The organism is Collinsella sp. TF10-11AT (genome assembly GCF_003437565.1).
In the GTDB taxonomy this organism is placed as follows: domain Bacteria; phylum Actinomycetota; class Coriobacteriia; order Coriobacteriales; family Coriobacteriaceae; genus Collinsella.
This window is the reverse complement of the sequence record NZ_QSQW01000003.1, coordinates 114,781-172,186: the sequence shown is the minus strand read 5'-3', so window position 1 is coordinate 172,186 and position 57,406 is coordinate 114,781. Positions and strand designations below refer to the sequence as shown.

The window sequence follows — 57,406 nt, the reverse complement described above, 5'->3', positions numbered from 1 at the left end:
CGATATCGAGGCTAAGTACGCCGAGCTTGCCGATGGCGAGGACACCGAGGACGTCGTGAAGATCGCCGGCCGTGTGGTCGCCAAGCGCGGTCAGGGCAAGATCATGTTCATCGTCGTACGCGATGCGACTGCCGAGATTCAGCTGTTCTGCCGCATCAACGACATGGACGAGGCTGCCTGGAATACGCTCAAGGCTCTCGACCTGGGCGACATCCTGGGCGTGACCGGCGTGGTCGTGCGCACCCAGCGCGGCCAGCTTTCCGTTGCCCCTAAGAGTGCGACCCTGCTTTCCAAGGCCGTTCGTCCGCTGCCCGAGAAGTTCCACGGTCTTTCCGACAAGGAGACCCGCTATCGCCAGCGCTATGTCGACCTGATCGCCAACGACGACGTTCGCGAGACCTTCCGTAAGCGTTCGCAGATTCTCTCCACGTTCCGTCGCTTTATGGAGTCCGACGGCTACATGGAGGTCGAGACCCCCATCTTGCAGACCATCCAGGGCGGCGCTACTGCCAAGCCGTTCATCACGCACTTCAACGCGCTCGATCAGGAGTGCTACCTGCGTATTGCCACCGAGCTGCACCTCAAGCGCTGCATTGTCGGTGGTTTTGAGCGCGTGTTCGAGATCGGCCGCATCTTCCGTAACGAGGGCATGGACCTTACCCACAACCCCGAGTTCACCACGATGGAGGCCTACCGTGCCTTCTCCGACCTCGAGGGCATGAAGGCGCTCGCCCAGGGTGTCATCAAGGCTGCCAACAAGGCCATCGGCAACCCCGAGGTCATCGAGTACCAGGGCCAGACCATCGACCTTTCTGGTGAGTGGGCCAGCCGTCCCATGACCGACATCGTCTCCGACGTGCTCGGCAAGCAGGTCACCATCGACACGCCGGTCGAGGAGCTTGCTGCCGCCGCGCGCGAGAAGGGCCTGGAGATCAAGCCCGAGTGGACTGCTGGCAAGATTATCGCCGAGATTTACGATGAGCTGGGCGAGGACACCATCGTCAACCCCACGTTCGTGTGCGATTACCCCATCGAGGTCAGCCCGCTTGCCAAGCGTTTTGAGGACGATCCGCGTCTGACCCACCGCTTTGAGCTGGTCATCGCAGGCCACGAGTACGCCAACGCATTTTCCGAGCTCAACGACCCGGTCGACCAGGCTGAGCGCTTTGCCGCCCAGATGGCCGAGAAGGCCGGCGGCGACGATGAGGCCATGGAGTATGACGAGGATTACGTGCGCGCCCTCGAGTACGGTATGCCTCCCGCGGGCGGCATCGGCATCGGCATCGACCGCGTGGTCATGCTGCTCACCAACCAGGCTTCTATCCGCGACGTGCTGCTGTTCCCGCACATGAAGCCCGAGAAGGGTTTCCAGTCCGGTGCCGCTGCCGCCAAGGCTGCCGAGGCCGGCAACGCCGCGAGCCCGTTCGTTAAGTCGCTTAAGCCCACGCTCGATTACTCCAAGATCGCCGTTGAGCCGCTGTTTGAGGAGTTCGTCGACTTCGATACCTTCTCCAAGAGCGATTTCCGCGCCGTGAAGGTCAAGGCATGCGAGGCCGTCAAGAAGTCCAAGAAGCTGCTGAACTTTACGCTCGACGACGGTACCGGTACCGACCGCACCATCCTCTCCGGTATTCACGCTTATTACGAGCCCGAGGACCTGGTCGGCAAGACCTTGCTCGCCATCACCAACCTGCCTCCGCGCAAGATGATGGGTATTCCCAGCTGCGGCATGCTGATCAGCGCTGTCCACGAGGAGGAGGGCGAGGAGCGCCTCAACCTGATCCAGCTCGACGCCTCCATCCCCGCTGGCGCAAAGATGTACTAACTAGTTACGCGGTTCTACGAACCGCGTAACGGCTCGACGCTGCGCGGGCCGCATTTGGACAATCTGACGTTCAACTTCAAGGGCGCGACCAGAAGGTCAGCGCCCTTTCGTTTCACGTCACCTTGTCTCAAATGCGGCCCGCTCGCTGACGTTGCCAATACATCGGCGTTGCCTTGGCCATCAATAGTCATTGGGGACGTTCTTAAACGACCACCCAACGGCTATTGAGCACATGGCTCGCATGGCAGCCGTCTCTTTTATGTTTCCTTTAGCCGTTGCTGCCTAGGATGGGGGTTAGTCGGTAGGAAGGGAGCGCCTGTATGGACGATGCGAGCGAGCGTGCAATCGAAGAGGACATGCTCGATCAGTTCAACTACTTTGATGATGAGGACGAGGAGCTGATCGACCGTCGCGAGCCAGCGCCGCTTGATTCCTTTGATCTGGTCGATGAAGAGGCTGATGAGGTTGAGGTCGGATCAGCGGAGCCCCCACAGCTTTCGCGCCATGATTCGTTGCTCTCAAGAGTCCCTCTGCACCACGGTGTTCGTGCCGGCGCCCTCCATATGAAAACCGACTGGTGCCAGATCGTGACGGCAGGCGATGAGCTTGCCGTCGATGCGCCGCTCACCGATAAGTCATCCATCATCTGCCGCACCGGCATGCTTATGCTGGCAAGCGGAACAGGTGCCTGGCGTGTGCGCGATACCATGAATCGTGTAGCCGCTGTACTCGGCGTCACGATTCACGTCGACCTGAGTCTCCTATCGTTTGAGTGCACCTGCATCGAAGATGGTCACTGCTTTAACGAGGTCGTCAGCCTACCCACAACGGGGGTCAATACTCATCGCATTTGGATGATGGAGAGTTTCTTAAAGGAAATCGAGATTTACGGGCGCCGGTTTACCGTGCACGAGTACCACGAGATGCTCAAGACCGTTGAAAGCTCAAAGCCCGATTACGCTCCCTGGCAACAGGGCCTTGCGGCAGCCTGTGCTTGCAGCGCCTTCGTCTTTTTGCTCGGCGGCGGCCCTATCGAGATGGCCTGTGCATTTGTGGGCGCTGGTGTTGGCAACTTTGCGCGCTCCCATATTCTCAAGCAGGGCCTTGGCCAGTTTAGCGCGCTGACGATCGGCGTTGCACTCGCTTGCGTCTCGTATCTGCTGGCATTGCTTGGCCTTGGCCAGGTCATACCGGGGGCAATGTCGCACCAAGAAGGCTATATCGGCGCCATGCTCTTTGTGATCCCCGGCTTTCCTCTCATTACGGCAGGCCTCGACATCGCTAAGCTCGACATGCGAAGCGGCATTGAGCGTCTTTCGTATGCTGTGTCGATTATTGTGATGGCGACCCTCGTAGGCTGGATGGTTGCCGAGTGTGTGGGGCTGGCGCCGGATGACTTTGCCCCGCTCGGCCTCTCACCGTTGGCTCTTACACTCTTGCGTATTGTGATGAGCTTCGTTGGCGTATTTGGCTTCTCGGTTATGTTCAACAGTCCGGTAAAGATGGCAGCGGCGGCAGGGCTCATCGGCGCCGTGTCTAATACCTTGCGCCTTACGCTCGTTGATGCGCCGACGCTGTTTCCCTTCCTGGGTCTGAGCGTGGGTATGCCTCCCGAGGCAGCAGCGTTTATCGGCGCGCTGGTATCGGGACTGCTCGCGAGCTTAGCCGAAATCAAGCTCACCTACCCACGCATCGCCCTCACGGTGCCGTCGATTGTCATTATGGTGCCGGGCTTGTATCTGTATCGCTCGATGTATTACATGTGCACCTTCGACACGGTCAATATGCTCGGCTGGTTTGTGCGTGCAGTGCTCATTGTGGCGTTTCTGCCCGTTGGCCTGGGTGTGGCGAGAACTCTCACCGACCCTCGCTGGCGCCACACCAGCTAATTGGCGCAAGTGAAACTGATCCGCATAACATGAACGTGGATAATCTCCCGTTTTTGGCCTGTTTACGGGCTCAAAACGGGAGATTATCCACGTTCATGGAATGGGTGTCCGAAAATCCACGCTCGTTGGGCCGATGCAGAAGCACCTGGCGATTCCTTTTTTGTAGACGTTGTCGCGCGGCTACGGGCAGGAAAGGTCCCAACGGTTAACATATACTCCATATGGGTAAAGAGACCAAAGCGCTGCCGCGGGGCGGCGCTTTGCGTTTGAAAAAACTAGCTCGTCTAAGAGGAACTAGCATGTTAGACCGTTTTACCGATCGCGCGCGCAAGGTCATGTCCATGGCCAAGCAAGAGGCGCTCGATCTTCATTCAAATAAGGTGGGTACCGAGCACCTGCTGCTCGCGCTTGCCAAGGAGGACGAGGGCATTGCCGCCGAGGCACTGCGTTCGCTCGACATCTCCTACGATGACATCATGGATACTCTCAAAGAGGTCCAGACCACGGTTCCCGAGCCCAGTGAGGAGACCGAGGCCGCTAAGCTCGCCTTTACGCCGCTCGTCATTAGCGTGATGGAGCGTTCATTCCGCGTGGCGCGTGAGAACAACCAGACCTACGTGTCGACCGAGCACTTGCTGATCGGCATCGTCGAAGAGGGCAACGGCATGGCCATGGACATCCTCATGCGCTTGGGTGTGTCGTCCGCCTCCATCAAAAAGGCTATCGAGAAACTCACCGCCAAGGACCAGGACAAGAAGCGTCCGCTCGCCGGCGCCGGTGCTGGTCGTCCCGGTGCGGGCCTGCCGTTCTTTAGCGGCTCGGATGCCTCGCAGCAAAAGGGGAGCGGCACCGACACGCTCAAGCAGTTCGCCACCAACCTCACGCAAAAGGCGCGCGACGGCGAGCTCGATCCCGTGATTGGCCGCGAAAAGGAAGTCCAGCGTATGATGGAGATCCTTTCGCGCCGCACCAAGAACAACCCGCTTATCCTGGGCGATCCCGGCGTGGGCAAGACGGCCATCGTCGAGGGCCTGGCGCAACAGATTGCTGCTGGCAATGTGCCCGAGAATCTTATGAACCAGAATATCTGGACGCTCGATCTGCCGGGTCTTGTCGCGGGTGCCAAGTATCGCGGTGAGTTTGAGGAGCGCCTCAAGAACGTGATCCAGGAGGCGACCGAAGCCGATGACGTCATCTTGTTTATCGACGAGATGCATACCATCATCGGTGCCGGTTCTGCCGAGGGTTCTATCGATGCGAGCTCTATGCTCAAGCCAGTGCTCGCACGCGGTGCTTTCCAGATCATCGGTGCCACCACGGCCGAGGAGTTCCGTAAGTACCTCACCAAGGATCCGGCCTTTGAGCGTCGCTTCCAGACCATCGATGTCGAGGAGCCGAGCGTCGAGGACACGGTCAAGATCCTGGCCGCGCTTAAGCCTCGCTACGAGGAGCACCACCATGTGCGCTATACGCAGGGTGCTATCGAGGCCGCCGCGAACCTTTCCAACCGCTACATCCAGGACCGCTTCCTGCCCGATAAGGCCATCGATCTCATCGACGAGGCCGGTGCCCGCGCTCGCATCGCCGCGAATCGCGCGCCCGAGCCGGTGCGCGAGGCCGAGCAGCGTATAGAGGAGCTCAAGGCCGCCGCGCAGGAGGCCACCGAGAGCGATGACATGAACAAGGCCGCCGAGATCACCGAGCAGCAGAAGGCCGCCGAGATTGAACTCGCCGAAGCCAAGGCCGCCTGGACCGCCGAGCTCGACGCCAGCCCGCTCACCATCGACGTGAGTCAGATCGCCGACATCGTGTCCGTGACCTCTGGCGTGCCGGTTTCCTCGCTCACCGAGAGCGAGAGCCGGCGCCTGCTGCAGACCGAAAGCGTGCTCAAGACGCGCATCATCGGTCAGGATGAGGCAGTCGAGGCCGTCGCCAAGGCCGTGCGCCGCAGCCGTTCGCCGCTCAAGGACCCGCGTCGCCCCGGCGGCAGCTTTATCTTCCTGGGTCCCACCGGCACGGGCAAGACCGAGCTCGCCAAGACGCTCGCCGAGTACCTCTTTGGCAGCAAGGACGCGCTCATCAGCTTCGACATGTCGGAGTTCGGCAGCGAGTTCGAGGTCTCCAAGCTCATCGGTAGCCCTCCGGGCTATGTGGGTCACGACGAGGGCGGCCAGCTCACCAAGGCCGTTCGTCGCCACCCGTACTCGGTCGTGCTGTTTGACGAAATCGAGAAGGCGCACCCCGATATCTTCAACATCCTGCTGCAGGTGCTGGAAGAGGGTCGTCTGACCGATAGCCAGGGCAAGACGGTCGACTTCCGCAACACCGTGATCATCATGACGTCCAACGTGGGCGCCCGCGAAATCGCGCAGGATGCAAGCGTTGGCTTTGGCACCACCGGCGAGCAGGGCCTCACCTCGAGTGAGATCCGCGGCCGCGCGATGGGCGAGCTCAAGCGCCTGTTCCGCCCCGAGCTGCTCAACCGCATCGACGACATCGTGGTGTTCCAGAAGCTCTCGGGCGAGAACCTGACCAAGATCGCTCACCTGCTGGTGGACGATCTGCGCCAGCGCCTGATTGCCAACGGCATGAACATCAAGCTCACCGATGCGGCCTATGACAAGATCGTGGCCGAGGGCACCGACCTCACCAACGGTGCGCGCCCGCTGCGCCGTGCTATTCAAAAGCTCATCGAGGACCCGCTGTCCGAGGAGCTTCTGGCCGGCGAGTGGGGCGAGGGCGATACCGTCCTGTGCGACGTGGCCGATGGCAAGTTTGTCTTTAGCCACGGCACGGGCGAGATCCCAGCGCCGCGTCCGGCGGGCACGCTCGGTGGCGATACCGCCCCGGCGGCACCGCACACCGGCAACGCCGCGCCCGTGAGCGGCGGCGTGACCTCGGGTCCCGGCGGCATGATGCAAGCCGGTTCCGGCGCGCTGTAGGGATTGACTATAACCTTGCATGACGGGGCGTTCCCGATGAGGGAGCGCCCCTTTTCTTGTAGAGAAGAGTTTCCGGTAACGATAAAATAATTGAATAAGATCTGCTGGATGGCAAAAGGAGTTACTATGGCGAATAGCGCTCAAAGAATTGAGATGTCGTTCGATAACATGAGAAAAATCGGAATGGTTCTTTGTGCCATGCTGGTACTTATAGCCATCGCTACTATCGCCGTCTTTGGTTCGGCATTTATTGTTGCATGCCATAGCATTTTGAATGGCGCAGTGGTAATCGAGGGGGTCGTTGAGCTTGGTGAGGGCGGCAGCATCGCGATTCCAAACTTGGCGCTATGGGCGGTTTTGCTCCTTGCAGGGGAGTTTACATTGTTAAGCATCAGCTTCGATGTCGCCCGTCGTCAATCGCCTTTTACTATTCGACATGCACGGATGATTGCCGTTATTGCTTGCCTATTTGCAATTAATGCTGTGATGGGCTCCCTGCAGATTGGCAGCGATTTAAAAATAATGATGGGCAATTGTATGTTGAGCTGTCGTATGAATTCCGCTCTCCTTCAGATTGGTGACTCAGGCATCACGTTGGATGTGGGATCCATCATTGCAATGATGGTTGCTTTCGCTTTGTCGATCTTCTGGCGCTATGGGGCGCTTTTGCAGTCCCAGTCCGATGATTTGGTCTAGGTGATTGACCATGGATTATCTCATTATTGAGGTTGAGACACTTTTGCTCAAGACCGGGAAAACAAATGCCGATCTAATAAGAGCGACTGGGCATACGCCAGCTAACATTTCTAAAATCCGTAATGCGAAAATTAAGGCTATACGCTTGAAGACATTGCTCGATATCTGTGTTGAGTTGGATTGTCAGCCGGGAGATTTGATCCGTCGCGTGAGTGAAATAGAACTTGAGGAACTTACCATCGCGCGTGCGCGGAATAAGATTTTGCAAAGACGCAATCCCGACCCCTCCGAGATATTGCCCACAGAGGTTTACGTAGTAGATCTTTCTAAGGAATAACAAAACAGAATAAGAAGACAAGAAGACAAACACGTATGCATGCAAGGCTCCTACCGCAAACGATCGGTAGGAGCCTTAATTTATTTGAAAATAGTTCTTGAAATCATAAGATTATCGTTATACGATAACGAAGTATTAAAACAGACGATAAATCGAAAGGAGGTAATTATGAACTGGGTAATCGATCCGTGTAGCAACGTGCAGGGTGGCGGTGGTGGCGCCGCAATTACCACCCGTGTTCGCGCTGTAGTTGTTTTGGCGTATATGTTCATTTCTAGCAACGCGAACGTTAATGCTGGTTAAGACAGCAGAGGGTAAGCAGCGTGGTCGATAACTGCCATCCGTCGGCCGCGCTGCCTTTTTTAATGAGGTTCATGAGACATGGGTAATGCGATTTCAATCAAGGATCTATCAAAGCGCTACGGCAAAAACTGGGCGTTGTCTGATGTTTCATTTGATATAGATGAGGGCGAAGTGTGTGCTCTCGTTGGGGAGAACGGCGCGGGGAAGAGTACGTTGATTGATATTCTTCTTGGCTTGCTTAAAGCAACGAAAGGTTCAATCAGTTTTTTCGGCGAGTCTGGGAGAGCAGGTCTGGCAAGAGCACGCAGAAAAATCGGATTTGTCCCCGACGGCTGTGGGGCATTCTTGAACTTAACCGGTCGAGAAAACTTGATCTCACGCTGTATCGAGTGGGGGCTGCCGAAAAGTGAAGTTAATCGAGTGCTCGCTGCCGTTGGCCTAGAAAATGCGGCGGATGCATCGGTAAAACAATACTCGCTCGGCATGAAGCGTCGCCTGGATATCGGAACGGCTCTTCTGGGCAACCCGCAACTACTCATCATGGATGAACCCATAAACGGGCTCGATCCAGTGGGTGTGATTGAGGTGCGTGATCTCCTGCTGTCGTTGAAGGACAAACGGGATATAACGGTGCTCATTTCAAGTCATAACTTAGATGAATTGGAGAAAGTTGCGACATCTTTTGCTTTTCTCCATCAAGGCAGACTTCTCGTTAAGGAAGAGAACTCCTACAAAGACAGAAGTCTGGAAAAGCGGTTTTTGGACTTGATCGGGGAGGCAGATAATGCAACTTCTGCGACTGATTAGATGCGAAGCGCGTCGGTTGCTCAGAAATCCAGCCTTTTTCGTGTTGTTGATCTGGGGAATTTGGATTGTTAAAGATGTCTGTAATCCAAATATGTATGGGACTTATGGAACATCTGATTTAGGGGGAGTCGGCAAACAGATTGGTTTCTTTGCAAACATCCTCGACGAGACTGACCCGGCTGGTTCGGCGGTTCGGACGGCACTATTCATGACCTACGAGTGGTTTTTCGTTCTAGTCGGATGCATTGTTATTTCCTGCGCCATGGATTATCAAAGCAGGTCTTCTGAAGTGACGTATGCAAAAGGGACGGGTGTAGCAAAGGCCGTTGTCGCAAAGTGGCTTGTTCTGACGATTGCAACTTCAACAGCGTTCAACCTGTTTTCGGGATTCACTCTCTTCAAATCTCCGCTTGGCTGCTATGTGGATGGGCGAGTGTTTCTTGATAGATACCTGCCCGTGTTGCTTTTGATTGATGCTATTTTGGCTGCATTAGTAGCTCAGTCGATGGCAGTTTTCTATTTACTTAGAAATGCACCGCTTAGCATTATGTTGGTGTTGGTCGGGACGCTGCTCGCCTCCGATGAATATACGCTGGTGGTCTTTTCCAATCACGCATCGACGCAAATTCCCTGGTGGCTCTCAGTCGGACCATACTTACGCCATCTTGGAAATCTGTGCTTTCAAGGCCTAGCCATTAATCAGATCATTCTTTTCTCTGTTATTTGCACCGTTGTTTCGTTGCAGCTCGGGGTCATGGGAATCAAAGCGAGGAGGGGGTAGAAATGCGCTGCGAAGATATGATTAAGGCTGAAGCCTATCGAGTTATGAAGAGCAAAGCGCCTCTTCTGCTGATTGCGGCAGGTTTCGTGCTCGCACTGCTTTATTCTGTGTCTTATGAACCATGGAGAGCCTACGGAACGAGCGATTGGCTTGGCGACGGTGTTATGGGCTTCTTCCCAAACCCACAATATGGTTTTGTGGGAATTCCGGGAGACCTCGTTAAAGGCGGAGCTCGCTACCTTTCCGCTGTGGCACCGCTTGCCCATTCTCTGTTCTTTCCTATTGTTGCTGTTCTCGTCATCGGCTATGCGTTTCGAACTCCGATAACGGGATCTCAATGGCTTGTTTCCTATGCAAGGGGAATGAAAACAGTACAGTTGTTGGTTGCAAGGACTCTTGTCTCGATTGTCACGCTTGTCGGTGGTTTTGTTCTCTTTTCGATACTCGTTGGTGTGGTCCAAAGCGCGAGTGGCATAGGAATGACGATGGATATGATCGGAGAGTTTCTTCTTCGACTGTCTCTTGCTGCCTTGATTTGCACAACGTTATGCCTGCTGCTCGTCCTGGCCATCTCGCTCTTTGGAAATGGCGCGTTTGTTCTATCGTTCATCATCCTGCTGCTTTATTTGGGGTACGGGAATCCAAATATGCCACTGCACTTGACATGGCTGGCGACCCTTGCGTCTCCGCGACCAATTCAATTCATCGTGCCGGGGACGTTGCTGTTTGTAGCGCTGGCAACAGTCGTTCCCATTGTCATCCTCGGACTTTGTTGGGCTATCAAGGGTGCTATCAGAAAACGGAGCATATAAATGAAAGAGTCTGAATTTAACGTTATTGAAGAGAATGATGTGAACGGTATCACTATCTACAATACCCAGTCTGGTGGCGTTCTCGACCTTGACGCTGCGCACACGAATGAGCTGAATTTATATCGCAAGGGTGCCGCCGCCTTGGATGGTGATTTCGAAGAGGCCCTTAAGATGGGTGGCATGTTGGTAGATGACGATGTTGACGAGCGGCGAATGTTGATGCTTGAGAGCTTGTCGGCAAGGTTTGCAAATGACTATTTAGGACTGACGATTGCTCCAACGCTGGCATGCAATTTTAGGTGTCCCTACTGCTATGAAAAAGGCTGCTCGCACCCCACTATGTCAGAAGAGACAATGACGGATATCGCAGAATTCGTGCGTTCCGGCTATTCCGGGATCAACGATCTTCACGTTGACTGGTATGGAGGCGAACCCCTACTCTGTGTGGACATGATCGAGCGACTGACAAAAGAACTGAGAGGGGCGATTAGGCAAGGCGCTACTTATTCTGCCGGAATGGTAACGAACGGATATCTCCTGACGCGAGAAATTGCTCAGAAGCTTGCTGATTGTCAGATCGGTTCGGTTCAAATCACTATTGATGGCTCAAAGAGGGATCATGATTCGCGGAGGGTCCCGGCCGACGGTCGTCCGACATATGATGCCATTATCGACAATATAATCTCATGTGCCGATGTTCTTCAGATTACCATTCGCGTGAATGTCGATGAGTCCAATAGCAAAGAGGTCGATGCGTTGATTGACGAGCTTGACGCTAAAGGGCTTCGCGGTAAAGTCGCGATTTATCTTGCTGCGGTCGACAATGTTAACGATACTTGCTCAAATGACATTCATTGTTTTTCTCAGCGTGGATTCTCTCAAGTTGAAACGTTCTTTATGGATAAAGCTAGCGAGCGCGGATTCAACGTTATTCCGTTTACGCCGTATGAACCAGGCGTCTGCTGTGCGGTTTCCCTTAATTCGTTTGTCATCGATCCGCTTGGTAGACTTTTTAAATGTTGGGATGAGGTTGGCAAGGGCGAGTGCGCCGTTGGAAATGTTCGAGAAGGTGTGAAAGCTAATTCGAACTATTTGAAATGGATGGAGTATTTACCAAACGACCCAGTATGTGGCGAGTGTGTAATGTTTCCGGCTTGTATGGGCGGATGTCCCCACGCCGCGATGGAGGGCCAGAGAAAATGCGCGAGCGTTAAATTCAATGCCAGGCAGAGAATGCGGTTGGCTTGTAATTATCAATATTCGCATGAGGCAAATCACGATGTTTAGATTTTGGAAGATATATCTCCTCCATAAGCCAAGGCTTTATGTCTATCTGCTTCTCGATGTCTTGTCTCAGCTGTGCAGCCTTGCTGAACCATATTTGTTGGGACTGACTGTAAATGTGCTGGCGACAAAAAATGTCCTCGGTATTAGTTTGCGGACGCTAGCCTTATGTATTTTCGCGATTGGCGTGGTCGCCATTGTGGGGTCGGTGTTGGCCTATTGGACTTCCCTAATCTATGTCGACCTTCAAGCGCATGCGGGATATCAACTTAACGCTGACACACTTGAACACGTCAAGCGTTTGCCCCGGAAGTTTTTCATCGGATTTGATGCGGGCTATTATAATCAGCAAATCAATCACGATTCAAACGACCTCATAATATTCGGAATAACATCAGCGTCAAATATTATTGGCGGTGTTGCAACGATTATCTGTTCCTTGATTATGTTGATGAATATAAACATTGCGATGGCGATTGCCTGTCTAGCCTGCATCGTTACGGGGGCAGTAGTTTATCGATTGTTTAGCGGGCTGCTGTTCAATCGAGGCTTTGAGTTTCAAGAAAAGACTGCTGCTTTCTATGGGACTCTCCAGAGCCAGCTGGAGAGCGTCTCCTTTCTTCGTCGCCATTCATTATTCGATTTCTATTCCTTGAGGCTGCAGAAGGCTTTCGATGGTCTTTATCCGGCTATATTGGCTAACCAAAAAGCCGGATCACGGTTCGAACTTGCGAATCAGTTGATTTTTTCCTTTGCGCAGTTCTGTTTGCTCGCGATTGGAGGCTGTGAGATTGTCGCAGGTAAAATGCCGGTTGGTTTTCTGCTGACGGCATTGAGCTATTATTCGAGCGCCAATTCTGCTCTGGTGAACTTGCTTTCTTGGGGCAAAAGCTACCAAGCGAGCAAGGTGAGCGCCCAACGCCTTGAGCGCCTTTGGGCAATGGATGAAGAGGCGAACGGTTCTGTCCGCATTGGTTCTCCTGTTTCACTTGTGTGCAAGGGCCTGTCGATTTGTCGCCCTGATACCGATCGAATCATAGATTATCCAGAGCTCATCTCGCTTAATCGAGGAGTCTTATACGGCGTGTCGGGCGCAAACGGAAGCGGGAAAAGCACGCTTCTCGATGGCATAGCTGGTCTATATCCCGATGATTGCGTTGGGACTATTGCTTATGACGAGGTTGATTTGAGCCAGATTGATTCTATTAATCTACGCTCGTATGTCGTTGGTATTGCCGAGCAAGAACCTGATATCGTTAACGGAACACTCAGAGAGAATCTGACGCTACTCGCGGGCGATAATTGTCCAATTCTTGAAGTCGGGCGACTTGTAGACCAGTTTGGTCTGACCAAACTGGTCTCAACACTTCCCAATGGTCTTGATGGGGTGCTGGACGAGCAAAACCATAATATATCGGGTGGTGAGAAGCAGAAGATTGCGATTATTCGTGTATTGCTCAAGGACTCGCCCGTCATGTTATTCGATGAACCGACGTCGGCGCTTGACGGAGCGAGTAGGTCAGCGTTCATTGATATTCTGCAACAGAAGAAAGAAGATCATATAGTGGTTGTTGTCTCGCATGATCCCGAGTTGCTTGAGGCTTGCGACGAAGTGATTGAACTGTAAAAGCTTGTGCATGGCGCTTCGTAGCGGGGCTCATTGCCTGTGGATAGCGAATTGCAGCTGATGTGGGCAGTTATCCCAAACATGTATCAGCTTATTTCATTGACTAATCCCACAACGGCAAAACCGGTCAAACGAACGCTTCAGTACTGAGGCGTCTGTCTGTCTGACAAATTGCTATACTTAATTAATGAAAGCGTATAGCAAAAGGAGCCAACATGTCTATGTCGATACTAGACTCACGGCCAGTTCAGATGAACGTGCGTATAGATCGCCAGCTCAAAGAGGCGGGAGACGCCGTCCTGACTCATATTGGCATGACGCCGTCACAAGCCGTTCGGACACTTTGGGAGTATCTGGTCGTTAACGGACGCATGCCCTCGAAGGGAGACGCGGCGGCTCCGGTTTCTGACGGAGTGGAGCCCCGGCGCATGGAGTCAAGGGCCGCGCAAGGCAGCCATATCGTTCGCGATTCGTGCCTCAAATACGGCATCCCCATCCCTGAGTTCTCGGGAGACTATGACGACCTCTATGAGGAGGCCATGGCGGAGCGCTATCCCGAGTGGGTGGAACTATGAGCACAGAAGGCGTCCTCAAGCTGTTAATCGATACCAAAGTATGGATGGATTATTTTTCTGGCAGGTCCGACCGTACGGCAAATGTCGTCCATCTGATCGAGATTGCCGACGCCTCGGAGCGGATTGCCCTGTTTGCCTCGTCGCTTTCGGTCAAAGACGTGTCATATCTTGTCTCGGCGGCAATCAAGCAGGAGTGCCGAAGAAAGACTGGCTCACTGAGCGCTAACGCCATTGCGGCGGCAGACGAAACGGCCTGGGCATGCGTTCGACAGATGCGCGAGCTAGCCATCATCGCCCCGGTCGGTGCAGACGAGGTCTTCGACTCCTTTGTGTTCAAGTACCACCACAATGACTTTGAGGACGACCTGATGCTGGGCGTCGCCAATCGCATTGATGCCGATTACGTCGTGACGGGGGATAAAGACCTTATCAAACATACCAATGGCGTATGCATTGACGTTTACCAAGCTCTGAAATTGGTCGGAGAGGGCAAAGGATCCTCGGCATGATACATCTGACCTGCTTTATCTTGATAAAGTGGCGTTTCCCCGCCGTTAGCCGATGATGCAAGGGCGCTCGGCGTTTTCGACTGGTTTATGCACGCAAAGTCTGGGAATATACAAGTCGCATGTCTTACTGTCTAACCAGTTGCGCCAAGGAGGCACCATGGACTACAAGATTACCGGCTACGAGCCCGCCCAGCTGTTCCATTTCTTTGAAGAGGTCAGCGCGATTCCCCGTGGGTCTGGCAACGAGAAGGGCATCAGCGATTTCCTGGTCGCGTTTGCCAAGGAGCGCGGTCTCGATGTGTACCAGGACGAGGTCTACAACGTCATCATTCGCAAGCCCGCTTCTGCCGGCGCCGAGAATGCTCCGACCGTGATGCTGCAGGGTCACATCGACATGGTGTGCGACAAGCTGGGTTCCGTCGAGCACGACTTTACGACCGACGGTATCGACCTGGTCGTCAAGGACGGCGTCCTCACCGCTAACGGCACCACCCTGGGCGCCGACAACGGTATCGCCGTCGCTCTGATGCTCACTGTTCTCGATGACGATTCGATCGTTCACCCCGCCCTCGAGTGCGTATTCACCACCGACGAGGAGACTGGCCTGGTCGGCGCCGAGACGCTCGACAAGTCCCAGATTAGCGCCCGCACCATGATTAACCTTGACTCCGAGGAAGAGGGCGTTGCCACCGTCAGCTGCGCCGGCGGCGTCGTCGTTACCTACACCTGCCCCATCGCGCGCGAGCACAAGACCGGTAGCACCCTCACGCTCGACATCTCCGGCCTGCTGGGCGGCCACTCCGGCAGCGATATCAACCTGGAGCGCGGCAACGGCAACCTCATCATGGCCCGCATCATCGACCGCCTGATGGTTGCCGGCGAGCCCGCCATCGTGAGCTTTAACGGCGGCACCAAGGACAACGCCATCAACCGTGAGTGCAAGGCTGTTCTGGTCTATGCCGACCACGCTGCCGCCGAGGCCGCGGCCCAGATCGCAAAGGACATCATCGCCGACGTCACTGCCGAGCTCGAGGTCTTCGACCCCGGCTTTACCTGCACCGTCGAGATTGCCGACGACGCCGAGGTCGAGGCCATGGACCAGAAGTCCGCGCTTGCCCTCATCCGCGCCCTGCGTCTTGCCCCTAACGGCGTGATTCGCCGCAACGTCGCCACCGACGGCTCCGTCGAGGTTTCCTCCAACATCGGTGTGGTTGCCACCTCTGACGACGAGGTTAAGATCATGCTTTCCCCGCGCTCCTCGATCACCTCGCTGCAGAACGAGTTCAAGGATCGTTTGCAGACGCTTGCCGATGTCCTGGGCTTCGACGCCAAGTTTGAGTTCGAGTATCCCGGCTGGAGCTATGCCGAGCATTCGCCGGTCCGCGACGTCTTTGTCGAGAGCTATCGCGAGCTCTTTGGCTCCGAGCTGCGCATCGAGTCCATTCACGCCGGCCTTGAGTGCGGCCTGTTTGCCGAGGCCCTGCACGGCCTGGACGCCATCGCCGTGGGCCCGACGCTCTCCGATGTCCACACCCCGGACGAGAGCATGGAGCTCGCTTCTGCCGAGCGCTTCTACGAGCTGCTCATCGACGTGCTCAAGCGCCTCGCCGCGTAAAGGTTGCGCTAGCAGCAGTCCGAGCCACGTGCTAGCGGATTGCAAATGACATTACGAGAGGGGGTACCCGGTCTTTTGCGACAGGTGTCCCCTCTCTTCTTTTAAGAAATGGGAAATTGATTGGCGTCTAGCCCATATCCGCCCTGATGAGGTCGAGGGTTCGCTGGCAGTTTTCGCGGACGGGGCCGAGCATATGATCGCGCAGGTCCGCCATGCCGGGCAGGTCGGCGTATTCGTCCATGACCTCTTCCATGCAAATGGGTACCTCGTAGGCGAGGTCCATCATGGTCGCAAAGCAAAACTTCTCGGATAGCCCGGCATCGGTGAGCGCCGTCTCCAGCGCGGGGTCGCCCATACCGTGGTATCGGCGGATAGCACCTGGACCGATGCGCCCCACACGATTTTCGCCGCCAACGCTCATAGCAAGGCGTGCCCGACGTCGCATGCTCTCATACGCCAAGCCCGATGCGACATCGTACATGGGTGCGAGTGCCGCGTTTGTGCCTTTGCCTAGGATGAGCGAGTAGTTTTTAGCGTGTGCGTCAGGCGCTCCGATAATGGCGTTATAGAACAACATATAGGTAAAAAGCACAAGATTCATGTGGTGGGGGACTGTGTTAATCAGTCGTTCTTGGATGTCTCGTGTAGTCGGTCCTCCGTCGGCGGTGTATTTCTGGCTTGGCAATACACCGAGCGCCTGGCAAAAGTCCTCCTGATGCAGCCTTTCGATACTTCCGCTGTTATTGACCATTCTGTCGTACCGTTCAACGACGAGTGCGGCTTCGTCTTCAAATGTGCAATAGGAGACGTTGGCAGTTGGAATGCCAACACGCCGAGCCGTTTTCATGCAGACGAATTCGTTTAAGGCCTGATGTTTGAACCCGACGACACCATTTTTGAAGATATGGGTAGTGGGGGATGACCCTAGACATTCGTACCATTGGCCATCATGCCAAGCTAGTGCAAATTTGCCTTGGTTGCCGCCCAGGGACCAGCTTTCGTTGGAGCCCATCCATGTCTCTCTTTCGTCATCGCGAATTGCTTTAAGCTTGTGAGCGATTTGAGAATTGGTAAGCGGGCGGTATGCGGAGACCCTGCCACGGACGGCGTCTAATTGATCGGCTCGACAAAACTGAACGGCCCCCGCGCAGTCAAGACCGATATGGCACAAGAGGGCGACGGGGTTGTTAGATGCAACATCATGCTCGGTGGCAATGGCGCGACGCTGCTCTTGACTGTCGGGCAAAAGGCCAAATAGGAACGGGCGGACGATGTTATGGCCATACGTGCGATTGGAAAGCGGCATTGTTAGCGATAGCGGTGCCCCGCGATAGGTTGGGGCGTATACAAAGCTGCAGAGTCCATGCTCGTCTTGCCGGAGAGTGCCTGCGATTTCGCCACAAATGAGGGTCGCAAGCTCCATTTCTGCCATTTATTTCACAACCTTACAGCCAAAGGAGAGGTCTGAAGTGTCGGTAAGGCCTTGCTCGGCTGCGATTTGGGCCAGCAAGGCACCATAGGAAGATGGCGCTCCTTGTCGAGCGGGTCGTCTGCCTACGCTTGGCTTTGGCAGGGCATTCGAGTTCGCGATAGGGAGGTCCGCTATCGTCGTTGAATGTTCGGAGGGCGATGCGATGGAGTCGTTATCGCTTTGCGCAAAGAGGCCTATGCCGAGTGCGTTAAAGACAGTCAGCAACTTGTCGAGCCGAATACCCGTGGCGTCTCCTAGCTCGAGCGATGCGAGCAGGCGCTCCGAAACACCGGCTTTTTTAGCGAGGGCGGCACGGGTGAGACCCTGAGCCTCGCGTGCCTGACGCACATAGATGCCAGCTTGCCGCGGTGTGGTGATGGGAAGGGTATCCATGGCGATCTCCTAACGTGCAGACTTTTGCATATCAGTATGACATGCAAAAGCCTGCACGAAAAGGTATTATGCAAAACTCTGCATGAGGCCTCTACATTGACGTTGAGCTTATGAGAGGCGTTTTTTATATCGCGAGAATCCCCAGATGCTCAAGCAAGATCTTAAGTCCGATGAGGATGAGCACGATGCCGCCCACGATGGTGGCAGGTTTTTCGTAGCGCGCGCCAAAGGTGTGGCCGATCGCTACGCCGGCGACGGAGAAGATAAACGTTGTGACACCGATAAGCGATACAGCGGGAACGATGTCGACCGAAAGCGCGGCGAACGAGATGCCCACGGCCAGGGCGTCGATTGAGGTGGCGATGGCAAGGATTAGGTACTCGCCCAGGTCAATCCTCTCGGCATCCTTGCCGTCGCCTTCATCCTCGTCCTCGGTAAAAGCCTCCCACAGCATTTTGCCGCCGATGAAGGCCAAAAGGATAAAGGCGATCCAATGGTCGATGGGTCCGATGATGCCCATGAATTGACTGCCGAGCGCCCATCCGATTACGGGCATGCCGGCCTGAAAGCCGCCAAAGAACAGGCCGAGCACCACAGCGACTTTAAGGTTGATCTTCTTCATGCCAAGGCCCTTGCAGATGGATACGGCAAAGGCATCCATCGAAAGGCCAACGGCGAGCAGTACGAGCTCTGCGAGTCCCATAGTCTGGCTCCCTCTCTGCGGGCGGGCCCGCGTGTACCTCTTGGGGGAGTAACAAAAAAGACCCGTGGCGTACGCGTTGCGCGCACAGCCACGAGTCTCGTTCATTAAGGCAAGCCAGGCCGCATCGGCCAGTGTGTTGACTTGCCGCGCCACCGGAGGCGAACCCGATCACGCGACTACTCCCTCATTTATGCGAATCCCGATGCTACCACATAAGCAGCTCATTTGGATTGGGGCTCTCAGCTGTGTTCGCTCATTCTGTAAGCATCGGATTTTGCGGGCGTCACAGAGTCAAACCGTGAGAAACTTATTGACGTTTATGGAGCGTATACGATGGGAGCGATGCCTTGGATAAGAACGAGCTGCAAAAGCGTATGGAACAGGCCATCCGCCTGACGGCACCTGGCCAGCCGATCCGCACCGCCCTCGACATGATCATCGCCGGTCACCTGGGCGCTCTTATTTGCGTCGGCGACACCGAAAACGTGCTCGCTGCTGGTAACGACGGCTTCCCGCTCAACATTTCGTTTACCTCGAACCGCCTGTTCGAGCTTTCCAAGATGGACGGCGCCATCGTCATCGACGGCGACCTTACCCAGATCCTGCGCGCCAACTTCCACCTCAATCCCGATCCCTCGCTTGCCACGAGTGAGACGGGCATGCGTCACCGCACCGCCGCCCGCATGTCGGTGCTCACGGATGCCATCGTGATCTCGGTCTCGGCCCGTCGTGCCGTCGTCAACGTGTACGTCCACGGTAAGAGCTACGAGATCCAGCCCGTCACCACCATCATGAGCTCGGTCAACCAGCTCGTCGCCACGCTCCAGACTACTCGTCAGTCGCTCGACCGCTCCCTGCTGCGCCTGACGGCCCTCGAGCTCGACGACTACGTTACGCTCGCCGACATTACCGGGATTTTCTCGAGCTTCGAGATCATGCAGCAGGCAAAGACCGAACTTAAGGATTGCATTGTCAAGCTGGGCAACCAGGGCAAGCTCGTGCAGATGCAGCTCGAGCAGCTCGCCGGCTCCAGCATGGATACCGAGTACGACCTGATGATTCGCGACTATGCGAGCGATTCCTCCGAGGCCAATGCCGAAAAGATCCGCGCCAACCTGAGCCGTATGACGCCCAAGGACTTGTCCGACCCGCAGCATGTGGCGGCGGTTCTGGGTTACGACGACCTGGACGAGGACTCCGTCATGACGCCACTGGGCCTGCGCACGCTTTCGCGCGTGTCCGTCGTGCGCGACGGCGTGGCCGAGAAGATCGTCGACGAGTACGGCTCGTTGCAGGAGCTCATGGACGACATCAGCGAGGATCCGGAGCGCCTGGGCGACTTTGGCGTCAACAACCCTGCCATTCTTGCGGACTCGCTGTACCGCATGAAGGGCACCAAACAGGGGAACGCATAATGGCGCCCGTATGCGCCGTGGTCGTTGCCGGCGGCAGCGGCCAGCGCTTTGGAAATCCCGGCGGCAAGCAGCTCGTTAACGTGGCGGGCCGTCCGCTCATGAGCTGGTCCATCCGCGCGTTTGATCGTAGCGACAAGGTCGGCCACATCGTGGTGGTGTGTCCTGCCGAGCGCCGTGCCGAGATGCGCCGCCTGGCCATCGATCCGTTTGACTATGACACGCCCATCAGCTTCGCCGATGCCGGCGATACCCGTCAGGATTCCACCCGTGCCGGCGTGCATGCGGTTCCGGCGGGTTTCGAATATGTCGCCATCCACGACGGCGCCCGTCCGCTCATCACGACAGAGGCCATCGATCATGCGATCGACGTGCTTGTGGGCGACCGCTCGCTCGACGGTGTCGTATGCGGTCAGCCCGCGATCGACACGCTCAAGATCGTCGACGGCGACAATATCGTCGAGACGCCGCCGCGTGAGCTCTACTGGGCCGCGCAGACACCGCAGATCTTTAGCGTCGACGCCATGAAGCGCGCCCACACCGCAGCTATCGCCGAGGGCTTTATCGGTACCGATGATTCGTCGCTGGTCGAGCGCATGGGTGGGCGCGTCCGCTGCGTCCAGAGCCCGCGCGACAACCTTAAGGTGACGGTGCCCGAGGACCTGCGTCCCGTAACCGCGATTCTGCTCGGTCGCATGGCCGAGGGAGAGGACCTTCCCCATGTTCAGTAACCTGCGCATTGGCCATGGCTACGACGTTCACCGTCTGGTGGAGGGGCGTCGATGTATCATCGGCGGTGTCGACATTCCCTACGAGCGCGGCCTGCTGGGCCACTCGGATGCCGATGTGCTCGCGCACGCCTTGGCCGACGCTATTCTGGGAGCCTGCCGCGGGGGAGACATCGGCAAGCTATTCCCCGACACCGATCCCGCCTACGAGGGTGCCGATTCGATGGTGCTGCTCGCTCGCGTGATGGACTATGTGCGCGAGCTGGGCTTTGAGTTTGTCGATGCCGATTGCACCATTGCCTGTCAGCAACCTAAGATCACCCCGCACCGCGATGCCATGCGCGCCAACCTTGCCCATGCCCTGGGCGTTGACGTCGAAAACGTGGGCGTCGCCGCCACTACGACCGAAAAGCTCGGTTGGGAAGGCCAGGGCGAGGGAATAGGCGCCTGGGCCGTCTGCCTGCTACAGAAAACCGTTAAGGAGTAACGAATGCGTATCTACAACAGCGCTACCCATAAAAAGGAAGAGTTCCAGCCCATCGAGTCCGGCAAGGTCCGCATGTACGTGTGCGGCCCCACGGTCTACGACAACATCCACATCGGCAATGCCCGCACGTTCATCAGCTTTGACGTGATTCGTCGCTGGCTCATCGCGAGCGGCTACGAGGTCACGTTTGCCCAGAACCTCACCGATGTCGATGACAAGATCATCAAGCGCGCCAACGAGCAGGGCCGCACTGCCGCCGAGGTCGCGACGGAGTTCTCGGACAAGTTCATCGGCGTCATGCGCGCCGCCAACGTGCTCGATCCCGATGTGCGCCCCCGCGCCACCAAGGAGATCGGCCCCATGATCGCCATGATCAAGACGCTTATCGAGCAGGGCCACGCTTACGCAGCCGATAACGGCGATGTGTACTTTGCCGTGCGCAGCGATCCCAACTATGGTCAGGTCTCGGGCCGCAACATCGACGACCTTATGGTTGGCGCGCGCATCGAGGAGAACGAGGACAAGAACGACCCGCTCGACTTTGCCCTGTGGAAGGCCGCCAAGCCCGGCGAGCCCAGCTGGCCGAGCCCCTGGGGCGAGGGCCGTCCCGGTTGGCACACCGAGTGCGCCGCCATGGTGCATCGCTACCTGGGCACCCCGATCGACATCCACGGCGGCGGCTCCGACCTTGCCTTCCCGCATCACGAGAACGAGTGCGCCCAGGCCACCTGCGCCTGGCACCAGGGCTTCTCCAACACCTGGATGCACACGGGCATGCTGCTGGTCGACGGCGAGAAGATGTCCAAGTCGCTCGGAAACTTCTTTACGCTGGCCGAGGTCCTCGAGCAGCACTCCGCTGCTGCCCTGCGCCTGCTGATGCTGCAGACGAGCTATCGCTCGCCGCTCGACTTTTCTTGGGAGCGCCTGGAGGGTGCCGAGAACTCGCTCACGCGTATCGCCGGTACGGTCGAGAACCTGCGCTGGGCCGCGAACCATGCGACGGCCGACGCCGATGAGGCAGCATCCGAGGCGTTTGCCTCCAAGGCCGCCGAGACCCGTGCCACCTTTAAGGAGTGCATGGACGACGACTTTAACACCGCCGGCGCCATGGGCGCCGTCTTTGGCTTTGTGACCGAGTGCAACCAGTACCTGGAGCAGGCGGGCGACGCTGCCGACAAGGCCGCCGCGCTTGCCGCCGCCGATACGCTGGTCGAGCTGCTCGACACATTTGGCGTTGAGCTTCCCGAGCCCAAGGTCGAGCTGCCGCTGGGCCTGCTGGGCGTTGCCGCCGGCCTAGTCGCCTACACGGGTGACGACGTGGACGAGGCCGCTGCCAAGATTCTCGAGGCCCGCGCCGAGGCCCGCGCCGCCAAGAACTGGGATCTGGCCGACGCCATCCGCGACCAGCTCAAGGACCTCGGGCTGACGATCGAGGATACTGCCGCTGGCACCCGTATTAAGAGTCTCTAGTATTTGTCGACCGTTCGAGGTGCGGCAGATTGCCTTGAAAGAGGAGGGCATAGACCTGGTGGTCATGCCCGACGATTGAAAGGCAAGGTGCCGTGGCTCGGACGGTCGATTCTTGTTCGTTATCTATTTAAGGAGGCCGTTATATGGCCGACAATCGCAAGCGTGCATCGCGTGGGGGCAAGCAGGCTGCTTCTGGCTCGCGTCCGATTCGCCGCAACGACCGCGCTGCCGCTCCCAAGGGCCAGCGCGAGCGTAGCCGCGATAACGTCCAGGTTCCCAAGGGCGAGTTTATCGAAGGTCGTCGTGCTGCCGCCGAGGCGCTGCGCACCGGTTTTCCCGTCAAGTGCGCGCTCATTGCCGAGGGCGGGGAGCGCGATGCCGCTCTGTCTCGTCTGGTCGACGACCTCAACGCCGCGGGCGTCCGCATTAAGTATGTGCAGCGCGCGCAGCTCGACGCACTGTCGAGCCATGGCGCTCACCAGGGCATCGCGCTCGAGGTTGGCAACTTCCCCTATGCCGATGTCGCCGATATTCTCGACCGCGCGGGCGACAGTCCGGCGCTCGTCATCGTGCTCGACCATGTGACCGATGACGGTAACTTTGGCGCCATCGTGCGCTCTGCCGAGGTCGTGGGCGCCGCGGGCGTCATCATCGCCAACAAGCGTGCCGCCGGCGTGACCGTGGGCAGCTACAAGACTTCAGCCGGCGCCGTCATGCATCTGCCTATCGCGCAGGTGCCCAACATCGCCCGTGCGCTCGACGATCTTAAGGCCGCTGGCTTTTGGGTGGGCGGCGCTTCCGAGCACGCCGAGGGCAGCTGCTGGGATGCTCCCTTCGAGGGCCGCGTGGCGCTCGTCATGGGCTCCGAGGGTGATGGCATCTCGCGTCTGGTGCTCGAGAAATGCGACTTTTTAACCAAGCTTCCCCAGCGCGGCATGACCGAGAGCCTCAACGTTGCCCAGGCGACCACGGCGCTGTGCTTTGAGTGGCTGCGTCGCAACGCCGGCGAGCTCATGGGGGAGGAGTAGCGCATGTCCAAGAAGAACCGCGCCAAGTCCAAGGCCAAGCGCTTTGGCGAGGGCTCGGCCAAGCCGATTGTTTCGGCCGCGACCTATGGCGTGGGCGGCAATGCGTTTGCGCAGGCCATCGCCGATCCGGTCTCGACGGTGCACTCCAACAAGCCCGAGCTGCTTGTGGTTGACGGTTACAACGTGATCCACTGCACGCCGCGCTACGAAAAGCTCGTGTACGACCATTCCGACGATCCATATTCCAGCGACGTTCACGATATGGCGCGCACCGCCCTCATCAACGACGTCGCCGCCTTTGCCCAGGGCCGCTACGAGGCCGTGATCGTGTTCGACGGTGCGGGCAATATCTCCAGCGAGCGCCCCAACCTGCCGGCCCGTGGCGTGCGCATCGAGTTTTCGCCGACGGGTGTCTCTGCCGATACCGTGGTGCAGAAGCTCTGCATTGAGGCGCGCGAGGAAGGTCGCGCGTGCTCCGTGGTGTCGAGCGACGGCACGATCCAGGCCGTCGTCATGGGCAAGGGAGTCACGCGCATCTCGAGCCGCATGCTGGTGGACGAGATCAAGCAGATCGATAACGACGTTCACGAGGCAGAGGAAGCTCCGCAGATCAAGATGACCCTGGGCAGCCGCCTGAGCCCCGATGCCCTGGCAAAGCTCAAGGCCCTCCGCGGGAGGTAGGGGAGCTGACGGTGCGACGCTGTCTCGCTAACTCCATTCAGCGATGTCGATCATTCTACGGAGGCGCCATGTAAGTGCCTCTTTTAGATATGGCAGCCTTGCCGTGAGCGCGTCGTTTCTGGACAGAATCTCGAGTGCCTCGTCAACGAAGCCTTCGAGTTTGTCGCCGTCAAACCAGCTCATATCCTCAACAAGCAGCATTTGTTTCGCGGGGCTTGAATGAAACTGCGCGCTGGTAAAACTGTGCTCTCCTGCCCGAAGCTCCTCAAGAGAAATGTTGCACCAGAGCGATGAGCCCGAATCGAAGATGGGGGCAGGTCTGCAGGTTAGCGTGTTGACGTTTCGTACAAGGCCAAAGTTACGCCAATGGCGGTCATAGTTGGCGATGATGTCGTCGCATACAATCATGCGGTCAAGGGCATCCTTGACGCCTGTCACCCCGAGCTCTTCGCAGTTTGCTACATATCGCTCGTAGTCGGTTAGCCGGTCGTCCGCATTTGCGTGCTGGTTTACATAGAACGCAGGGACATATTCTTCTTCGTCAGTTAAGAAGACATCGCATGTGCTCAGGGCAGAAGTACCTGCGCCTTCGAGCGAATAGGGTACATAATCGCAAGCGTTTAGGATGCGACGGTGAAGTGCAGTCGCCACCAGCTCGTTATAAGGTTCCTGGTTTAGATGTGCACCTGCTTTGTGGAGGATTCGACGGTCACCCTCGCACGTCCAATACTTTTGAAGATTGCCGTCCGAGGTGTTGTCGGGCTTTGCAGCAGCTGCCTTACCCTCTGGGGCGAAGGGCGCGATGGACAGAGAGACGTCGTCAAAAGCATTATTGAAGAAGTTAATATCTTTCCACGCGAGACCGGAGCCTTGGGGTCTAATCCAATACTGGTCGGATAAGGAGAGGCCAAGATTTCGCTGTACGAGTTCATCGGGAACATCAACTGCGGCTTCTGCAAGCAGGGAGGCTAGCCCAATGCGTGCGAGCGGGATACCGCGGCCGCGCCACCAGATGCGGAAGGAGTCGAGCGATACAGGTTTGCTGGGAGTAAAAACTCCAATAGGGGCGTGGGCACGATCGACGTCGGCGCCGATGTGGGTGAAGTCTTTCCGTGATCTGCTGTAGACCAGCTGGGCCACTTCGTGCGTGCGGTTCATGAGGGTAAATGCGATTTCGCTTTTCCCATGCCCGCGACGAGGCCGTCCCCCTCTTTTGGTTGCGGAGCGGAGTCGCGTGTCTACGCTGTCTTTGTCGATAAGCCACACGCCAGAAGCCTTGCGGGCGGTCAGCGCGCCGTTCTTAATGAGCTCCTGCACCCTGCGCGGGGTGATGCCGAGCAGCTCGGCTGCTTCCTTTGTAGTTAACATCGCGAAACCCTTCGCCAGAACGAATAGTTTTTCTATTCCATTGTAATTAAAACTATTCGTTCTGACGAATAGTTTTGAGATGTGATCGGTCGAAGGGTCTGTTGCGCCCCGTCCGTAATTCCTTTATTCTTAACTGGCTTCGCGCGAAAGCGCCAAGCGTGCCAGTGTGGCGCAACGGTAGCGCAACTGATTTGTAATCAGTGGGTTGCAGGTTCGATTCCTGTCACTGGCTCCATGAGAGTTTCGGGCTCTGTTCCCTTGTGGAGCAGAGCCCGTTTCTTATTTTGGTGAGTTATCGGGCTCGACGTCCGTCTCGTTCCCCAATTTGTCTCAATCTATAACGCCAAGACGGCTTAATCGTTTCTAGCTGTTACAGATCGAGACGAAAGGTCGAGGATCGGTCCATTTATCTTGATCTGTAACAGACAGGAGAGGGATATCGGTCTAGGTGTTACAGATTGAGATGAAAGTCGCACGCCAATCCCCATACTTGTGGTACCGCGCTGACCGAATAATTGACATCCCCGCAAGGCGTTTTGCATGTCTCGGTTTAGACTGATAGCTTAAGTGCCGATAAGGCTCGACAGCGATGCAAGAAGCGGCGCCGAGCATTTTGTTCCCAGACGCTGCATTCGAAAGGCGTTTTATGAACCTGAAGAGCTTTGATAACCAAAACGAGCTGCTTAAAGATGGTCTTATTGAAGCAATCAATAACGGTGACCGTATTTCGGTTGCCGCGGCACTGTTCTCGATTTATGGATATGGCGAGCTCAAGAAGCAGCTGGAGTCTTGCGATTCCTTTCGATTTATCTATACGGAGCCGACGTTCTTATCCGTCAAGGCCCAAAAGGAGCAGCGTGAATACTACATCCCGCGCATGGGCCGCGAGAGCAGCATCGGCGGCACGGACCTCGAGATCAAGCTCAAAAACGAACTCAGGCAGAAGGCCGTCGCTCGCGAATGTGCCGAGTGGATCAGGCAGAAGGCAGAGTTTCGCTCATACCGGGACGCCAATCGCGCGGCCGGTGGCTATCTCGTCGTTGACAGTGCCGAGCCTGCGGCGTTCCAGCCTATCGAGGGCCTGACGACGTCCGCCCTGGGCACAACGCCCAGCAAGCAGCTCACCATGACTATGGGTATCCCGGGGGACATGGCGCGCCAGTACCTGTGCCAGTTCAATGCCGCCTGGGATTCGGGCGAGCTTGAGGACGTTACCCAAGCGGTAATCGACTCCATCTCCACAATGTATCGCGAGAACCCGCCCGAGCTGGTCTACTACGCAGCGCTCTACCGTATCTTCAGTGAGTTCCTCGAGGACGTCTCGGTGGATGACCTTGCAAAAGAGGGGACCGGCTTCAAGGAGAGCAAAGTCTGGAACCTGCTCTACGATTTCCAGCAGGACGCAGCGCTTGCCATTATCAACAAGCTCCAGACCTACAACGGCTGCATCCTCGCAGACAGCGTCGGCTTGGGCAAGACGTTCACTGCCCTCGCGGTCATTAAGTACTATGAGCTGCTCAACCGCAACGTGCTCGTGCTCTGCCCCAAGCGCCTTTCCGACAACTGGCTCACATACAAAAAGAACTACGTCAACAACCCCATCGCCGCCGATCGCCTGCGCTACGACGTGCTCTACCACACCGATCTGTCCCGTGACAAGGGACTGACGGTCGAGGGCAACGACCTCGAGAAGTTCAACTGGGGCGCCTACGATCTCGTCGTCATCGACGAGTCCCATAACTTCCGCAACGGTGCAGACACCTCGTCCAAGGTCGAGGACGAGACGCAGGGCAATCGCTTTGAGAGGCTCCTCAACAAGGTCATCAAGGACGGAGTCGAGACGAAGGTCTTGATGCTTTCGGCCACTCCCGTCAACAACAGGTTCCGCGATCTGCACAACCAGCTCAAGCTCGCCTATCAGGGCGATTCTGATGCGTGGTCGAAGAAGCTCGGACTCGACAAGCCGGTCGATCAGGTATTCCGCGATGCGCAGGGGGCGTTTCGCGACTGGTCCGAGCTGCCCGCGGCCGATAGGACCACGACGGCGCTGACGGATCGGCTCGACTTCAACTTCTTCCAGATTCTCGACCGCGTTACCGTCGCGCGCTCGCGCAGACATGTGCAGCGCTACTACGATGTATCCGCGATCGGCCCGTTCCCCAAGAGGCTTAAGCCGGTATCGTTGCGGCCGAGTCTGGCCACCTCGGACGAGGCGGGCACCTACTCGCAGATAGCCGACACACTCGCCTCGCTCACGCTCGCGGTCTACCTGCCCACGGTCTATCTCCATCCCAGCGCGGCGCCCAAGTACGCCGATGAGCATGGTCGCCCTCCCACCAGCGGCCGCGAGCAGGGAATGGTCAAGCTCATGTCCTCCATTCTGCTCAAGCGCCTGGAGAGCTCCGTCTACGCCTTTGAGATCACGCTGGGCAAGATCATCGAGGTCATTAGGCACAATCTAAAGGTTATTGAGGGCTATCGCGCCGGCGCGTCCGGCGCGTCGGTCGAGGGCGTCGAGACCTTTGAGTATGAGGAGGGGGACACCGACTTCACGGTCGGCACCAAGAGCAGGTTCTCGCTCGAGGACATGGACTGGATCAGCTGGGAGCGCGATATGCTCAAGGACCTCGAGGCGCTCGAGGACATCCGCCAGCTCATCGTTCCCATCGATGCCGAGCATGACGCGAAACTGGCCGAGCTCAGGCGCGTTATTGCGGACAAGGTCGAGAACCCCATAAACCCGGGCAACAAGAAGCTGCTGATCTTTACGGCGTTCGCGGACACGGCGGATTACCTCTACGAGAACATCGGCGCCTATGTCGAGGATCGCTACGGGCTCGAGGTGGCGGAGGTCGCCGGCGGCTCGCAGAGCGCCCGCTGCTCGGTCGAGGGCGTCCGCAACGACATGAACGAAGTCATCACCTGCTTCAGTCCCGTGTCGAAGGACCGCGACGTCGCGTATCCGAGGCTCAAGGGCAAGGACATCGACGTGCTCATCGCGACCGACTGCATCTCCGAGGGCCAGAACCTGCAGGACTGCGACTGCGTCATCAACTACGACATCCACTGGAACCCGGTGCGCATCGTGCAGCGCTTTGGCCGTGTCGACCGCATCGGCTCCAAGAACGCCTGCATCCAGCTCATCAACTTCTGGCCCGATGTTGAGCTCGACGAGTACATCAACCTCAAGGCGCGCGTGGAGAACAAGATGCATGCGTTGGTTATGGCGTCGACGGGCGACGACGACTACATCAACGAGGACGAGAAGGGCGACCTGGAATACCGTCGCCAGCAGCTCGAGCGCATGAAGGACGAGGTCGTCGACCTTGAGGACGCGCAGAGTGGTATCTCCATCACCGACCTCGGCCTCAACGACTTCCGTATGGACTTGGTCGAGTACCGGAAGGAGCATCCCGATATCGAAAACGTCCCATACGGCATCGAGGCGGTCGCCGCCGGCGAAGAGCCGGGCACGATATTTGTGCTGCGCAACGCGAACGGCAACATCGATCGCCTTTCCGGCAATCCCATCCACCCCTTCTACCTGGTGTACGTTGGCGAGGATGGGTCGATTCTGCATGGCTACGCCACGCCCAAGGACATCCTGGACGAGATGAGGCGAATCTGCCGAGGCGTCAAGGAGCCGGTCGAAGACCTGTGCCGTGCCTACAATGCCCAGACCGAAGACGGGCGCGACATGGCCGCCCAAACAGATCTGCTGGCAAGTGCGATCGGCTCCATCGTCGAGGGCAAAAACGAGTCCGATATCGACAGCTTTTTCAGCGGCGGGACGACCGGCTTTTTGGAAAACGACATCGAGGGTATCGACGACTTTGAGCTGGTGTGCTTCCTGGTGGTGAAAAAACCATGCTAGGACTTCCGGCAACAACCGAGGTGGGCAGGCGTCTGCCCAAAGAGGCCTTCTACCGCCACATGGACGTCGATGCCGCCACCCGGCGCGACCTTACGGGCGGCGTGGCGGCGATTGTCGTCGCAAACTCCATCAAACCGGCAACGACCAATATCGCCGACGGCAAGGCGGTGCACGAGATACTCGTGCTAAGGATCGATCCCAAAGGCGAGCGGGTGCCCGAGCGCGCCGTGCGCCTGGTGAGCAACGCGACGCCCAACAAGGCAGTGATTGTCGACAGCGGATCCGGCGATATCGCGATTTGCGAGGAGGGCCGTCTGCTGGAGACACGGGATATCGAGCGTCTTGCCTTGAACGGTTTCGACCTCGACATGGTGTGGGATTCCATGCTCGCTCAAGTCGCTTTGGGAGAATTCGATGGTCACGACGTCTGGGCGAGAATTGATCGCCGTGAGAAAATAGACGGGCTGCGCGCTGAGGTCTTCGCGCTCGATACCAAGGTCCGCAGAGAACGTCAAATAGCTCGAAAGAACGAGCTGTTTGCACAGATGAAACGGAAACAGGCCGAGCTTAGACGGCTTGAGGAGGAGTAGCAGTCATGGATAAGATCAGTCAGGAGACTCCCGACCTCACGCAGGAGAACATCGCCAAGATCGCTGCGCTCTTCCCCGATGCGGTGACCGAAGCTATGGACGCAGACGGCAAGGTCACGCTTGCCGTCGATTTCGATGCCCTGCGCGATGACCTCTCCGGCGAGGTCGTTGACGGTCCGCGGGAACGCTACCAGTTCACCTGGCCCGGCAAGCGCGAGGCCAAGCTCGAAGCGCGCCGCCCCATCAAGAAGACCATGCGCCCCTGCCCCGAGAAGTCCAAGGACTGGGACACCACCGAGAACCTCTACATCGAGGGTGACAACCTCGAGGCCCTCAAGATCATGCGCGAGACCTACGCCGGCAAGGTGAAGCTGATCTACATCGACCCACCCTACAACACGGGCCACGACTTCGTCTACGACGACGACTTCTCCAAGACACGCGCGGAATACGATGCCGAGAGCGGCGAGTACGACGAGGAGGGCGGCCGCCTGGTGGCCAACCCTGAGTCAAACGGCCGCTTCCACTCCGACTGGTGCTCAATGATGTACCCCAGGTTGATGCTGGCCAGGGACCTGCTGAGCGATGATGGCGCGATCTTCATCTCGATTGATGACAACGAGGAGCAAAATCTGCTTAAGATAGGTAACGAACTGTTCGGCTCGGGCAATTATGTGGGAAAGCTGTATGTGCAGGTCAATCCTCGTGGTAGAAATCTTGACCGTTATATTGCTAAAACAATCGAGCCGGTCCTTATCTGGGTCAAAAACTATACATGTGGAAACTCGCTAAACCTAATCCCCAAAGATTCCAGGATGTTGTCTGAGTACGACCGAAAAGATGACAAGGGCTCATATAGGGCAATTGGTTTAAGAAATCGAAATCAAAGCTTTAATCCGCAAACACGTCCAAACCTCTACTTTCCTTTATGGATATCCCCGGCTGATGGCTCGGTTGCCCTTGAGAAAGATGAAGCTCACTCAGTAGAACGTCTCCCGCTTGCCGCAGACGGAACTCCAACTTGTTGGACTTGGTCAAAATCGAAAATTCAATCAGAGAATAACTATTTATTCGGCGAACCGTGTGGTAATGAGTGGCGTGTGTATCGTAAGGATTATCTTGAGGAAGGTTCTGCCGCCTTCACGATGGCAAAGTCACTTCAGGCTGATGCGGAGTTTAACAACGACTATGGAAAGAAGCGAATTAAAGAGCTATTTGGATCGAACGTTATGAGCTTTCCCAAGCCCCCTGCTCTCATGAACCGCATTCTTGAAATCGGCTCTTCAAAAGACTCCTTGGTAATGGACTTCTTTTCTGGTTCAGCGACTATGGCCGATGCCGTCATGTCTTTGAACGCTGCTGACGGTGGCAAGCGTCGGTTCATTATGGTCCAGCTTCCGGAGGTTGTTGATGAAGCAACCGAAGCAGGAAAGGAAGGTTACACCACGATCTGTAACGTCGGCGAGGAGCGCATCCGCCGCGCAGGCGAGAAGATCAGGGCCGAGGTCGATGAGGCCAGCAGGCAGCTTGAGCTTGGCGCCGAGCCCAAGCCCGTGCCCGACATCGGCTTCCGTGTGCTGCGCGTGGATGAGTCCTGCTTCAAGGACGAGTACGCCGCGCCGGGGCAGTACGAGCAAGCCGCGCTCGACCTCTTCACCGACAACTCCGCTGAGGACGCCCTGCCGCTTGACCTCCTCTTCCAGGTCCTGCCGGCGTTTCGCATCGAGTACTCCGCGAAGATCGTCGAGCGCGAAATCGGCGGCAAGGCGTGCTTCGACGTCAACGGCGGCCAGCTTATCGCCTGTTTTGACGAGGATGTCGATACCGTGGCATTGGAGGCCATCGCCAAGGAGCGCCCGCTCTACGCCGTCTTCCGCGACGCATGCTTTTCCAACGATGCCGCCGTGGCAAACCTCGAGGAGCTCTTCAAAACCTTCAGTCCCGACACCATCCGTAAGGTGATCTAGGAGATCCGGATGCAGTTCAAGTTTAAAATCCAGCCTTATCAGACTGAGGCTGCTCGTGCGGTGACCGATGTCTTCGCCGGTCAGCCTAACTCTGGCGCCTCGCCCTATCTGCGCGACCTTGGTCGCGCGGCGGACGGCGACGGCACCGAGGCGCTGCCGGGCTTTGAGACGCAGGTCCAGGCATCTGAAGGCTACGCGAATGCCCCCATCGCCCTTGGGTCCGCCACGTTGCTCGAGAACATTCACAAGGTACAGCGCCGCAATCGGATCGTCGAGTCTTCGTCGCTTGCCACTGGTCCCGCTCCGGTAAACCTTGACGTGGAGATGGAGACGGGCACGGGCAAGACCTACGTCTATACCAAGACCATGCTCGAGCTCAACCGTCTCTATGGCTGGACCAAGTTCATCATCGTGGTGCCGTCCGTTGCCATTCGCGAGGGCGTCTACAAGTCTCTCAAGAATACCGAGCAGCACTTTTTTGAGCAGTACGGCAAGGCCATCCGCTACTTTGTCTACAACAGCGCTCGCCTGGGCGACATCGACCGGTTCTCGGCGAGTTCCGATATCAACGTCATGGTCATCAACATGCAGGCGTTCAATACGTCCATGAAGGAGGGCGGGCGCTCCAAGGAGGCCCGTATCATGTATTCCGAGCGCGATGAGTTCGCGAGCCGTCGCCCCATCGACGTGATCGCCGCCAACAACCCCATCGTCATCCTGGACGAGCCGCAGAAGATGGGCGGCAATGCCACCCAGGCCGGCATCGCCCGTTTCCGTCCCATCGCGTGTCTCAACTATTCCGCCACCCACAAGGTTACCCATGATGCCGTTTACGTGCTGGATGCGCTTGACGCATTCAACCAGCGCCTGGTCAAGCGCATCGAGGTCAAGGGCTTCGAACTCAAGAACATGCGCGGAACCGACGGCTACCTGTATCTTCAGGACATCAAGATTTCCAAGAATAAGCCGCCCAGGCGGTCATCGAGTTCAAGAAACTCAACGCCTCGGGGTCCATCTCCAAACGTGCGCAGGGCTTCTACGAGCAGGACGACATCTATCCCGCGTCCGGCGAGCTCGAGGCGTACCGCGACGGGTTCACCGTGTCCGAGATCGTCCCGGACAGCGATGTTCAGCTGGGCTACGTCAAGTTCCTCAACGGCATCGAGCTCTGCCGCGGCGACGTTTACGGCGATTCTTCCGATCGCGACATGCGCCGAGTGCAGATCCGCGAGACCATCAAAAGCCATCTGGAGAAGGAGGAGGCGCTGTTCGCGCGCGGCATCAAGTGCCTGTCGCTCTTCTTTATCGACGAGGTCGCCAAGTACCGTGTCTACGATGATGACGGCGAGGAGGGCCTGGGCGAGTACGGCCGAATCTTTGAGGAGGAGTACGCGCGCGCCATCGACGAGTACGGCCGCGGGCAGCAGAACCTTGACGCCTCGCTCGATGCGGGTCTCGGGAAGGCGCGCCGTCGCTATCTGGAATGGCTGCGCGGCATCGATGCACATGAGACCCATAAGGGATACTTCTCCATTGACAAGAGGAGTCGTCGCCTGATCGACTCCAAGCTCAAGCGCAACAGCGATGAGTCCGATGACGAGAGCGCCTACGATCTCATCCTCAAGGACAAGGAGCGCTTGCTGTCGTTCGATGAGCCCACGCGCTTTATCTTTAGCCACTCCGCCCTGCGCGAGGGCTGGGACAACCCCAACGTGTTCCAGATTTGCACGCTCAAGCATTCCGACTCCGAGACCGGTAAGCGCCAGGAGGTGGGCCGCGGCCTGCGCCTGTGCGTGAACCGGGAGGGCGAGCGACAGGACCTGGAGGCGCTGGGCGAGCAGGAGGTGCAGCGCGTCAACACGCTCACCGTCATCGCCAGCGAGAGCTACAGCGACTTCACGAAGTCCCTGCAGAAGGACATCAACGATGCCCTGCGTGAGCGTCCCAAGGCGGTCACGGAGGAGTTCCTCAAGGGCTTTGCCGTTCAGGCGGACGAGGAGAAGACTTATGCGCTCACGCAGGAAGACGCGCACGATGTCTACTTCGCGCTCGTACAGCACGGCCTCATCGATCGCGAGGGCGTGCCCACGCAAAAGTTCAAGGAATCGGGGCTCACGTCCGTTACCGATGACGACTTGCCCGAGCATCTCTATGCCTATCGCAAGGATATCGAAGCGCTGGTGATGAGCGTCTACGACGAGCATGCGCTCGACGACTACATCCGTAACGGCAACGAGCCCAAGGTTCGCGAAAACCCGCTCAACGCCAACTTCGCGCGGGCGGAGTTCCAGGAGCTGTGGAACAAGATCAACTCCAAACATTCCTACACCGTCGATTTCGATGATGAGGAGTTGCGCGCCAAGGCGATCGACCGCATTAACCGCGAACTGTTTGTGGCCAAGGCGTCCTACGTCATGACGACCGCCGCGCAGCGCTCGACCCAGACGCGGGAGAATCTTGAGCGCGGCGAATCGTTCGGCGATACCACGAGGCGCGACTACGAGGTGGGCGAGGACGCCTCTGGCGTGACGTACGACCTGCTGGGCGAAGTCGCGACCGCTGCGCGCATTACGCGCAGAAGCGCAGCGGCGATCCTGAAGGGCATCGCCCCCGTCAAGTTCCGCATGTTCCGCGATAACCCCGAGGAGTTTATCGCCAAGGTCTCCCGTTGCATCCTTGCCGAGAAGGCGACGATGGTGGTCGACCACATTGCGTACCACAAGCTTGACGAGCGGTACGATTCCACCATCTTTGCCGAGCGCATGCCCGAGAACGTCGGCCGTGCGCTGGAGACGAGCCGCTGCATCCAGGACTACGTGTTCTGGGATTCCGAGGGTGAGCGCGATTTCGCACGAGATCTCGACTCTGCAGAGGGCAAGGTCGCGGTCTACGCCAAGCTCCCACGGTCTTTCAAGATTCCGACGCCGGTGGGCAACTACGCGCCCGACTGGGCCATCGCGTTCGAGAAGGGGAGCGTGCGCCACGTGTTCTTCGTCGCGGAGACCAAGGGCAGCATGGACAGCCTCACGCTGCGCGATATCGAGCGCGGAAAGATCGCCTGCGCCCGCAAGCTCTTCAATGAGTTCTCGGACGAGGACGTGCGTTATGACGTGGTGCACAGCTATGAGGATTTGCTGACCGTGATCCAGGGAACGGAGTAGCCCCAGATTCCAGTTGCTTTCTGATTGGGGCGTTGAGATGCCGACAATTATCGATATCGATCAGTTTCCGTCGACCGAAGAACGACGTTACGCGGTGGCGTGGCTGGATTCTCCGATGCCACATTACGGGAAGCTTGTCTTGGTGGGCAATTGGGTCCTCGAGACTGAGTGCCTGCATATCCGCTTCTCGGACCCAGATGATATCTCGAAGCGCCCTTTTATCGGTCTCGGCTGGGATGGGGTCGATATTCCGCTTGATGAGCTTTTTGCCGAGGATGTTATCCCTGTTCCCGTCAAGCGGCCGAGCGGGCGACGTGACATTTCGAGTCTCTTCGGCATGCTCGACCCCCAGGTCGAAAGCATTCTCGGTAGAGAGCGATATGAGGATGACGATGGAGAGTGGGCCGACGTGTCTTCCCAGATTGTTCGCTCGATGACTCCGGCTCGCGAAAAAAACTGGCGGGCAGAATCCGAGATGTGGTTGAATACACGTTTTGGCCATCGTCTCAGCAAGGAGGATTTCGAGGCTATCTTCGAGATTCGCGGATTGGAGCCAAATGAATGGACCGGTCGGTTCGTTGAAGATCTGCTGCCGGTCAAATCAAAATGGCGTCGCTGGTGAATCTTATCGCTCGGGAATTTGTTTGCCTGCGCAGCGGTCTGCCAGTCGTCGATTCGAGACTCAAGTTCGGTATGTTCAAGGCTCGGGCCTGTTTCTTTTAGGTCGATGCGCCTTCGGACTAGTCGTCCATCCCGTCTTTGGTTCATCTACATCTGTAACACCAAGGCGACCAATTCGCTCCCACCTGTTACGGATCGAGATGAAAGAATGGGCCCTGCCCATTTGTCTCAATCTGTAACAGGTAGAAGCAGAATACTGGCGTAGATGTTACAGATTGAGATATAGAGTCGGGTTAGCTGAGAAATGTCTCCATCTGTAACACGAAGGGGCGGAAAACCGTTCTTACTGTTACAGGATGAGACGCGAGCTGGGGTCTCTGCGTAATATCTCAATCTGTAACAGATAGGGGAGAAAATGTTCTCTAGATGTTACAGATCGAGACAAAGGCCGGACCGGCCTTAACCATCCACACCCGAATCTGCCGCGGAAGCCCGATCTCGACCTATATATAGGTGCAAATGAGTCGTTACCGAAGTAATATCCTGTAGGCTCACTCCACCGTGACAAAGTGTTCCCTCGGGAAATGTCACCGCTACATGTAAATCCACCGTCCTTCATATCTAAACTCAACAAAACCGCAGGTCAAAGGTATATAGATACGCCCGGAACCGTGTATCTAGAGGTTTTCGTTGACAGCCCCCAAGGTTGCATCGTATTATCTTTTTCGTTCGCGGGGGCGGCGGTCCAAAAGACCAAAGAACCTGCGGATACTTGAACGATTGGGAGTTTGCCCGAGTGGTTAATGGGGACGGGCTGTAAACCCGTTGGCTCTGCCTACATAGGTTCGAATCCTATAGCTCCCACCCGTCAAGTGCCTGTATAGCTCAGTCGGTAGAGCACTTCGTTGGTAACGAAGAGGTCACCAGTTCAAGTCTGGTTGCAGGCTCCATCCGGCGGTGTAGCTCAGTTGGTTAGAGCACACGGTTCATACCCGTGGCGTCACTGGTTCGAATCCAGTCACCGCTACCATAGGTAACACGGTGGCTTCTCAATAGTATGTTGAGAGGCCACTATGGTATAAAGGCAAAGTCCCGTCCGGGGACGACCTGTTAAGAGGAGGGCTTTATGGCCAAAGAGAAGTTTGAGCGCACTAAGCCGCATGTTAACATCGGCACCATTGGTCACGTCGACCACGGCAAGACCACGCTGACCGCTGCCATCACCAAGGTTCTCTCCGAGACCGAGGGCTGCAAGGCTGACTTCACTGCGTTCGAGAACATCGACAAGGCTCCCGAGGAGCGCGAGCGCGGCATTACGATCTCCGTCTCCCACGTCGAGTACGAGACTGCTGCCCGTCACTACGCTCACGTTGACTGCCCGGGCCACGCTGACTACGTCAAGAACATGATTTCCGGTGCTGCTCAGATGGACGGCGCTATCCTGGTCATCGCCGCTACCGACGGCCCCATGGCTCAGACTCGCGAGCACATCCTGCTCGCCCGTCAGGTCGGCGTTCCCTACATCGTCGTCTTCCTGAACAAGTGCGACATGGTTGACGATGACGAGCTCATCGACCTCGTCGAGATGGAGACCCGTGAGCTTCTCTCCGAGTACGATTTCCCCGGCGACGACATCCCCGTCATCCGTGGTTCCGCTCTGGGCGCTCTCGAGGGCGACGCCAAGTGGATGGACGCCATTCGCGAGCTCATGAACGCTGTCGACGAGTACATCCCGACGCCTGCTCGTAACAACGACCTCCCGTTCCTGATGGCCGTTGAGGACGTTATGACCATCTCCGGCCGTGGTACCGTTGCTACCGGCCGTGTCGAGCGCGGTGAGCTCAAGCTCAACGAGCCCGTCGAGATCGTCGGCATCAAGGATACCCAGAACACCGTTGTTACCGGTATCGAGATGTTCCGTAAGTCCATGGACTTCTGCGAGGCTGGCGACAACGTCGGTCTGCTGCTCCGCGGCATCAAGCGCGAGGACATCGAGCGCGGCCAGGTTCTCTGCAAGCCCGGTTCGGTTACCCCGCACACCAAGTTCACCGGCGAGATCTACGTTCTGACCAAGGAGGAGGGCGGCCGTCACACCCCGTTCTTCGATGGTTATCGTCCTCAGTTCTACTTCCGTACCACCGACGTTACCGGTACGGTCAAGCTCCCCGAGGGCACCGAGATGGCTATGCCTGGTGACCACATCACCATCGAGGGCGACCTCATCCACCCGATCGCCATGGAGGAGGGCCTGCGCTTCGCTATCCGCGAGGGTGGCCACACCGTCGGTTCGGGCATCGTCTCCACGATCATTGAGTAAATTAGCTCTTTGATATAGCTGACTTAGAGAACCCGGCACTTATATGGGTGCCGGGTTCTTTTCTGCGATGGATATTGAGCCGTTGCTGGTGTCGAGAGGATTGATAATGGTCCTGGATGCACCGTCGATTAGCTCTCGATGGCTTCATTGATGTGTTCCAAATATGAATGGATCCACCGAGAACCAATTGACTCGAGGTTTTCATTGACAGCACTTACGTGGAGCTGATAAAGTAACAACTCGTGCCCGTACGGGGCGGAAATGAAAGGTTCAGGATACATGCGTACTCTAGTTACTCTTGCGTGCACTGAGTGCAAGCGCCGCAACTATACGACCACCAAGAACAAGTCGACCATGCCTGATCGTATGGAGATCAAGAAGTATTGCCCCTGGTGCCGTCACCACACGCTGCACAAAGAGACTCGCTAGTCTCTAGTCACATACGCCAGTAGTTCAATTGGTAGAGCATCGGTCTCCAAAACCGAGTGTTGAGGGTTCGAGTCCTTCCTGGCGTGCCAGTCATTATTCCGTAAGCTCCCAATTGGGGGCTTACGGTTTACTCATGTATAAGCGCATTGCGCGGAGGTAACCCAAATGGCCAACAAGAAGAACAAGAAGAAGGCTCAGCAGCCGGCACCTGCCAACAACGCTGCCGCCAACTCCAAGGTTGAGGCCAAGAAGGCCGTTGCCAAGAAGAACGAGAAGGCTGCGAAGTCCAAGAAGAACGAGAAGCCTGGTTTCTTCGCCCGCACCAAGAAGTATTTCGCTTCGGTCAAGTCCGAGATGAAGCGTGTCACGTGGCCCGATAAGAAGGAGCTCGTGAACTACTCGGTCGTCGTTTGCGCTTCTCTGATCGTCGTCGGCGTCGTCATCGCTCTGCTCGATGCTGGCTTTGGCGAGGCTCTTGCTCTGTTCTCTGGATTGAGGGGCTAAACCATGTCTAAGCGTTGGTACGTCGTTCACACTTACTCTGGATACGAGAACCGTGTTAAGTCCGATCTCGAGCATCGCATCGAGACTATGGGCATGCAGGACCGTATCTTTGATATCGAGATTCCTATGGAGCGCGTCACCGAGATTAAAGAGGGTGGCAAGCGTGAGACCAAGGATTCCAAGATTTTCCCGGGTTATGTCCTGGTCCGCATGGAGATGGATGACGATGCTTGGACGTGCGTTCGTAACACGCCTGGCGTCACCGGTTTCCTGGGCGGCAACGGCAAGCCCGCTCCGCTTTCTCGCGACGAGTACAACAAGATGACTCGTCGTCCCGGTAAGGGCGATTCGCCCAAGCGCACCTCGGTTGATATTGAGGTCGGCACGTCCGTCCGCGTCACCGATGGCCCGCTTACCGACTTTGATGGCAAGGTCTCCGAGGTTAACACCGAGGCTGGCAAGCTCAAGGTCACGCTGATGATCTTTGGCCGCGAGACGCCGGTCGAGCTCGACTTTAACCAGGTCGCTGTCATCGCTTAAGTTTTCGTCCGTTCGCGCGAGCGTGCTTCTTCTGTGACTGCTCATCTCAGGAGTGCTTCTAACACGTGCGTGCTTACGATATAGCAAGTACTTCACACTCGTGATTCGAAAGGAATGACCATGGCTGAGAAGAAGGTTGCCAACGTCATTAAGCTCCAGATTCCTGCTGGAGCAGCTAACCCCGCTCCTCCCGTCGGTCCCGCCCTGGGCGCTGCTGGCGTGAACATCATGCAGTTCTGCCAGGCCTTTAACGCCGAGACGCAGGACAAGAAGGGCGACATCATCCCCGTTGAGATCTCTGTCTACGAGGATAAGTCCTTCTCCTTCATCACCAAGACCCCGCCGGCGGCTCACCTCATCAAGAAGGAGCTGAACCTTAAGTCTGGTTCCGCTAAGCCCCAGGCCGACAAGGTTGGTCAGCTCTCCCAGGAGCAGCTCACCAAGATCGCCGAGATCAAGATGCCGGACCTCAATGCCAACGACATTGATGCCGCCAAGAAGATCATCGCCGGTACCGCCCGCTCCATGGGCGTCACCATCGCTGAGTAGCGATTTCTTTAGGTAATGACGGGTGCTCCGACCGGGGCGCCCGTTATATGTGTGCAATAGGGCACACGATACGATGTGGGAGGGCTCACGCCCGTTTAACCACAGGAGGTAATGCACATGGCTAAGCATGGTAAGAGCTATAACGCCGCTGCCGAGAAGATCGACCGCGCCACGCTCTACACCCCCCTTCAGGCTGCCAAGCTCATCAAGGAGCTTGATACCGCCAAGTTCGACGAGACCGTCGAGGCCCACTTCCGTCTGGGCATCGATACTCGTAAGGCTGACCAGAACATCCGTGGTTCCATCTCCCTGCCCCACGGCACCGGCAAGACCGTTCGTGTTGCCGTCTTCGCCGAGGGCGAGAAGGCCCGCGAGGCCGAGGCTGCCGGCGCCGACATCATCGGTTCCGACGAGCTCGTCGCCCAGATCCAGAAGGGCGAGATCAATTTCGACGCCGCTATCGCCACGCCGAACATGATGGCCAAGGTTGGCCGCATCGGTAAGATTCTTGGTCCCCGTGGCCTCATGCCGAACCCCAAGCTCGGCACCGTGACCATGGACGTCGCCAAGATGGTCTCCGAGCTCAAGGCCGGCCGCGTTGAGTATCGTGCCGACCGTTACGGCATCTGCCACGTGCCCCTGGGCAAGAAGTCCTTCTCTGAGCAGCAGCTCGTCGAGAACTACGCCGCCCTGTACACCGAGATCCTGCGTGTCAAGCCCTCTTCTGCTAAGGGCAAGTACGTCAAGTCCATCTCCGTGTCTTCCACCATGGGCCCTGGCGTCAAGGTCGATCCCGCTGTCCAGCGTGACTTCCTGGCTGAGTAACTGCTAGTTACTGCCTGAACAAAGCAAGCATTGCTAAAGAAACCCGGTTCTGCCTCGCGCGGGACGGGGTTTCTTGCTTTTGAGTCAACGAAACCACCACGAAGGGGACAGACACCCTTGTGGTGGTTTTACTTGTGTTGTACTTTAGCGCGATGTAGTTCTACCCGAGGCCGAAGGGAGCCCAACATGTTTAAGAACACGCAACAGCTCCTAGGCCTAGCGCTACTAGATTGGATAGCGCGCTAGGGTTGTAATCTCGCTATAACGATTTGTTGTACCCGGGTGCGCTATCGTCTGCCGCTTTCAGGCGTGATGAGCGACATGGGTATTTTTCTATCTCTAGGCCTTCTCTCTCTCCTGAAAGCCATCTGTCATAAAACGGTCAATCAGGAGGAACATATAAGCCGCAAAATCACAATCTTTGACGCCACCCTGTGCGACGGTGAGCAGTCGCCGGGCGCCAGCATGAATACCGAGGAAAAGCTCTTCATCGCCCGCCAGCTGGTGCGCATGAACGTGGACGTTATCGAGGCGGGCTTTCCCATCTCGAGTCCTGGTGACTTTCGCTCCGTACAGGAGATTGGCAAGATTGCGGGCGACCGATGCACGGTATGCGGCCTGACGCGCGCTGTCGACAGGGATATCGAAGTGGCTGCAGAGGCGCTCAAAACGGCCCAGAGGCCCCGTATCCATACAGGGCTGGGTGTGAGCACCAGTCACCTGCGCGACAAGCTCCATATGACTGAGGAAAGGGCAATTGAGTGAGCGATCCATGCCGTCAAACATGCTCGCAAGTTCGTTGACGATGTTGAGTTTTATGCCGAGGATGCCGGCCGCTCCGATCAGGAGTTTCTGGTGCGCATTATCGAGGCGGCCGTAAAGGCCGGTGCCACGGTCGTGAACATCCCCGATACGATGGGCTACAACATGCCGTGGGACTTTGGCGCCCGCATCCGTGACCTGCGCGGGCGCTGCGGGTGCGGCCGGTCAGCGTGCGGTCGACGTGATGGAGTATCGCGAGTACGAGATTGAGCGCATTGCGCGCCAGGCATTTGAGGCGGCGCGCAAACGTCGCGGCAAGGTGACGAGCGTTGATAAGCGCAACGTGCTGGAGACGAGCCGCATGTGGCGCGAGATCGTGCATCGCGTGCAAGACGAGGAGTACTCCGACGTGGAGCTTGAGGACCTGCTCGTCGACAACGCCGCCATGCAGCTCATCAGTCGACCGGCAGACTTTGACGTCGTGGTGACGGAGAACATGTTCGGCGACATCCTGTCCGATGAGGCGGCTCAGATTACCGGATCGCTCGGTATGCTTGCCTCTGCCTCGCTGGATGATGGCGTATCGCTGTTTGGGCCGAGCGCTGGCAGCGCTCCTGACATCGCGGGGCTCGGCGTGGCCAATCCGCTGGCTCAAATCTTGTCGGTGGCGATGCTGCTGACCTACGCGCTCGACATGGGCGAGCAAGCCGCGTGGATCGAGAGCGCCGTGGCGCGCGTGCTCGACGAGGGCTGGCGCACCCGTGACATCGCCGATGTCAACACCCCGGCAGATAAGATCCTCGGCACCACGACGATGGGCGACAAGGTCGTCGCCGCGCTGTAGGCGATGCCGATTCAAGCTGTCAAATATCTCAATCTGTAACATCTAAGGGGCAAAATCGTTCCTACCTGTTACAGATTGAGATTTTCGGCCGAGCATCCGTGGTCTGTCTCGATCTGTAACAGCTAACCGATTATTTGGGCCCTACCTGTTACAGATTGAGACAAACCGTTGGGACAGGTCGGACGAGTCAGCAAAACCACCACAAAGGTGCCGGTCCCCTTCGTGGTGGTTTTTAGCGCAACGAGGTGTTCCCAGCCGACCATACGGGCGGCCTTGCGCTCACGCTGCTCGATGACAGCGCATCTTTAGACGCGAAGTGCGGAACCGGGTGCATATACGAGCCGCGTAGCGTTACGAATTCATGGGAATGACCGTATCGCCAATTTGTACGCTTGCAATCTTGTCTGTGTCACAAACTTGCGAGAACGGCCAGGTCTTGTGGACATCAGTGGTGCCGTTATCCAGTTTATTTGCGAAATAGCCGCTGTAGCTGGTTGCGTCCTCAACATGACCGTCTTTGAACGTCACGATGAGGGGTATGTTGCCAACGGCATCCATAGACTCCTCCATGTTTTGAGACATCTTGCCGCTGTTGTTGTCGTGTTCGATGGAACGATCTATGTTGTAGCGGACTGAAACGCCAACGCAGGATACGGTGGCCTCTTGAATCGTCGCCTTGGTGCCGTTAAAGTTGACCGATTTGGGCGCGGGAATCGTAACGGATGTATCTTCGTAATTCAGCTGGAACTTAAGATCCCATGGGCCCGTAAGTATTTTCTTATACTCGGGAAGCTCTTTGCCAGCACGTGGCACAACGAGAGAGTTGATATGCGTGCGGACGGTCCTGCCCATAAGGCCGGGTGATTCAACGCTGAACTGTGCAAAGTATTGAATGCTGGAGTCATTGGGGTTCTTGTCAATGAGCCATGATTGGCCTTGGCCGCCATGCTCGCCATCAACGTATACGTTTCCATCGACACTTCCGGCGATAGTTCCGTTCTCGCCCGGCTCGGAAAGCTTTTTCAGGGCAGCGGGATCGTCGAACGTAAGCGTATAGGCGATGGTAACCATATCCTTGTCGCCCATGATGGCGTCGGCGGTCACGGTGACTCCGTTGTTGGAGCAGCTAGCACCGACGGGCCGGCCAATACGGTCGATGATCTCGGTTTGAGAAGCAGGTCCGTCAAAGATGTCGGAAAGCATGTCAGAAGGAAGCGGCAGGACGCCTGTTGCCATAGCCGTGCCAGCGCCTCCAATGACGATAGCGAGGACTGCCGTTACAGCGGCAATGCGAGCGACTGTTCTTACGGGATGGCGGGCGATGCGCGGCTTGCGTCGCGTGCCATTAAAGTTGCTTTGAGCGGTCGCCGCATCGCTCGAGGCGACGGACTGAGCAATCGAGTTTGCCATGTGCTGCTTCGCATTATCGGTAAACGAAATGTGCTCCAGGGCGTGGCGATAGTCATTCGAATTCGTAGTCATTGTGGTCTCCTTTCAAGGAAAGCCGAAGTGACGCACGTCCGCGGCTAAGGTGCTGGGCGGTTGCAGCTGGCGTCGCGTGAACGGCGTCTGCGATTTCCCTGATGCTCATGCCTGCGTAGTAGTGCAAAAAGATGGCGATGCGCTGTGCTTGAGGCAGGGCCGTGACAGCGGAAAGAATGGCGCAGTCGCGTTGCGCGAATTCTTGCTCGGTATGTGTTACGGGTGCGCAGAAATCGGGGAGCGAATCGAGGTCGACAACCGGGTGATTCGCGTGCGTACGGCCGATATCGCGACATGCGTTCAGTGCGACTCGGATCACCCAAGCACGTTCGTGTTCGAGCGAGTCGAACGGTTGAGTGCGTTGGAGAATCTTGATCAGCGTGTCCTGGCAGATGTCTTGAGCGTCGTCAGCGGATCCAAGGGCCGAATAGCACAATCGAAGGATGAGGTCGGAATACGTGTCGACCAAGCGCTTTGCTTCCCGCTCGATCTGATCGGCATCGCATCGGAGCGTGCTATTGCGGTTACGGCGTGCAGGCATAGTGTCACCTCCAATTGGTCGTGGTGGATATAGGGAAGGCGTCTCGCGAGGTCCCTCTACATACAACACGGTCGAGACTGCATAAGTTGACAAAAAAAGACGGCACGTGAGCGCCGTCCTTACAAAACAATGAGTGTTCTCGTTAATTACACAAGCACCGTGATGGACAGGTCGGACGAGTCAGCAAAACCACCATAAAGGTGCCTATCCCCTTCGTGGTGGTTGTTGGCAGTTACCAGGGGGTTCTGGCGGTTGAAGACTCGATTGCTTCGTGGCGTTTGAGCTCGCGGCGCATGGTTTGCGAGTTGAGCCAGGCTGCCTGCCAGCCACGGATGGGGTAGCGCGCTTCATCCAGCTCAAACTGCGTATAGCCGCACGCGTTGATGATTGTTGTCCCGCATGCATGCTGGCGCTCACGCTGAAAGTCGCGACCATAGCATTGGTGCACATGCCCGTGCACCATGTAGTCGGCCCCCCAGGACTCAAGCGCTGTGTTAAAGCACTCAAACCCTCGATGCGGCAGGTCGTCCAGGTCGCCCATGCCTGCGACGGGTGCATGGGTAAGTAGAATATCGCATCCGTCTACCAGTGCGATTTTTCGCGATAGCTTGCGCATGCGTTTTGCCATCTCGCGCTCGGTATACATGTTCGCGCCGTCGCGGTAGCGCATGGAACCGCCCAGACCCGCAATGCGAATACCTCGGTACACATATACGCTGTCCTCAACACAAATGCACCCGCCCGGTGCATGGCGCGCGTAGCGGTCGTCGTGGTTGCCACGAACGTACACAAGCGGTTTGTTGATGACAGTGACCAAAAACTCAAGATAGTCCGGATCCAGGTCGCCTGCGGATAGAATCAGGTCAACGTCCTCAAAGCGCTCCTTGCGAAAACATTCCCACAGGCAGCGCTCCTCTACATCGGCAATGGCTAGGATATTCATAGGGCACGGACCTCCGGCTCGTTATCGAGCTGCGGAATCGAGCCTATAACGTTGTCAGCCAGCCAGTCCATCTCGACGATTTGCGTGCTCGGCAGCGGGGGAAAGCCCTCGATCTGCACCACGCCGTCTTGGCTATGGAGCTCGCCGCCAAATGGATTGATGGAGCCCTCGACGATGCCATTGCGGAGCAGCTGAACAAGCTTACGCGTCTGATAGGGCAGGCCCGGAGCGTAGCGAATGTCGATGACGCCCGAGCTCATACCATACCAGTAGTTGACGGCGCGAACCTGGCTGTTGTCACTGGTCTCATCCCAGGTGCCGTGCAGCAGACTTCGCACGATAAGCTCGTAGTATCGGCCCCAGTTCCATACCGGCATGGCGATGCCGGCGACCTTGCCATCGACCAGGCGGTGAAGTCCGTAGGCCGTAGGGTCTTCGAGCGACTTTGACATGTCAGCGCCGGTCATGACGCTCACGCCCTCGCGGCACATGGCCTCGGCAAGGCCTCCGGCGGGCACATCGCCCCAGGTCAGGATAATTTGCGCGCGGGGGTCGAGCAGCGAGGCGCCAATCGCAAAGGCGTTGATCTCGCTGAGCGCGCCCGAGGCGAAGACCGACGCGTGGTAGCCAATGCGGTGGTTGTCCGCCATGCTGGCGGCAAGGGCGCCCAGTAGGAACTTGGCCTCGTACATCTTTCCAAAGTACGAGCGGACGCTTTGGTGGGGAAGGCCGATTGAGCAGTTAAGGAACCGCACCTGGGGATACTCGACTGACGCCCTGAGCGTGTATTCCATGAGCCGGTGTGAGGTCGAGAAGATGACGTTCGCCCCGTGCTTTACGGCTGTCTCGACGGCGGCGTAGAACACGTCCGAATCGTGGCAGTCCTCGAACGCCTCGGTGCGCACGATGCCGCCAAAGTGCTCATCAAGATACCGGCGGCCCTGGTCGTGTAGGCTGTCCCAGCTCGACGTGGCACAGGGAAACTCGTGGATAAAGGCGATTCGCATGGGATTGGCAGTGGAGTAGACGGTCTTGCTCATAAAGAAGTTGAGCACGCCCGAGGTAGCTTTTGTCGGTGCGCCCTCTTTCTCGTTGGGCTGCGGCGCTTCGACAAGATCGACTTTGTCCTCGTCGCTTTTGCCGGCAATGACAAGCTCGCGCCAAATCTTGCACAGACGGTTGACGACGATATCCGTCGGCGTATCCAGCAGACGGTCCTGGTTGTAGACGTTGAGGTAGACGAGCATGGCATCGGCAGGCGTAATGTCCAAGTGGTCGCCGCCCGCGCGAAGATAGGCGCGCTTAAAGAGCAGGAAGGTGTGACGTAGGTAGTCGACCTTCTTTTGAGGCCATTTTTCGACAAGATCTTGGCCGAGCATTTTGGCAAGCATCTCGTAGCCGCCCTCGCGCGAAAACTCAATCTCGTACAGGGGGCATACGTACCAAAAGGCGCAAAACTCACCGTACAGGCGGCTCTCGACGGAATCCCACTTACCGGGGTACAGACGCGTCACCTTGGCCGAAACCGTCGGAGCGTCAAGGAATTTGAGGACGCTGACACGCTTGTTGCCCTCTTGGACGTAAAAGCGGTGCATGAACTCGGTGACGATGATGGGGTCGCGGTAGCCCTCGGAGATTTGGATATCGTAGAGGTTGGACCATTTGCGGGCGAATTCGGTATTCCAGGGGAGCAGCGGCATAAAGTTACACGAAAAGGCGGACTGGCGACCTTTGGTAACCGTGCCGACGACCATTTCGAGCGGAATGTCCCGCAGGCCGATGTTCTCGCGCTGCCCGCAGGGAAGCTGGGCGACCAAGCTGTCGAGGTCCGTAAGATATGGATGCTCGCTTTGGCTGATGGCGCGACGGCGTCCCTGTTCGCCGCGCTTGCGCGCTTGACGATAGGCCTCTTCCATGGTGTCTACTCCCTTAGTCGTTTAAACAACGATATGAACCATGGTACCACGATGCGAAACCACCACAATGGTGCCTGTCCCCTTTGCGGTGGTTTTAGGCGATGATGGGGGCGATGGCGCGGATGCAAGCGTCGGCTGCCGTGAAAGTGGTGCTGTCGTCGCTGACGATAAAGATGATTTTGCCCTTGACGCCAAAGTCGCCGATCTCGCTAAAGAGCACGTAGGGCTCCTTGTCAAAGCCAGAGATGGGAAGCACCGCGGCCTTGGTGGCGTCGGTAAGCTCATCTGCCAGCGCGTCCAACGAGGCCCACTTGGACGTGTCCTTTACGGCAACGGGCACGGCAACGCGCCCAAAGGGCATGAGGTGCACGAGCGTGTTCTTGGAGATATTTGAGTTGGGGACGATGATGGTCTGCCCGCAGGCGTCCTCGATGGTCGTATGGCGCCAGGTGATATCTTGGACCACGCCCGTCACGCCGCCGACCTCGATATTGTCGCCGGGTTTGATGATGCCCATAAAGGTCACCTGCATGCCACCGATAAGGTTTGACAGCGTGTCCTGAAAGCCGAGCGAGATGGCGATGCCGCCGACGCCAAGAGCGGCGACGAGGGCGTTTGCATTAATGCCAAAGCAGTTGTCGAGGATAAAGCTGCCGCCGATCATCCAAATGACGGCGCGCGCGATGTTGATGAAGATGCTTGATGAAGGGAGTGGGTTATCGTCGCGGTTGAGCAGGTGGTACAGGGTCTTGGACGCGACCTTGGCGGCAACGGCGGTGCCGATGGCCAAGATACCTGCCCAGATAATGTTGTGGACCCATCGTTGTGCAAAGAAATGAAGAATCGGCTCAAACAATTCCATGTAGAGAAACCTCCTAATGATCGTCCAACCATGATACCCATCAAGAAGCCCGTCCGATCAAATTCGGACGGGCTTCTGTGCTCGATATGGGGGTTAGCGAAAACCGCCGCAAGGGCGTCTGTCCCTTTGCGGCGGTTTTGACGTTTGCGCAGATAAAACCTGCCAAAATAAACCTGTCCCTTTTTGGTAGGTTTAGCTTAGCAGCATGCGGTCGTTGGCGAGCTCGCCGCCCGAGACCTCCTCGAACTTCTGCAGCAGGTCGGCCACGGTGAGCGACTTCTTCTCGTCACCGGCCACGTCGTAGATCACGTGGCCTTCGTGCATCATGATCAGACGGTTGCCCAGACGGATAGCGTCGTTCATGTTGTGCGTGACCATGAGCGTGGTCAGGTGGTTCTCGTCGACGATCTCCTCGGTCAGGTTGAGCACCTTAGAGGCCGTCTTGGGGTCGAGGGCCGCGGTGTGCTCGTCGAGCAGCAGCAGGCGCGGCCTGGTGAGCGTGGCCATCAGCAGGGTGAGCGCCTGGCGTTGGCCGCCCGAGAGCAGGCCGACCTTGGCGTTGAGACGCGTGTCCAGACCAAGGTCCAGGCGCTTGAGTAGCTCAACGTACTCATCTTTCTCGGCCTTGGTGACGCCCCACGAAAGGCCGCGACGCTGGCCGCGACGCTTGGCGAGGGCCAGGTTCTCGGCGATTTGCATGTCGGCAGCGGTACCGCGCATGGGGTCCTGAAACACGCGGCCCAGGTACTTGGCGCGCTGCGACTCGCTCAGGCGCGAGATATCGGTGCCGTCGAGCTCAATAACGCCCGAATCGAGCGGGTACACGCCGGCGATCATGTTGAGCAGCGTGGACTTGCCGGCGCCGTTGCCGCCGATCACGGTTACAAAGTCGCCGTCATTCAGGGTGAGGTCGACGCCGGTGAGCGCGCGCTTTTCGGTGACGGTGCCCTTGTTAAAGGTCTTCTTGACGTGCGAGAGCTTAAGCATCTGCCTCATCCCCCTTCGTGTAGGAGCTGCGGAGCTTATAACGCTCCCAAACCACGGGCACGCACAGAGCCACAGCGACAATCACAGCGGAGAGCAGCTTCATGTCGTTGGCGTCCATGCCCAACTGCAGCACGATGGCGCGGATAAGGAAGTACACCACGGAGCCAAAGACGGCGGAGGCAAGACGGACGCTAAACTGCGTGAGGCCGCCGGGCAGCAGACGGCCGAGCACCTCACCGATAACAATGGCGGCAAGACCGATAACGATGGCACCGGTGCCCATACCAATGTCGGCATACTTCTGGCTCTGGCAGATGAGCGCGCCCGAAAGGCCGATGAGGGCGTTGGAGAGCACGAGGGCGATCATCTTGGTGGAGTTGGTGTTGACGCCCAGGGCGCGGATCATGTACTCGTTGTTGCCGGTGGCGCGCAGCGCCGAGCCGATCTCGGTGCCAAAGAACCAATACAGGATGGCAACGATAGCCACGGCGAGCAGGATGCCCAAGATGATGGCAACGGTGGACTGCGGCAGACCGGTCATATTGCTGACGGCCGAGAACACGGTGCCCTTGGCAAGAATGGGCGTATTGGACTTGCCCATGATGCGTAGGTTGATGGACCACAGGCTGATCTGGGTGAGGATTCCGGCGAGGATCGCGGGAATCTCAAAGACGGTGGTCAGAATGCCCGTGACGGCGCCCGCGATGGCGCCGGCGCACATACCGGCCAGCACGGCGAGCAGCGGGTCGACGTTGTTATTGACGATGAGTACGGCGCAGACGCAGCCGCCGAGGGCAAAGCTGCCGTCGCAGGTCATATCGGGGATGTCGAGCAGGCGGAACGTGATAAACACGCCAAGCACCATAATGCCCCAGAGGACGCCCTGCGAAACGGCGCCCTGCAATGCAATGAGCATGCTTCATACCTCCTAGGATAGGGTGGACACGTGATGTTCCATAATAGCGGTAACAATGAATATAAGAACGGCAGGCAAACGTTTTGTTATATCTGAAACAAGCAGGGCGAACGCCGGTCTATGACGTTCGCCCCAATGGCTCAGATATTGAATAACGCAGCTATGGGCGAGAACGAACCCTAGATGCGTTACGGCGCATGGTGCTACTCGTCCAGGGCGGAAAGGTCGATGCCCAACGCCTCGGCCATCTCGTCGTTCTTGACGACGACCAGGTTCTTGCTCGAGAGGTGCTTGATCGGCATGTCTTCGGGCTTGGCCTCGCCCTTCAGGATCTTAACGGCCATCTCGCCCGCGGCGTAGCCCAGGTCCTCATAGTTGATGGAGAGGGTGAACAGGCCGCCGGCCATGCACATACCCTCCTCGCCAGTCACGAAGGGGAGCTTGTTCTCCTTGCAGATCTGACCGACCTGCGAAGCGCCCGCGGCGATGGTGTTGTCGGTGGGGGAGTAGAGCGCGTCGACCTTGCCCACGGCGGACTCGACGACGGACTGGATCTCGTTGGAGCTCGAGACGGTGAAATCGGTGTACTCGAGGCCCAGCTTGTTGAGCTCCTTCTTGGCGGCTTTGATCTGGACGTCGGAGTTGGACTCGGCGGTGCAGTAGAGCAGGCCGACCTTTTTAACGTCGGGCAGGACCTTCTGCATCATCTCGAGCTGCTCGGCGACTGGGGTGAGGTCGGAAGCGCCCGTGACGTTGGTGCCGGGCTTGTCGTTGTCCTGGACCAGGCCGGAGGCGGCGTAGTCGGTGATGGCACAGCCCACGATGGGGATATCGGCCGTGGCGCCGGCGGCAGCCTGCGCGGCGGGCGTGGCGATGGCATAAATCAGGTTGACGTTGTCGCCCACAAACTTGTCGGCAATGGACTTACACGTGGACTGGTCGTTCTGGGCGTTCTTCTGGTCGATCTTGACCTTAAGGCCGCTCTCCTTGATGGCCTTGACAAAGCCGTCGTTGGCGGCATCGAGTGCGGAGTGCTCGGTGAGTTGCAGAACGCCGATGGTGTAGTCGGAACCGGCGGCAGCAGAGCCGGAACCAGAGTTGCCGCCGCATCCGGCGAGCGGGGCGAGCGCGAGCAGACCGGCGGAGACCAGAAGGCTCCTGCGGCTGATGGTGATGTCCTTCATATCATTACCCCCAGTATAAAAATGGCTGGAAACACTGCACTGGGACAAAGTGCAAGTGGAACTATAGTAGCGCTGATGTCCATTTTTACAACAGCCTGGCGGGTTTTTTAATACAGAATCGGATGGGCGGTACGGGTAGTCGAATGGGCGGCGGAGGGTCTTATGCGGCGGAGGCGGCGTCGTCCTCGTCCAGGGCGGCGAAGAGCTTCTTGCCGTCGAGGAGACGTGTGGTGACGTTTCTCATGCGGCCGATCTCAACGGTACGCAGCGTGTCGTCGGCGCCTCGCGCGTCATAGACCGTTCCCAGCAAATACGAGATGCCGTCTCGTTGCTTGATGGCAAAGGGCCGGAGTGTCATCCGCGCCACTTCGACCTCTCCGCGTGCCGTGACACTCGAAATATCAAAACTCACCGTGGTTCCGTGGTCGATGGCCTGCTCGATGAGCTCGCAGGCATCGATGCGCTTGACGGGCGTGCGTGTGGCCTTGGTGGATTTGTCGCCTGCGCTTGGAGCAGGTTCGGGCATATCGAGATAGTCGCGAACATCGGCGCTCGCCATGGCGACCAGGTGCTGCGCCATGCTCTTTCGAATGGCTATGGGCGTCGATCGGTTGCGCATGACCATGCCGTGGAGCCGTATGATCTCTTCGTCAGCAAGCGGGCGGGTGAGGAGCCGATAGCCCACGCCGCGTTTATAGTCGATTTCGTATCCGGCGTGACGAAGTGCAGATATTGAGGTATAGATGCTGCGGCGTGCCGCCGAGATGGGCATGCGGGCGGGGTCGTCGGGATGGGCGAGGAGCTCGACCAGCTCGTCGGAAAGCAGTGCCTTGTCCTCGCCGGTGTTCTCGCTCAAGAGCTGCAGGATGCGTACGGCGCGATAGGCTGCCATCGAGGCGGAGCCCCTGGTCGTGGTCTCGTAGTTTTCAACAACGGCTTCGGTCATAGCGCCCACGTCCTTTCCGTTTTTGGTGATGGCAGATCAGAGCCTAGGGCGCGAAGCCTGGCCAAGGACGCGTGACGCCTTGGACGGTCGATGGTTGCCGGCAAACGGCGGGTCGAGTTTTCAACAACCCTGCCTAACTGACCAAAACCTTGCCAAAAGCTTGACGGATGCTGTTGAAAAAAGCGCCCCTCGGCTTGCCGAGAGGCGCTGGCGTGATGCACTGGAACGCGTTTGGTGGCGCTATGGCGATTAGAAGTCGGCGTTACCCACGGTACGAGGGTGCGGCAGGACGTCGCGGATATTGCCCACGCCGGTGAGGTACATCACCAAGCGCTCGAAGCCCAGACCGTAGCCGGCGTGCTTGCAGGAACCGTAGCGGCGCAGGTCAAGGTAGTACTTGTACTGCTCGGGATTCATACCCAGGTCCTTGATGCGGGTCTCGAGCAGATCCAGGCGCTCCTCGCGCTGGGAGCCGCCGATAATCTCGCCGATACCGGGAACCAGGCAGTCGGCGGCGGCGACGGTCTTGCCGTCCTCGTTCATGCGCATGTAGAACGCCTTGATCTCGGCCGGGTAGTCGGTTACGAAGGTCGGGCGCTTAAAGTGCTCTTCGGTCAGGAAACGCTCGTGCTCGGTTTGCAGGTCGATGCCCCAGCTCACGGGATAGTCAAACTTGTGACCCGCAGCGACGGCCTGCTCCAGGATCTCGACGGCCTCGGTATAGGTGACGCGGGCAAAGTCGGAGTTGGCGACATGGTCCAGGCGCTCGAGCAGACCCTTGTCCACAAACTTGTTGAGCATGTTGAGCTCGTCGGGGCAGGTGGCCATAACGTCTTTAAGGACGTACTTGAGCATGGCCTCGGCGTTATCCATGTAGTCGTTGAGGTCGGCAAATGCCATCTCGGGCTCAATCATCCAAAACTCGGCGGCGTGGCGCGTGGTGTTGGAGTTTTCGGCGCGGAAGGTGGGGCCAAAGGTGTACACGTCGCCAAAGGCCATGGCAAAGTTCTCGGCATTGAGCTGGCCGGACACGGTGAGGCTCGCATGCTTGCCAAAGAAGTCCTGGCTCCAGTCGACCTCGCCGGACTCGGTGAGGGGCGGATTTTTGGGGTCGAGCGTGGTCACGCGGAACATCTCGCCGGCGCCCTCGCAGTCACTCGTGGTGATGATGGGGGTGTTGACGTAGACAAAGCCCTGCTCCTGGAAGAAGCGGTGGATAGCGGCGGCCGCGACAGAGCGGATACGGAACACGGCGCGGAACAGGTTGGTGCGCGGGCGCAGGTGCTGCTGGGTGCGCAGGAACTCGACGGTGGCACGCTTTTTCTGCAGCGGGTAATCCGGGGCGCTGACGCCCTCGACCTCGATGGAGGTGGCAGAAAGCTCGAAGGGCTGGGGCGCATCGGGGGTCAGCTTGACGGTGCCGGTGCAGATGAGGGCGGCCGAGACGTTTTGATGGGCGATCTCGTCGTAGTTGTCGAGCGCCTCGCGGTTCATGACGACCTGCAGGTCGCGGAAGCAGCTGCCGTCGTTGAGTGTAACGAAGCCAAAGTTCTTCATGTCGCGGACGGACTTGACCCAGCCGGCAACGGTGACGGTCTGGCCACCGAGCGACTCGGCATCGGCATAGAGCTGCGCGATTTTGGTGCGGTTCACGTATCCTCCCATAACGGTTGAATGATAGTTATCCATACAGTTCGATATTCTAGCAGCTCGGCTCATTTGGGCTATACAGATAAGGCATTGGCGGGATGGTTTTTCAAACGAAAAGCGCCCGCGGCCAAATGGTCGCGGGCGCTTGACGAGGTGCCTTTTGGCTGTGTGCGCGGGACCTGGCTACTTGGTCTTGGCTACCAGCAGCGGGTCGCCAAGCTTGACGAGCGGGTTGCCGCCGATAAGCGTGCCAGACTCGCCGACGTGGTCGATGCTCTTGAGGCGGTCGAGCTCAGAGATGATGACGGTCACGATGTCCTCGTGACCGGCGGCCTTGATAGCGTCGCGGTCGAAGCTGATGAGCGGCTGGCCGGCCTTGACCGTGTCGCCCATCTCGACGAAGCGGGCAAAACCCTTGCCGTTCATTTCCACGGTGCCCAGGCCAACATGGATGAACACGCGAAGACCGTCCTCGGTGATCATGCCGATGGAGTGGTTGGTGACGGTGGTGGCGCCGATACGGCCGTTAGCGGGGGCGTAAATGGTGCCGGTAATGGGCTCGATGCCGTAGCCCTGGCCGAGCATGCCCGAGGCGATGGTCTCGTCGGGAACCTCACTCAGATTGACGAGCACGCCGTTGACGGGAGCGTAGATGACGCCTTCGCGGGTGGCGAAGCTTGCTGCGGGCGGAACGGACGCCTCGCCCGACGAAGTGAACGTGGACTTGAGCGAATCGAGCAGACCCATAGATGCCTCCAACGTATCAGGCGCGCATGTTGCACGCGTGTGGTTTGCCGGAAACGTTTCGTACGTGTTTCCCAGCACGGTCAGCGCTCCTATTTTACGCTGCTTAACGATGGTCCTGAGCTGGGATTATGTGATATATCAGTTGATGGCCAACTTATTGCGGGGGTGTTTCTGCGCCGCGGGCTCAAGTGGGGTACGCTAAGGTGCGAAAAACGAGCGCGCACGAATCGCACGGAGGGAGCACCTATGTTTATTGAGAACCATGCGCTGTGGGGCGAGGAGCCGACCGAGGATTATCCGGCGACGTTTACGTATCTGGGTGCCGAGCCGCTGCCCGACAAGCCCAATGGCCGCCGCCCCGCGGTGATCATCTGCGGCGGAGGCGGGTTTACGCATATCGCTCCGCACGAGCAGGACCCGGTGGCGTTTGCATTTTTGGACCGCGGCTACCAGGCCTTTGTGCTCAACTATGTGACGAGTGCTACGGGCGACGTGAGCTTTCCACACCCGCAGGCGGACCTCGCCAAGATGATCGCTACCGTGCGCGCCAACGCCGACGAGTGGCATGTCGATCCCAAGCGCGTGTGCATCGTGGGTTTCTCGGCGGGCGGCATGATCTGCGCCTCGTTGGCAACGCAGTGGAAGACCGGACCCTTCGCGGGCCTTGCCGGGGCTCGTCCGGAGGATATTCGTCCCGACGCCGTGGTACTGGGCTATCCGTTGCTTGACCTTGCCTATGTGCGCGACATGCAGACACGCGACCCGCGCATCGACCTGCGCGTGCCCAAGACGGGTGGCAAGACGGGGCGCGATCTGCTCAACGACTACCTGTCGATGGTGACGGGTGGCGAGGCAACTGACGAGCATTTGGCCGATATCTGCCCCACCACACATGTTTCGCGTCAGATGCCGCCAACCTTTGTGTGGGGCGTGTCCGACGACAAGACGGCGCCGATCGCACAGGTCTACCCGTTTGCCCAGCGCATGGCCGAGGAGGGCGTCGTATGCGAGATGCACGTCTTTGACCAAGGTGGTCACGGCCTTTCGCTCGGCAACGCCAATACCGCGGTCGATAACGAGGACAAGCAGGTGGCGGTCCGTCCATGGATTCGCCTAGCCTTCCGCTTCCTGGAGCGCCACGGTTTCTAGACCGCGCAGCACGAGAGTGGATAATCTCCCATTTTTTGGTCTGCTTTTCGACAAAAACGGGGGATTATCCACTCTCGTGAGATGGGCGTCTGATAGCTTTCCTTGTTGTATTTCTACCAAACGGTGAACTGGGCGTTTTCCGTGTTCCAATGGACATCGCGAACGTAGTCGCGCACGCCCGTCGCGTCTCGTGCTTCGAACAACTCAAGAATATGAGCATGTTCGTTGTTGGCTTTATTGAGCAGTTTGCAAGCCGTCTCTTGGTCAACAGTCTCGTAATCGCGCTTGATAAAGCAACGCTCGAGCTGCGAGATCATATCGCGCAGACGGTCGTTGCCACAGCGGTTGAAGTACGTAAGGTGAAAGTCTCGCTGAATGTCGTCATACTTACGGATGAGACCGCCTTGGATCGCGAGGTCCATGGAGCCGACGAGAAATTTCAGCTGCGTAATATCGTCGTCAGTTAGATTCGGACAGGCGAGATATGCGGCCTGCCCGTCGAGCGGCCCCATAATCTCAAAGACTTCAACGGCGTTTTGCTGATCGAACCCACGGACGCGGAATCCGCGGCGGGGGAGATTGTCCAGATAGCCGTCGCTTGCGAGCTGGATGAGCGCTTCGCGGACCGGCGTGCGCGACACGCCCATGGCATCGCAGATCGCCTGCTCGCTCAGCCGGTCGCCGGCCGAAAGCTCGCCGGCGTCAATACGGCTCGAAATATAGTCGTATACGTGGTCCTTCAGGGGCTTTCTGAGCGTTTCCATGAGCCTATGTTCCTTAACGGTATATTTCTAAAAGCAAATACGTTTCACTTGAATAGCTCAGTTGAATTATAGAACGACCGGCTAAATCATGCTACTTTGCGCCGATACGTAAGAATACGCTTACCGAAGAATACCTACCGTTCAGGATTGTATACAATATACAAAACAGGAAAACCGCCCTAAGATAAAGCCATCGAAAGGAAGGCGGGCGCGAAGAAGTCCCGCTCTCTGCTAAGAGATCCAAGGAGGATCATCATGACCAAGTTCAGCCACGTCATCATCCGCCGCCCCGGCAAGTCCCTGAGCAATGGCATCACGAGTGCCCCCGAGCTTGGCCAGCCCATCTACGAGCGCGCCATCGAGGAGCACTACGATTATGAGCATGCGCTCGAGCAGTGCGGCGTTGACGTGTCGGTGCTGCCGGCACTCGAGCAGTATCCCGACAGCTGCTTCGTCGAAGATCCGGCCGTTATCACTCGCTGCGGCGCCATCATTACCAACCCCGGCGCCGATAGCCGCAACGGCGAGAAGGACGAGATTGAGCCGGCCGTCCGTCGCTTCTTTGACGACGAGCATGTCAAGCACATCGTTTC

51 protein-coding genes, 5 tRNA genes and 1 pseudogene (2 of these 57 running past the window's edge) are annotated in these 57,406 nt (G+C 57.6%); 41 read left to right on the top strand and 16 right to left on the bottom strand.

Annotated elements, in window-relative coordinates:
* The 14 genes from lysS to DXC99_RS03475 form a co-directional block, all read left to right on the top strand.
* Positions 1-1,825, top strand: partial view of a lysine--tRNA ligase gene (gene lysS, locus DXC99_RS03535; protein ID WP_117629265.1) — the 3' portion only. The gene continues 140 nt to the left of window position 1, outside the view; only the last 1,825 of its 1,965 coding nucleotides appear in the window; its start codon lies off the left edge, out of view; the stop codon is at positions 1,823-1,825.
* Between the two features lie 320 nt (positions 1,826-2,145).
* Positions 2,146-3,714 (top strand): threonine/serine exporter ThrE family protein, encoded by a 1,569-nt coding sequence (locus tag DXC99_RS03530; RefSeq protein ID WP_199408860.1) that lies wholly within the window; start codon positions 2,146-2,148, stop codon positions 3,712-3,714.
* A gap of 299 nt (positions 3,715-4,013) precedes the next feature.
* A complete protein-coding gene (locus DXC99_RS03525; protein ID WP_117629264.1) occupies positions 4,014-6,656 on the top strand; it encodes an ATP-dependent Clp protease ATP-binding subunit in 2,643 nt (880 codons plus the stop codon).
* Between the two features lie 126 nt (positions 6,657-6,782).
* Positions 6,783-7,352 carry a hypothetical protein gene (locus DXC99_RS03520; RefSeq protein ID WP_117629263.1) on the top strand — a complete coding sequence of 190 codons (570 nt, stop codon included), beginning with the start codon at positions 6,783-6,785 and terminating at the stop codon, positions 7,350-7,352.
* A 10-nt stretch (positions 7,353-7,362) separates the two neighbouring features.
* Positions 7,363-7,689 (top strand): helix-turn-helix transcriptional regulator, encoded by a 327-nt coding sequence (locus DXC99_RS03515; RefSeq protein WP_117629262.1) that lies wholly within the window; start codon positions 7,363-7,365, stop codon positions 7,687-7,689.
* A 168-nt stretch (positions 7,690-7,857) separates the two neighbouring features.
* The gene (locus DXC99_RS10565) at positions 7,858-7,992 is read left to right on the top strand and encodes a hypothetical protein (RefSeq protein WP_255413304.1); all 135 of its coding nucleotides are present in this window, start codon (positions 7,858-7,860) and stop codon (positions 7,990-7,992) included.
* 78 nt (positions 7,993-8,070) lie between these two features.
* The gene (locus tag DXC99_RS03510; protein ID WP_117629261.1) at positions 8,071-8,799 is read left to right on the top strand and encodes an ABC transporter ATP-binding protein; all 729 of its coding nucleotides are present in this window, start codon (positions 8,071-8,073) and stop codon (positions 8,797-8,799) included.
* On the top strand, positions 8,777-9,580 hold the full coding sequence (locus tag DXC99_RS03505; protein WP_147329327.1) for a hypothetical protein: 804 nt from the start codon (positions 8,777-8,779) through the stop codon (positions 9,578-9,580). Before DXC99_RS03510 ends, DXC99_RS03505 begins: the two co-directional genes overlap by 23 nt.
* Before the next feature lie 2 nt (positions 9,581-9,582).
* Positions 9,583-10,392 carry a hypothetical protein gene (locus DXC99_RS03500; protein WP_117629259.1) on the top strand — a complete coding sequence of 270 codons (810 nt, stop codon included), beginning with the start codon at positions 9,583-9,585 and terminating at the stop codon, positions 10,390-10,392.
* Positions 10,393-11,679: a radical SAM protein gene (locus DXC99_RS03495; RefSeq protein ID WP_117629258.1), complete on the top strand. Its 1,287-nt coding sequence runs from the start codon at positions 10,393-10,395 to the stop codon at positions 11,677-11,679.
* On the top strand, positions 11,672-13,303 hold the full coding sequence (locus tag DXC99_RS03490; protein WP_158551630.1) for an ABC transporter ATP-binding protein: 1,632 nt from the start codon (positions 11,672-11,674) through the stop codon (positions 13,301-13,303). Before DXC99_RS03495 ends, DXC99_RS03490 begins: the two co-directional genes overlap by 8 nt.
* Before the next feature lie 215 nt (positions 13,304-13,518).
* Positions 13,519-13,878: a type II toxin-antitoxin system RelB/DinJ family antitoxin gene (locus DXC99_RS03485; RefSeq protein WP_199408859.1), complete on the top strand. Its 360-nt coding sequence runs from the start codon at positions 13,519-13,521 to the stop codon at positions 13,876-13,878.
* Positions 13,875-14,387, top strand: a complete 513-nt coding sequence (locus DXC99_RS03480) for a PIN domain-containing protein (protein ID WP_117629256.1) — start codon at positions 13,875-13,877, stop codon at positions 14,385-14,387. Before DXC99_RS03485 ends, DXC99_RS03480 begins: the two co-directional genes overlap by 4 nt.
* Before the next feature lie 157 nt (positions 14,388-14,544).
* On the top strand, positions 14,545-16,002 hold the full coding sequence (locus DXC99_RS03475) for an aminoacyl-histidine dipeptidase (RefSeq protein WP_117629255.1): 1,458 nt from the start codon (positions 14,545-14,547) through the stop codon (positions 16,000-16,002).
* Positions 16,003-16,129: 127 nt separating this feature from the next.
* Here DXC99_RS03475 and DXC99_RS03470 read toward each other — a convergent pair whose 3' ends face one another.
* From DXC99_RS03470 to DXC99_RS03460, 3 genes are all read right to left on the bottom strand, one after another.
* Positions 16,130-17,434, bottom strand: coding sequence for a type II toxin-antitoxin system HipA family toxin (locus DXC99_RS03470; protein WP_117629254.1), 1,305 nt, complete (start codon positions 17,432-17,434; stop codon positions 16,130-16,132).
* Positions 17,435-17,866 (bottom strand): helix-turn-helix domain-containing protein, encoded by a 432-nt coding sequence (locus DXC99_RS03465; protein ID WP_117629253.1) that lies wholly within the window; start codon positions 17,864-17,866, stop codon positions 17,435-17,437.
* 124 nt (positions 17,867-17,990) lie between these two features.
* The gene (locus tag DXC99_RS03460; RefSeq protein ID WP_117629252.1) at positions 17,991-18,569 is read right to left on the bottom strand and encodes a manganese efflux pump MntP family protein; all 579 of its coding nucleotides are present in this window, start codon (positions 18,567-18,569) and stop codon (positions 17,991-17,993) included.
* Between the two features lie 374 nt (positions 18,570-18,943).
* On the opposite strand from DXC99_RS03460, the gene disA reads away from it, so the two are divergent.
* From disA to DXC99_RS03430, 6 genes are all read left to right on the top strand, one after another.
* Positions 18,944-19,984 carry a DNA integrity scanning diadenylate cyclase DisA gene (disA, locus tag DXC99_RS03455; protein WP_369831362.1) on the top strand — a complete coding sequence of 347 codons (1,041 nt, stop codon included), beginning with the start codon at positions 18,944-18,946 and terminating at the stop codon, positions 19,982-19,984.
* On the top strand, positions 19,984-20,712 hold the full coding sequence (ispD, locus tag DXC99_RS03450) for a 2-C-methyl-D-erythritol 4-phosphate cytidylyltransferase (RefSeq protein ID WP_117629251.1): 729 nt from the start codon (positions 19,984-19,986) through the stop codon (positions 20,710-20,712). The genes disA and ispD overlap by 1 nt, the downstream gene beginning before the upstream one ends.
* Positions 20,702-21,196 carry a 2-C-methyl-D-erythritol 2,4-cyclodiphosphate synthase gene (ispF, locus tag DXC99_RS03445; protein WP_117629250.1) on the top strand — a complete coding sequence of 165 codons (495 nt, stop codon included), beginning with the start codon at positions 20,702-20,704 and terminating at the stop codon, positions 21,194-21,196. Before ispD ends, ispF begins: the two co-directional genes overlap by 11 nt.
* Before the next feature lie 3 nt (positions 21,197-21,199).
* Positions 21,200-22,666, top strand: a complete 1,467-nt coding sequence (gene cysS, locus DXC99_RS03440; RefSeq protein ID WP_117629249.1) for a cysteine--tRNA ligase — start codon at positions 21,200-21,202, stop codon at positions 22,664-22,666.
* Positions 22,667-22,809: 143 nt separating this feature from the next.
* Complete coding sequence (rlmB, locus tag DXC99_RS03435) at positions 22,810-23,694, top strand: 23S rRNA (guanosine(2251)-2'-O)-methyltransferase RlmB (RefSeq protein WP_117583108.1); 885 nt, start codon at positions 22,810-22,812, stop codon at positions 23,692-23,694.
* A 3-nt stretch (positions 23,695-23,697) separates the two neighbouring features.
* The gene (locus tag DXC99_RS03430) at positions 23,698-24,375 is read left to right on the top strand and encodes an NYN domain-containing protein (protein ID WP_006234978.1); all 678 of its coding nucleotides are present in this window, start codon (positions 23,698-23,700) and stop codon (positions 24,373-24,375) included.
* A gap of 27 nt (positions 24,376-24,402) precedes the next feature.
* On the opposite strand, the gene DXC99_RS03425 is transcribed toward DXC99_RS03430, so the two are convergent.
* Positions 24,403-25,743 carry a DNA-binding protein gene (locus tag DXC99_RS03425; protein WP_117583107.1) on the bottom strand — a complete coding sequence of 447 codons (1,341 nt, stop codon included), beginning with the start codon at positions 25,741-25,743 and terminating at the stop codon, positions 24,403-24,405.
* Between the two features lie 160 nt (positions 25,744-25,903).
* Here DXC99_RS03425 and DXC99_RS03420 point away from each other — a divergent pair.
* The 19 genes and pseudogenes from DXC99_RS03420 to DXC99_RS03335 all read left to right on the top strand — a co-directional run bounded on the left by DXC99_RS03420 (position 25,904) and on the right by DXC99_RS03335 (position 42,726).
* A tRNA-Thr gene (locus DXC99_RS03420) sits at positions 25,904-25,978 on the top strand.
* 411 nt (positions 25,979-26,389) lie between these two features.
* Entirely contained in the window at positions 26,390-29,617 is a 3,228-nt protein-coding gene (locus tag DXC99_RS03415; RefSeq protein WP_199408858.1) for a helicase-related protein, read from the top strand.
* Positions 29,611-30,207, top strand: a complete 597-nt coding sequence (locus tag DXC99_RS03410; RefSeq protein WP_117583106.1) for a DUF4391 domain-containing protein — start codon at positions 29,611-29,613, stop codon at positions 30,205-30,207. The genes DXC99_RS03415 and DXC99_RS03410 overlap by 7 nt, the downstream gene beginning before the upstream one ends.
* Positions 30,208-30,212: 5 nt before the next feature.
* Positions 30,213-32,174: a site-specific DNA-methyltransferase gene (locus tag DXC99_RS03405; RefSeq protein WP_117583105.1), complete on the top strand. Its 1,962-nt coding sequence runs from the start codon at positions 30,213-30,215 to the stop codon at positions 32,172-32,174.
* A 9-nt stretch (positions 32,175-32,183) separates the two neighbouring features.
* Positions 32,184-33,731: a DEAD/DEAH box helicase family protein gene (locus tag DXC99_RS10405; protein ID WP_199408857.1), complete on the top strand. Its 1,548-nt coding sequence runs from the start codon at positions 32,184-32,186 to the stop codon at positions 33,729-33,731.
* A gap of 626 nt (positions 33,732-34,357) precedes the next feature.
* Positions 34,358-35,335 carry a hypothetical protein gene (locus DXC99_RS10610; RefSeq protein WP_369831448.1) on the top strand — a complete coding sequence of 326 codons (978 nt, stop codon included), beginning with the start codon at positions 34,358-34,360 and terminating at the stop codon, positions 35,333-35,335.
* Positions 35,336-35,372: 37 nt separating this feature from the next.
* Positions 35,373-35,957, top strand: coding sequence for a hypothetical protein (locus DXC99_RS03395; RefSeq protein WP_117583103.1), 585 nt, complete (start codon positions 35,373-35,375; stop codon positions 35,955-35,957).
* 781 nt (positions 35,958-36,738) lie between these two features.
* A tRNA-Tyr gene (locus DXC99_RS03390) sits at positions 36,739-36,820 on the top strand.
* 10 nt (positions 36,821-36,830) lie between these two features.
* Positions 36,831-36,906, top strand: a tRNA-Thr gene (locus DXC99_RS03385).
* Positions 36,907-36,909: 3 nt separating this feature from the next.
* Positions 36,910-36,986: transfer RNA gene (locus tag DXC99_RS03380), tRNA-Met, on the top strand.
* Between the two features lie 96 nt (positions 36,987-37,082).
* Positions 37,083-38,273, top strand: coding sequence for an elongation factor Tu (gene tuf, locus DXC99_RS03375; RefSeq protein WP_117563790.1), 1,191 nt, complete (start codon positions 37,083-37,085; stop codon positions 38,271-38,273).
* Between the two features lie 279 nt (positions 38,274-38,552).
* Positions 38,553-38,702, top strand: a complete 150-nt coding sequence (gene rpmG / locus DXC99_RS03370; protein WP_022093895.1) for a 50S ribosomal protein L33 — start codon at positions 38,553-38,555, stop codon at positions 38,700-38,702.
* A gap of 13 nt (positions 38,703-38,715) precedes the next feature.
* Positions 38,716-38,791 (top strand) — tRNA-Trp (locus DXC99_RS03365).
* Between the two features lie 76 nt (positions 38,792-38,867).
* Positions 38,868-39,206, top strand: coding sequence for a preprotein translocase subunit SecE (gene secE, locus DXC99_RS03360; RefSeq protein WP_117583102.1), 339 nt, complete (start codon positions 38,868-38,870; stop codon positions 39,204-39,206).
* Between the two features lie 3 nt (positions 39,207-39,209).
* The gene (nusG, locus tag DXC99_RS03355) at positions 39,210-39,746 is read left to right on the top strand and encodes a transcription termination/antitermination protein NusG (protein ID WP_099432095.1); all 537 of its coding nucleotides are present in this window, start codon (positions 39,210-39,212) and stop codon (positions 39,744-39,746) included.
* Positions 39,747-39,866: 120 nt separating this feature from the next.
* Positions 39,867-40,295, top strand: a complete 429-nt coding sequence (rplK, locus tag DXC99_RS03350) for a 50S ribosomal protein L11 (protein WP_022093893.1) — start codon at positions 39,867-39,869, stop codon at positions 40,293-40,295.
* A 117-nt stretch (positions 40,296-40,412) separates the two neighbouring features.
* The gene (rplA, locus tag DXC99_RS03345; protein WP_022093892.1) at positions 40,413-41,120 is read left to right on the top strand and encodes a 50S ribosomal protein L1; all 708 of its coding nucleotides are present in this window, start codon (positions 40,413-40,415) and stop codon (positions 41,118-41,120) included.
* 312 nt (positions 41,121-41,432) lie between these two features.
* Positions 41,433-42,152: pseudogene (locus tag DXC99_RS03340) on the top strand (hypothetical protein).
* On the top strand, positions 42,061-42,726 hold the full coding sequence (locus DXC99_RS03335) for an isocitrate/isopropylmalate family dehydrogenase (protein WP_226790685.1): 666 nt from the start codon (positions 42,061-42,063) through the stop codon (positions 42,724-42,726). The pseudogene DXC99_RS03340 and the gene DXC99_RS03335 overlap by 92 nt, the downstream one beginning before the upstream one ends.
* A gap of 351 nt (positions 42,727-43,077) precedes the next feature.
* Here DXC99_RS03335 and DXC99_RS03330 read toward each other — a convergent pair whose 3' ends face one another.
* The 11 genes from DXC99_RS03330 to DXC99_RS03280 all read right to left on the bottom strand — a co-directional run bounded on the left by DXC99_RS03330 (position 43,078) and on the right by DXC99_RS03280 (position 54,900).
* Entirely contained in the window at positions 43,078-44,208 is a 1,131-nt protein-coding gene (locus tag DXC99_RS03330) for a DUF4179 domain-containing protein (protein ID WP_117583100.1), read from the bottom strand.
* Positions 44,189-44,749 carry an RNA polymerase sigma factor gene (locus tag DXC99_RS03325; RefSeq protein ID WP_117583099.1) on the bottom strand — a complete coding sequence of 187 codons (561 nt, stop codon included), beginning with the start codon at positions 44,747-44,749 and terminating at the stop codon, positions 44,189-44,191. Before DXC99_RS03325 ends, DXC99_RS03330 begins: the two co-directional genes overlap by 20 nt.
* Positions 44,750-44,981: 232 nt before the next feature.
* The gene (locus DXC99_RS03320) at positions 44,982-45,692 is read right to left on the bottom strand and encodes a metallophosphoesterase (protein WP_117583098.1); all 711 of its coding nucleotides are present in this window, start codon (positions 45,690-45,692) and stop codon (positions 44,982-44,984) included.
* Entirely contained in the window at positions 45,689-47,608 is a 1,920-nt protein-coding gene (locus tag DXC99_RS03315) for a BMP family ABC transporter substrate-binding protein (RefSeq protein WP_117583097.1), read from the bottom strand. Before DXC99_RS03315 ends, DXC99_RS03320 begins: the two co-directional genes overlap by 4 nt.
* A 94-nt stretch (positions 47,609-47,702) precedes the next feature.
* Entirely contained in the window at positions 47,703-48,470 is a 768-nt protein-coding gene (locus DXC99_RS03310) for a mechanosensitive ion channel family protein (RefSeq protein ID WP_089572515.1), read from the bottom strand.
* Positions 48,471-48,662: 192 nt separating this feature from the next.
* Positions 48,663-49,457: an ABC transporter ATP-binding protein gene (locus DXC99_RS03305; RefSeq protein WP_055250279.1), complete on the bottom strand. Its 795-nt coding sequence runs from the start codon at positions 49,455-49,457 to the stop codon at positions 48,663-48,665.
* The gene (locus DXC99_RS03300) at positions 49,450-50,373 is read right to left on the bottom strand and encodes an ABC transporter permease (RefSeq protein WP_006234992.1); all 924 of its coding nucleotides are present in this window, start codon (positions 50,371-50,373) and stop codon (positions 49,450-49,452) included. Before DXC99_RS03300 ends, DXC99_RS03305 begins: the two co-directional genes overlap by 8 nt.
* Before the next feature lie 203 nt (positions 50,374-50,576).
* Entirely contained in the window at positions 50,577-51,557 is a 981-nt protein-coding gene (locus DXC99_RS03295; RefSeq protein WP_117629248.1) for an ABC transporter substrate-binding protein, read from the bottom strand.
* Positions 51,558-51,717: 160 nt separating this feature from the next.
* Positions 51,718-52,503: a hypothetical protein gene (locus tag DXC99_RS03290; RefSeq protein ID WP_117629247.1), complete on the bottom strand. Its 786-nt coding sequence runs from the start codon at positions 52,501-52,503 to the stop codon at positions 51,718-51,720.
* Positions 52,504-52,752: 249 nt separating this feature from the next.
* Positions 52,753-54,156: an asparagine--tRNA ligase gene (gene asnS / locus DXC99_RS03285; RefSeq protein ID WP_117629278.1), complete on the bottom strand. Its 1,404-nt coding sequence runs from the start codon at positions 54,154-54,156 to the stop codon at positions 52,753-52,755.
* A gap of 180 nt (positions 54,157-54,336) precedes the next feature.
* Positions 54,337-54,900, bottom strand: a complete 564-nt coding sequence (locus DXC99_RS03280) for a PTS glucose transporter subunit IIA (protein WP_117583092.1) — start codon at positions 54,898-54,900, stop codon at positions 54,337-54,339.
* A gap of 246 nt (positions 54,901-55,146) precedes the next feature.
* Here DXC99_RS03280 and DXC99_RS03275 point away from each other — a divergent pair, with 246 nt between their 5' ends.
* The gene (locus tag DXC99_RS03275; protein ID WP_117629246.1) at positions 55,147-56,049 is read left to right on the top strand and encodes an alpha/beta hydrolase; all 903 of its coding nucleotides are present in this window, start codon (positions 55,147-55,149) and stop codon (positions 56,047-56,049) included.
* 113 nt (positions 56,050-56,162) lie between these two features.
* On the opposite strand, the gene DXC99_RS03270 is transcribed toward DXC99_RS03275, so the two are convergent.
* The gene (locus DXC99_RS03270) at positions 56,163-56,813 is read right to left on the bottom strand and encodes a GntR family transcriptional regulator (RefSeq protein ID WP_117583090.1); all 651 of its coding nucleotides are present in this window, start codon (positions 56,811-56,813) and stop codon (positions 56,163-56,165) included.
* Positions 56,814-57,068: 255 nt separating this feature from the next.
* Between DXC99_RS03270 and DXC99_RS03265 the strand changes: the two genes are divergently transcribed.
* Positions 57,069-57,406 carry the beginning of a dimethylarginine dimethylaminohydrolase family protein gene (locus DXC99_RS03265; protein WP_117583089.1) on the top strand. 439 nt of this gene lie beyond the right edge of the window, so 338 of the gene's 777 nt are visible here — the first part of the coding sequence; its start codon is at positions 57,069-57,071; the stop codon falls past the right edge of the window.

Excerpts from the sequence above, each read along its gene's own strand:
- DXC99_RS03530 (WP_199408860.1), top strand. The coding sequence starts at position 2,146 with ATGGACGATGCGAGCGAGCGTGCAATCGAAGAGGACATGCTCGATCAG.
- DXC99_RS03525 (WP_117629264.1), top strand. The coding sequence starts at position 4,014 with ATGTTAGACCGTTTTACCGATCGCGCGCGCAAGGTCATGTCCATGGCC.
- DXC99_RS03520 (WP_117629263.1), top strand. The coding sequence starts at position 6,783 with ATGGCGAATAGCGCTCAAAGAATTGAGATGTCGTTCGATAACATGAGA.
- DXC99_RS03515 (WP_117629262.1), top strand. The coding sequence starts at position 7,363 with ATGGATTATCTCATTATTGAGGTTGAGACACTTTTGCTCAAGACCGGG.
- DXC99_RS10565 (WP_255413304.1), top strand. The coding sequence starts at position 7,858 with ATGAACTGGGTAATCGATCCGTGTAGCAACGTGCAGGGTGGCGGTGGT.
- DXC99_RS03510 (WP_117629261.1), top strand. The coding sequence starts at position 8,071 with ATGGGTAATGCGATTTCAATCAAGGATCTATCAAAGCGCTACGGCAAA.
- DXC99_RS03505 (WP_147329327.1), top strand. The coding sequence starts at position 8,777 with ATGCAACTTCTGCGACTGATTAGATGCGAAGCGCGTCGGTTGCTCAGA.
- DXC99_RS03500 (WP_117629259.1), top strand. The coding sequence starts at position 9,583 with ATGCGCTGCGAAGATATGATTAAGGCTGAAGCCTATCGAGTTATGAAG.
- DXC99_RS03495 (WP_117629258.1), top strand. The coding sequence starts at position 10,393 with ATGAAAGAGTCTGAATTTAACGTTATTGAAGAGAATGATGTGAACGGT.
- DXC99_RS03490 (WP_158551630.1), top strand. The coding sequence starts at position 11,672 with ATGTTTAGATTTTGGAAGATATATCTCCTCCATAAGCCAAGGCTTTAT.
- DXC99_RS03485 (WP_199408859.1), top strand. The coding sequence starts at position 13,519 with ATGTCTATGTCGATACTAGACTCACGGCCAGTTCAGATGAACGTGCGT.
- DXC99_RS03480 (WP_117629256.1), top strand. The coding sequence starts at position 13,875 with ATGAGCACAGAAGGCGTCCTCAAGCTGTTAATCGATACCAAAGTATGG.
- DXC99_RS03475 (WP_117629255.1), top strand. The coding sequence starts at position 14,545 with ATGGACTACAAGATTACCGGCTACGAGCCCGCCCAGCTGTTCCATTTC.
- DXC99_RS03470 (WP_117629254.1), bottom strand. The coding sequence starts at position 17,434 with ATGGCAGAAATGGAGCTTGCGACCCTCATTTGTGGCGAAATCGCAGGC.
- DXC99_RS03465 (WP_117629253.1), bottom strand. The coding sequence starts at position 17,866 with ATGGATACCCTTCCCATCACCACACCGCGGCAAGCTGGCATCTATGTG.
- DXC99_RS03460 (WP_117629252.1), bottom strand. The coding sequence starts at position 18,569 with ATGGGACTCGCAGAGCTCGTACTGCTCGCCGTTGGCCTTTCGATGGAT.
- disA (WP_369831362.1), top strand. The coding sequence starts at position 18,944 with ATGGAACAGGCCATCCGCCTGACGGCACCTGGCCAGCCGATCCGCACC.
- ispD (WP_117629251.1), top strand. The coding sequence starts at position 19,984 with ATGGCGCCCGTATGCGCCGTGGTCGTTGCCGGCGGCAGCGGCCAGCGC.
- ispF (WP_117629250.1), top strand. The coding sequence starts at position 20,702 with ATGTTCAGTAACCTGCGCATTGGCCATGGCTACGACGTTCACCGTCTG.
- cysS (WP_117629249.1), top strand. The coding sequence starts at position 21,200 with ATGCGTATCTACAACAGCGCTACCCATAAAAAGGAAGAGTTCCAGCCC.
- rlmB (WP_117583108.1), top strand. The coding sequence starts at position 22,810 with ATGGCCGACAATCGCAAGCGTGCATCGCGTGGGGGCAAGCAGGCTGCT.
- DXC99_RS03430 (WP_006234978.1), top strand. The coding sequence starts at position 23,698 with ATGTCCAAGAAGAACCGCGCCAAGTCCAAGGCCAAGCGCTTTGGCGAG.
- DXC99_RS03425 (WP_117583107.1), bottom strand. The coding sequence starts at position 25,743 with ATGTTAACTACAAAGGAAGCAGCCGAGCTGCTCGGCATCACCCCGCGC.
- DXC99_RS03415 (WP_199408858.1), top strand. The coding sequence starts at position 26,390 with ATGAACCTGAAGAGCTTTGATAACCAAAACGAGCTGCTTAAAGATGGT.
- DXC99_RS03410 (WP_117583106.1), top strand. The coding sequence starts at position 29,611 with ATGCTAGGACTTCCGGCAACAACCGAGGTGGGCAGGCGTCTGCCCAAA.
- DXC99_RS03405 (WP_117583105.1), top strand. The coding sequence starts at position 30,213 with ATGGATAAGATCAGTCAGGAGACTCCCGACCTCACGCAGGAGAACATC.
- DXC99_RS10405 (WP_199408857.1), top strand. The coding sequence starts at position 32,184 with ATGCAGTTCAAGTTTAAAATCCAGCCTTATCAGACTGAGGCTGCTCGT.
- DXC99_RS10610 (WP_369831448.1), top strand. The coding sequence starts at position 34,358 with ATGAGCGTCTACGACGAGCATGCGCTCGACGACTACATCCGTAACGGC.
- DXC99_RS03395 (WP_117583103.1), top strand. The coding sequence starts at position 35,373 with ATGCCGACAATTATCGATATCGATCAGTTTCCGTCGACCGAAGAACGA.
- tuf (WP_117563790.1), top strand. The coding sequence starts at position 37,083 with ATGGCCAAAGAGAAGTTTGAGCGCACTAAGCCGCATGTTAACATCGGC.
- rpmG (WP_022093895.1), top strand. The coding sequence starts at position 38,553 with ATGCGTACTCTAGTTACTCTTGCGTGCACTGAGTGCAAGCGCCGCAAC.
- secE (WP_117583102.1), top strand. The coding sequence starts at position 38,868 with ATGGCCAACAAGAAGAACAAGAAGAAGGCTCAGCAGCCGGCACCTGCC.
- nusG (WP_099432095.1), top strand. The coding sequence starts at position 39,210 with ATGTCTAAGCGTTGGTACGTCGTTCACACTTACTCTGGATACGAGAAC.
- rplK (WP_022093893.1), top strand. The coding sequence starts at position 39,867 with ATGGCTGAGAAGAAGGTTGCCAACGTCATTAAGCTCCAGATTCCTGCT.
- rplA (WP_022093892.1), top strand. The coding sequence starts at position 40,413 with ATGGCTAAGCATGGTAAGAGCTATAACGCCGCTGCCGAGAAGATCGAC.
- DXC99_RS03330 (WP_117583100.1), bottom strand. The coding sequence starts at position 44,208 with ATGACTACGAATTCGAATGACTATCGCCACGCCCTGGAGCACATTTCG.
- DXC99_RS03325 (WP_117583099.1), bottom strand. The coding sequence starts at position 44,749 with ATGCCTGCACGCCGTAACCGCAATAGCACGCTCCGATGCGATGCCGAT.
- DXC99_RS03320 (WP_117583098.1), bottom strand. The coding sequence starts at position 45,692 with ATGAATATCCTAGCCATTGCCGATGTAGAGGAGCGCTGCCTGTGGGAA.
- DXC99_RS03315 (WP_117583097.1), bottom strand. The coding sequence starts at position 47,608 with ATGGAAGAGGCCTATCGTCAAGCGCGCAAGCGCGGCGAACAGGGACGC.
- DXC99_RS03310 (WP_089572515.1), bottom strand. The coding sequence starts at position 48,470 with ATGGAATTGTTTGAGCCGATTCTTCATTTCTTTGCACAACGATGGGTC.
- DXC99_RS03305 (WP_055250279.1), bottom strand. The coding sequence starts at position 49,457 with ATGCTTAAGCTCTCGCACGTCAAGAAGACCTTTAACAAGGGCACCGTC.
- DXC99_RS03300 (WP_006234992.1), bottom strand. The coding sequence starts at position 50,373 with ATGCTCATTGCATTGCAGGGCGCCGTTTCGCAGGGCGTCCTCTGGGGC.
- DXC99_RS03295 (WP_117629248.1), bottom strand. The coding sequence starts at position 51,557 with ATGAAGGACATCACCATCAGCCGCAGGAGCCTTCTGGTCTCCGCCGGT.
- DXC99_RS03290 (WP_117629247.1), bottom strand. The coding sequence starts at position 52,503 with ATGACCGAAGCCGTTGTTGAAAACTACGAGACCACGACCAGGGGCTCC.
- DXC99_RS03280 (WP_117583092.1), bottom strand. The coding sequence starts at position 54,900 with ATGGGTCTGCTCGATTCGCTCAAGTCCACGTTCACTTCGTCGGGCGAG.
- DXC99_RS03275 (WP_117629246.1), top strand. The coding sequence starts at position 55,147 with ATGTTTATTGAGAACCATGCGCTGTGGGGCGAGGAGCCGACCGAGGAT.
- DXC99_RS03270 (WP_117583090.1), bottom strand. The coding sequence starts at position 56,813 with ATGGAAACGCTCAGAAAGCCCCTGAAGGACCACGTATACGACTATATT.